This window comes from Luteibacter sp. P1_D3, assembly GCF_056406135.1.
The window spans coordinates 1-57,671 of record NZ_JBFUAT010000004.1; the positions used below are offsets into that span (position 1 = coordinate 1).

43 protein-coding genes (1 of these 43 running past the window's edge) are annotated in these 57,671 nt (G+C 65.1%); 23 read left to right on the forward strand and 20 right to left on the reverse strand.

The window, feature by feature from the left end; all coding sequences use genetic code 11:
- Positions 1-34: 34 nt before the first annotated feature.
- Together AC1DYM_RS04245 and AC1DYM_RS04250 are read right to left on the reverse strand one after the other, a co-directional pair.
- Entirely contained in the window at positions 35-475 is a 441-nt protein-coding gene (locus AC1DYM_RS04245; protein WP_477336252.1) for a hypothetical protein, read from the reverse strand.
- Between the two features lie 414 nt (positions 476-889).
- A complete protein-coding gene (locus tag AC1DYM_RS04250; protein ID WP_477336254.1) occupies positions 890-1,561 on the reverse strand; it encodes a hypothetical protein in 672 nt (223 codons plus the stop codon).
- Between the two features lie 165 nt (positions 1,562-1,726).
- On the opposite strand from AC1DYM_RS04250, the gene AC1DYM_RS04255 reads away from it, so the two are divergent.
- Complete coding sequence (locus AC1DYM_RS04255; RefSeq protein ID WP_477336256.1) at positions 1,727-2,236, forward strand: J domain-containing protein; 510 nt, start codon at positions 1,727-1,729, stop codon at positions 2,234-2,236.
- On the opposite strand, the gene AC1DYM_RS04260 is transcribed toward AC1DYM_RS04255, so the two are convergent.
- The 4 genes from AC1DYM_RS04260 to tviB all read right to left on the reverse strand — a co-directional run bounded on the left by AC1DYM_RS04260 (position 2,233) and on the right by tviB (position 7,775).
- Positions 2,233-3,633, reverse strand: a complete 1,401-nt coding sequence (locus AC1DYM_RS04260) for a TIGR03013 family XrtA/PEP-CTERM system glycosyltransferase (RefSeq protein WP_477336258.1) — start codon at positions 3,631-3,633, stop codon at positions 2,233-2,235. The genes AC1DYM_RS04255 and AC1DYM_RS04260 overlap by 4 nt on opposite strands.
- Before the next feature lie 160 nt (positions 3,634-3,793).
- Entirely contained in the window at positions 3,794-5,452 is a 1,659-nt protein-coding gene (locus AC1DYM_RS04265) for a GMC oxidoreductase (protein WP_477336260.1), read from the reverse strand.
- Positions 5,453-5,479: 27 nt separating this feature from the next.
- On the reverse strand, positions 5,480-6,490 hold the full coding sequence (locus tag AC1DYM_RS04270; RefSeq protein ID WP_477336262.1) for an NAD-dependent epimerase: 1,011 nt from the start codon (positions 6,488-6,490) through the stop codon (positions 5,480-5,482).
- Positions 6,491-6,506: 16 nt separating this feature from the next.
- Positions 6,507-7,775, reverse strand: a complete 1,269-nt coding sequence (gene tviB, locus AC1DYM_RS04275) for a Vi polysaccharide biosynthesis UDP-N-acetylglucosamine C-6 dehydrogenase TviB (RefSeq protein WP_477336574.1) — start codon at positions 7,773-7,775, stop codon at positions 6,507-6,509.
- Between the two features lie 326 nt (positions 7,776-8,101).
- On the opposite strand from tviB, the gene AC1DYM_RS04280 reads away from it, so the two are divergent.
- The 3 genes from AC1DYM_RS04280 (at position 8,102) to AC1DYM_RS04290 (ending at position 12,104) form a co-directional block, all read left to right on the forward strand.
- The gene (locus AC1DYM_RS04280) at positions 8,102-8,758 is read left to right on the forward strand and encodes a response regulator (RefSeq protein WP_477336264.1); all 657 of its coding nucleotides are present in this window, start codon (positions 8,102-8,104) and stop codon (positions 8,756-8,758) included.
- The gene (locus AC1DYM_RS04285) at positions 8,755-11,037 is read left to right on the forward strand and encodes an ATP-binding protein (RefSeq protein WP_477336266.1); all 2,283 of its coding nucleotides are present in this window, start codon (positions 8,755-8,757) and stop codon (positions 11,035-11,037) included. Before AC1DYM_RS04280 ends, AC1DYM_RS04285 begins: the two co-directional genes overlap by 4 nt.
- Before the next feature lie 206 nt (positions 11,038-11,243).
- On the forward strand, positions 11,244-12,104 hold the full coding sequence (locus tag AC1DYM_RS04290) for an aldo/keto reductase (protein ID WP_477336268.1): 861 nt from the start codon (positions 11,244-11,246) through the stop codon (positions 12,102-12,104).
- 201 nt (positions 12,105-12,305) lie between these two features.
- On the opposite strand, the gene AC1DYM_RS04295 is transcribed toward AC1DYM_RS04290, so the two are convergent.
- Both AC1DYM_RS04295 and AC1DYM_RS04300 read right to left on the reverse strand, forming a co-directional pair.
- Positions 12,306-14,066 (reverse strand): sensor domain-containing diguanylate cyclase, encoded by a 1,761-nt coding sequence (locus tag AC1DYM_RS04295; RefSeq protein WP_477336270.1) that lies wholly within the window; start codon positions 14,064-14,066, stop codon positions 12,306-12,308.
- 532 nt (positions 14,067-14,598) lie between these two features.
- Positions 14,599-15,903 (reverse strand): NAD(P)/FAD-dependent oxidoreductase, encoded by a 1,305-nt coding sequence (locus AC1DYM_RS04300; protein WP_477336272.1) that lies wholly within the window; start codon positions 15,901-15,903, stop codon positions 14,599-14,601.
- A 186-nt stretch (positions 15,904-16,089) separates the two neighbouring features.
- Here AC1DYM_RS04300 and argS point away from each other — a divergent pair, with 186 nt between their 5' ends.
- Complete coding sequence (gene argS, locus AC1DYM_RS04305) at positions 16,090-17,889, forward strand: arginine--tRNA ligase (RefSeq protein ID WP_477336274.1); 1,800 nt, start codon at positions 16,090-16,092, stop codon at positions 17,887-17,889.
- 129 nt (positions 17,890-18,018) lie between these two features.
- Here argS and AC1DYM_RS04310 read toward each other — a convergent pair whose 3' ends face one another.
- Entirely contained in the window at positions 18,019-18,360 is a 342-nt protein-coding gene (locus AC1DYM_RS04310; protein WP_477336276.1) for a carboxymuconolactone decarboxylase family protein, read from the reverse strand.
- Positions 18,361-18,499: 139 nt separating this feature from the next.
- Between AC1DYM_RS04310 and tehA the strand changes: the two genes are divergently transcribed.
- Together tehA and AC1DYM_RS04320 are read left to right on the forward strand one after the other, a co-directional pair.
- The gene (gene tehA / locus AC1DYM_RS04315) at positions 18,500-19,477 is read left to right on the forward strand and encodes a dicarboxylate transporter/tellurite-resistance protein TehA (RefSeq protein WP_477336278.1); all 978 of its coding nucleotides are present in this window, start codon (positions 18,500-18,502) and stop codon (positions 19,475-19,477) included.
- A 133-nt stretch (positions 19,478-19,610) separates the two neighbouring features.
- Positions 19,611-20,228, forward strand: a complete 618-nt coding sequence (locus AC1DYM_RS04320; protein WP_477336280.1) for an OmpW/AlkL family protein — start codon at positions 19,611-19,613, stop codon at positions 20,226-20,228.
- On the opposite strand, the gene rclC is transcribed toward AC1DYM_RS04320, so the two are convergent.
- Complete coding sequence (gene rclC / locus AC1DYM_RS04325) at positions 20,216-20,794, reverse strand: reactive chlorine resistance membrane protein RclC (protein ID WP_477336282.1); 579 nt, start codon at positions 20,792-20,794, stop codon at positions 20,216-20,218. The two genes, AC1DYM_RS04320 and rclC, sit on opposite strands and share 13 nt — an antisense overlap.
- A gap of 94 nt (positions 20,795-20,888) precedes the next feature.
- On the opposite strand from rclC, the gene AC1DYM_RS04330 reads away from it, so the two are divergent.
- Positions 20,889-21,809: an AraC family transcriptional regulator gene (locus AC1DYM_RS04330; RefSeq protein WP_477336284.1), complete on the forward strand. Its 921-nt coding sequence runs from the start codon at positions 20,889-20,891 to the stop codon at positions 21,807-21,809.
- 78 nt (positions 21,810-21,887) lie between these two features.
- The gene (locus AC1DYM_RS04335) at positions 21,888-22,355 is read left to right on the forward strand and encodes a DUF1203 domain-containing protein (protein WP_477336286.1); all 468 of its coding nucleotides are present in this window, start codon (positions 21,888-21,890) and stop codon (positions 22,353-22,355) included.
- Here the strand turns inward: AC1DYM_RS04335 and AC1DYM_RS04340 are convergent.
- The gene (locus AC1DYM_RS04340; protein WP_477336288.1) at positions 22,328-23,515 is read right to left on the reverse strand and encodes an MFS transporter; all 1,188 of its coding nucleotides are present in this window, start codon (positions 23,513-23,515) and stop codon (positions 22,328-22,330) included. The two genes, AC1DYM_RS04335 and AC1DYM_RS04340, sit on opposite strands and share 28 nt — an antisense overlap.
- Positions 23,516-23,604: 89 nt before the next feature.
- Between AC1DYM_RS04340 and AC1DYM_RS04345 the strand changes: the two genes are divergently transcribed.
- A complete protein-coding gene (locus AC1DYM_RS04345) occupies positions 23,605-24,522 on the forward strand; it encodes a LysR family transcriptional regulator (protein ID WP_477336289.1) in 918 nt (305 codons plus the stop codon).
- Here AC1DYM_RS04345 and AC1DYM_RS04350 read toward each other — a convergent pair.
- Positions 24,519-25,253, reverse strand: coding sequence for a TIGR02117 family protein (locus AC1DYM_RS04350; RefSeq protein WP_477336291.1), 735 nt, complete (start codon positions 25,251-25,253; stop codon positions 24,519-24,521). The two genes, AC1DYM_RS04345 and AC1DYM_RS04350, sit on opposite strands and share 4 nt — an antisense overlap.
- Before the next feature lie 64 nt (positions 25,254-25,317).
- On the opposite strand from AC1DYM_RS04350, the gene AC1DYM_RS04355 reads away from it, so the two are divergent.
- Positions 25,318-25,515: a hypothetical protein gene (locus AC1DYM_RS04355; RefSeq protein ID WP_477336293.1), complete on the forward strand. Its 198-nt coding sequence runs from the start codon at positions 25,318-25,320 to the stop codon at positions 25,513-25,515.
- A gap of 7 nt (positions 25,516-25,522) precedes the next feature.
- Here AC1DYM_RS04355 and AC1DYM_RS04360 read toward each other — a convergent pair whose 3' ends face one another.
- On the reverse strand, positions 25,523-28,441 hold the full coding sequence (locus AC1DYM_RS04360) for a TonB-dependent receptor (RefSeq protein ID WP_477336295.1): 2,919 nt from the start codon (positions 28,439-28,441) through the stop codon (positions 25,523-25,525).
- 202 nt (positions 28,442-28,643) lie between these two features.
- On the opposite strand from AC1DYM_RS04360, the gene AC1DYM_RS04365 reads away from it, so the two are divergent.
- Complete coding sequence (locus tag AC1DYM_RS04365) at positions 28,644-29,309, forward strand: MarC family protein (RefSeq protein WP_477336297.1); 666 nt, start codon at positions 28,644-28,646, stop codon at positions 29,307-29,309.
- Positions 29,310-29,421: 112 nt separating this feature from the next.
- Here the strand turns inward: AC1DYM_RS04365 and AC1DYM_RS04370 are convergent, their stop codons facing one another.
- Positions 29,422-30,414 (reverse strand): helix-turn-helix domain-containing protein, encoded by a 993-nt coding sequence (locus AC1DYM_RS04370; protein WP_477336299.1) that lies wholly within the window; start codon positions 30,412-30,414, stop codon positions 29,422-29,424.
- Between the two features lie 229 nt (positions 30,415-30,643).
- Between AC1DYM_RS04370 and AC1DYM_RS04375 the strand changes: the two genes are divergently transcribed.
- Genes AC1DYM_RS04375 through AC1DYM_RS04390 form a run of 4 tightly spaced genes read left to right on the forward strand, consistent with a single transcriptional unit; the run spans position 30,644 to position 34,161 of the window.
- Positions 30,644-30,928: a hypothetical protein gene (locus AC1DYM_RS04375; protein WP_477336301.1), complete on the forward strand. Its 285-nt coding sequence runs from the start codon at positions 30,644-30,646 to the stop codon at positions 30,926-30,928.
- Between the two features lie 4 nt (positions 30,929-30,932).
- Positions 30,933-32,477: a multicopper oxidase family protein gene (locus AC1DYM_RS04380; protein WP_477336303.1), complete on the forward strand. Its 1,545-nt coding sequence runs from the start codon at positions 30,933-30,935 to the stop codon at positions 32,475-32,477.
- Complete coding sequence (locus tag AC1DYM_RS04385) at positions 32,474-33,604, forward strand: hypothetical protein (RefSeq protein WP_477336305.1); 1,131 nt, start codon at positions 32,474-32,476, stop codon at positions 33,602-33,604. Before AC1DYM_RS04380 ends, AC1DYM_RS04385 begins: the two co-directional genes overlap by 4 nt.
- Positions 33,604-34,161, forward strand: a complete 558-nt coding sequence (locus tag AC1DYM_RS04390) for an SCO family protein (RefSeq protein ID WP_477336307.1) — start codon at positions 33,604-33,606, stop codon at positions 34,159-34,161. The genes AC1DYM_RS04385 and AC1DYM_RS04390 overlap by 1 nt, the downstream gene beginning before the upstream one ends.
- Before the next feature lie 42 nt (positions 34,162-34,203).
- On the opposite strand, the gene AC1DYM_RS04395 is transcribed toward AC1DYM_RS04390, so the two are convergent.
- Genes AC1DYM_RS04395 through grrA form a run of 3 tightly spaced genes read right to left on the reverse strand, consistent with a single transcriptional unit; the run spans position 34,204 to position 36,478 of the window.
- A complete protein-coding gene (locus tag AC1DYM_RS04395; protein ID WP_477336309.1) occupies positions 34,204-34,914 on the reverse strand; it encodes a hypothetical protein in 711 nt (236 codons plus the stop codon).
- Complete coding sequence (gene grrM, locus AC1DYM_RS04400; RefSeq protein WP_477336311.1) at positions 34,911-36,095, reverse strand: cyclophane-forming radical SAM/SPASM peptide maturase GrrM/OscB; 1,185 nt, start codon at positions 36,093-36,095, stop codon at positions 34,911-34,913. The genes AC1DYM_RS04395 and grrM overlap by 4 nt, the downstream gene beginning before the upstream one ends.
- Entirely contained in the window at positions 36,092-36,478 is a 387-nt protein-coding gene (gene grrA, locus AC1DYM_RS04405) for a GrrA/OscA1 family cyclophane-containing rSAM-modified RiPP (protein WP_477336313.1), read from the reverse strand. The genes grrM and grrA overlap by 4 nt, the downstream gene beginning before the upstream one ends.
- A 104-nt stretch (positions 36,479-36,582) precedes the next feature.
- Here grrA and alkB point away from each other — a divergent pair, with 104 nt between their 5' ends.
- From alkB to AC1DYM_RS04425, 4 genes are all read left to right on the forward strand, one after another.
- Positions 36,583-37,236, forward strand: coding sequence for a DNA oxidative demethylase AlkB (gene alkB, locus AC1DYM_RS04410; protein ID WP_477336315.1), 654 nt, complete (start codon positions 36,583-36,585; stop codon positions 37,234-37,236).
- Positions 37,237-37,384: 148 nt separating this feature from the next.
- Positions 37,385-45,793 (forward strand): GH36-type glycosyl hydrolase domain-containing protein, encoded by an 8,409-nt coding sequence (locus AC1DYM_RS04415; RefSeq protein ID WP_477336317.1) that lies wholly within the window; start codon positions 37,385-37,387, stop codon positions 45,791-45,793.
- 74 nt (positions 45,794-45,867) lie between these two features.
- Positions 45,868-46,104 carry a hypothetical protein gene (locus AC1DYM_RS04420; protein WP_477336319.1) on the forward strand — a complete coding sequence of 79 codons (237 nt, stop codon included), beginning with the start codon at positions 45,868-45,870 and terminating at the stop codon, positions 46,102-46,104.
- A 22-nt stretch (positions 46,105-46,126) separates the two neighbouring features.
- Entirely contained in the window at positions 46,127-46,327 is a 201-nt protein-coding gene (locus AC1DYM_RS04425; RefSeq protein WP_477336321.1) for a hypothetical protein, read from the forward strand.
- A gap of 47 nt (positions 46,328-46,374) precedes the next feature.
- Here AC1DYM_RS04425 and AC1DYM_RS04430 read toward each other — a convergent pair whose 3' ends face one another.
- From AC1DYM_RS04430 to AC1DYM_RS04440, 3 genes are all read right to left on the reverse strand, one after another.
- Positions 46,375-49,413: a TonB-dependent receptor gene (locus AC1DYM_RS04430; RefSeq protein ID WP_477336323.1), complete on the reverse strand. Its 3,039-nt coding sequence runs from the start codon at positions 49,411-49,413 to the stop codon at positions 46,375-46,377.
- A 275-nt stretch (positions 49,414-49,688) separates the two neighbouring features.
- Positions 49,689-51,056, reverse strand: coding sequence for a hypothetical protein (locus AC1DYM_RS04435; RefSeq protein ID WP_477336325.1), 1,368 nt, complete (start codon positions 51,054-51,056; stop codon positions 49,689-49,691).
- A gap of 80 nt (positions 51,057-51,136) precedes the next feature.
- On the reverse strand, positions 51,137-51,568 hold the full coding sequence (locus AC1DYM_RS04440; protein WP_477336327.1) for a hypothetical protein: 432 nt from the start codon (positions 51,566-51,568) through the stop codon (positions 51,137-51,139).
- Between the two features lie 185 nt (positions 51,569-51,753).
- Here AC1DYM_RS04440 and AC1DYM_RS04445 point away from each other — a divergent pair, with 185 nt between their 5' ends.
- The 3 genes in view from AC1DYM_RS04445 to AC1DYM_RS04455 are tightly spaced (at most 18 nt apart) and all read left to right on the forward strand, a layout consistent with a single transcriptional unit that may run on beyond the window.
- Positions 51,754-52,959, forward strand: coding sequence for an efflux RND transporter periplasmic adaptor subunit (locus AC1DYM_RS04445; protein ID WP_477336329.1), 1,206 nt, complete (start codon positions 51,754-51,756; stop codon positions 52,957-52,959).
- An 18-nt stretch (positions 52,960-52,977) separates the two neighbouring features.
- Positions 52,978-56,085, forward strand: a complete 3,108-nt coding sequence (locus AC1DYM_RS04450) for an efflux RND transporter permease subunit (protein ID WP_477336331.1) — start codon at positions 52,978-52,980, stop codon at positions 56,083-56,085.
- A protein-coding gene (locus tag AC1DYM_RS04455) for an efflux RND transporter permease subunit (RefSeq protein WP_477336333.1) crosses the window boundary here: on the forward strand, positions 56,082-57,671 show its start. Its footprint extends 1,719 nt past the window's final position; 1,590 of the gene's 3,309 nt are visible here — the first part of the coding sequence; it begins with the start codon at positions 56,082-56,084; the stop codon falls past the right edge of the window. Before AC1DYM_RS04450 ends, AC1DYM_RS04455 begins: the two co-directional genes overlap by 4 nt.

The following is a 57,671-nucleotide window of genomic DNA, read 5'->3' on the forward strand; positions in this document are numbered from 1 at the left end:
GCCCCGCGCGGGCGCACATCCTGTGTGAAGTCCTTCAAGACCAAAAAATCAAAGTCGTGATGACTACGCAGATGTCGATGACGTCAACCTCTACGTACTTGATGGTCTTGCCGTCCTGTGCTTTGTACTCGAAGTCTAATAAACCAGGTGTCCGATACTCTTCCAGTAGCTGATCGGCAGCGTCGTAGAAGCGTATTTTTACATCGCCGTGCAAAGAACCTCCCAGAAAGCCTAGATGGACTGCCGAACAAAGGCTTGTGGGCGGGGTGAATCGTGCTCTCGCCGGCTTGGGACGCATAGGTATGGCGTTGTCGTTGCCGACCACGATCATCCCCGTGAATGGGTAAGGATTGACGCTCGTTACTCCGGGTCCGCTGATCGTGCTGACGGTTCCGTGGGTGAGCTTAAGAGGCGGTGCGCCGACTTCAGCGACGAAGCGTTGGCTGAGAGCATTGAACTCGTTGTAATCGCGCATGGAAAGTCCCTTATCCGACGACAAGACTGCTGCTGCAAATGCCCTCGCGGCAGTTGATATGAAAGGTGGGTCGACACCGCGGGGCCGCGTGCGAGGTGCGCTATCGCATCCAAGCATCCTCGCGCGTTCGCGTTCAGTCCTGGGCATCCTTGCGGAGGCTGACGCTGCCTTGCTCCTAGCATGTTCCGTGGCGTATCCATTGACCCGCCGCGGCCCTGGGTGTCGTGACCCAAGCTATGCCTATGTAATCGCGAAGAAAATAGGTCGGTGGTTGTAGGGGTCGTTGATCGATTTCGGACACATGTCGTGACAAGCTACGAATGAATGTTGTCCGCCCTTTCAGGGCAGGCGCCGTGCGACGCCATTATTCGCGATCAGTCAGTCCTCACGGACGTCCGGAATCGGACAGCGTGCTCAGCGAATCGCCATGATCCACAGCGCAGCACCCTGCACGGGAGCGACGGTCCAGTGCACACGATAGGTTCCGGCGGCGTCGACCTGCCGCCAGGCGACGGCACCCTGCACGCCGCTCTCGTCCGGCAGTTGYAGGAAGGCATCGATGAGCTGGAATCCGTCGCCTGGCGTGGCCGTCATGCGTTTGACCCCGCCATCGCCCCACCAGAACGCGAGCAACGTGGCAGGACCGTCGACGGTGATCTCGTCGCTGGCGACGACGAGGTTCTTGTCGGCGTAGTTCTGCGCGAAGGCCTGCACACGTGAGGCGTTGCGTACTTCGACAAAGGGCAGGGAGAGTTCGCCCTTGGGTTCGCCACGCTTGGTGATGGAGACAGTATGCCCGGGGCCGCCCTTTCCCCCGGTGGCGACGTAGGCTCTCACATCGAAACGATCGCCGTAGTCGGCGTAGACGAGCGGACGGCCCAGTCCCTTCCAGCGATTTCCATAGGTGTCGATGGGCGATCCGTCATTATGGCTGTAACCGGCATTGAAGATGATGAAGACGCTGCCGGTCGCCTGGGTATCCATGGCGGGTGTCACGGCTGGGCTGACGCCAAGGCCCTCGCCCTGGCCGAGGAAAACATGCGCACCGAGTGAAGGCATCGGCGCGTCGGCGGCGATCGTGGTCATGAGCGGCGCTCCGAACAGGAGACCAGCGAGGGCGAATCGACCTGCCTGGCGCATCGCGGTTCTCCAAAAGTTGTACTTGCAAGGCGCGCGGGCGTGGGCCACGCTTGGCGGAGCGACGATGTGCACGACGATACGCCGTGCCGGTCGCCACAGGGGAGCCGTGCGGTGGCTGACGAAACCGACTTCATCGACCTTTACGGCAAGCTCCGCCTGGAGCCGACTTGCTCGTTGGCCGAATTCAAGCAGGCCTATCGTCGGCATGTGGCGGCATGGCATCCGGATCGCCGTCGTGGCAGTCGCGCCGACGTCATCGCTGCCGCACGCCTTCAACGGCTGACGGCACAGTACAGCGCGGCGATGGAGTTCCATCGACGTCACGGGCGCTTGCCGGGTGCGGTGGCACCGCCGCGCGCGACCGTCGTTGCCGAAGCGGGCACGGACGCCGCGGTATATGACGCGAGCGATGCGTCTTCGTACGCCTCGGCCGCCTCGGAGTCGTCGGACGGTAACGGTTCCTTCGGGGAAACGCCGCTGCGGGCGTGGCGTACGCGCTGGCTCTGGCTGGTCGCGCTGGTCATCGTCGCCGTGATCGCCTGGTCGCTGATTCCCGTCGGTGGTAGCGACGATGAGGAAGAGTCGGCCGAGACCACCGTCAGCACGACCGCCACGCCTTAACGCGCGCCGCGTCCGAACAACACGACTTCCACCGTCTCGATCAGGATCACCATGTCGAGAAAGAGATTGTGGTTCTTCACGTAGAACAGGTCGTACTTGAGTTTCTCGGCGGCATCCTCTTCGGAGGCACCATAGGGATAGCTCAGCTGCGCCCAGCCGGCGAGACCCGGCTTGATGCTATGGCGCAGGTTGTAATAACGAATCTTGGTTTCCAGGTCCGAGACGAATTGCGGGCGCTCCGGTCGTGGCCCGACGATGCTCATGTCGCCGCGGATCACGTTCCACAGTTGCGGGAGCTCGTCGAAGCGTAGCTTGCGGCAGATGCGGCCGACGCGCGTGACCCGGTCGTCGTTGCTCTTCGCCCAGCGCGCGATGCCGTCCATCTCGGCATCGGTGCGCATGCTGCGGAACTTGTAGAGCCAGAACGGTCGGCCGTGTTCGCCGACGCGCTCCTGGCGATAGAAAATCGGTTGCCCCCGACCGGATTCCATGCGGATCGACAGCACGACGCCAAGCATGATCGGCCAGCAGAGCAGGGCGATGGCAACGGATGCCGCGATGTCGAAGGCGCGCTTGAGGAACACCGCGAGTGGCGATGCGTTGAAGCCGCCGGAGAAGACCAGCCATGACGGATCGAGCATGGTGAGCTGCACGCGGCCCGCTTCGCGCTCGACGAAGGTCGTCAGGTCGGTGATCTGCACGCCGAGCTGGCGACAGGCGAGAAGATCGTCCATCGGCAGGCTGCCGCGACGATCATCCACGCCGACCACGATTTCGTTGAGGTGTTCGCGGCGGGCGAGCTGGGCCAGCGATTCGTCGCGTGTCAGCAACAGGTTTTCCGGAACCATGACGGTTTCGTTCAGCCCCTGCAGGTAGCCGACCAGACAGAACCCGCGACGATCGGAGCGACGGCGCATGCGGTTGTGGATCTGCGCGGCGCGCTGTCCCGCGCCAAGTACCACCACGCGACGCTTCAGCGATTCCATTTCGACCAGGCGCATGAACAGCCCGCGGAACGTAGCGGTGGCGACGAAGGCGATGAGCAGGGCCATGCCGAGCACGCCGCGGCCGACATAGGCCTGCGGAATGACGTAGTAGCCGACAACCAGGATGAGGCCGCCGAGGATGAAGGCGATGGCATGGCGGGCGATCTGGCCACGCCAGCTCATGCGCAGGGTCGAGCGGTATTCGCCGAGTGCGGCCATGCCGAGGAAGATCACCGCGGCGAACATCACGGCGCGAGCCGTGAGTGTCTGTGTCGACGCGGCGAGATCGTCGGGGGATGGCGCAAAGCGGATATACGTCGCCAGGTTGAGCGAGGCGGCCAGCAACAGCAGCTCGCAGGCACCCATCAGGATGAGCCAGCGAACGATTGGCTGTCTGAAAAGACGGATCATCGAGTTCCCCTCCGCACGTTATCCGAACGTGTCGATACATGGAGGCTAGGAAGTGCGCGGCGTCCTGTCGATTGCACTTCCGGGTTGCACACGGCTAGGCCAAACGGCTGCGTGATACATCGGTGTATCGCCCTCTGTATCGAGGGTGTTACACATCCGGTCAAACGATGGCGAGCAACGCACGCAGCTCGTCCGCCAGTCGAAGGCTGAGCGCGATCAAGGTAAAGGTCGGGAAGGCCCAGCCACCGGTGGGAAACACCGAGCTTCCCGCGACATGAAGGTTCGCGACGCCATGAACCTTGCCCTGCGTGTCGACGACACCCTGCGTCGCATCGTCCGCCATGCGCGTGGTGCCCATGTGGTGAGCCGTTCCGTGCACATCGGAGGAGGCATGCGTATCGACGGTCCATGGGGCCGGTGCGAACTGGCCGGCGCAGGTCTGCGCAAGACGGTTGCCTGCGACCGCGCCGAGCACGCGATGAGTGTGCCGGTCCAAATCGTTGAGCCGCCAGTCCACGCGCACACGGCGCAGGCCGAGCGCATCGCGTTTGTCGTCGAGCATGATCCGACTGTCGCGGTTGGGCGCTTGCTCGAAGAATCCCACCAGCTCCACCCGGTTGCTGGCCACCGTGGGTTTGTCGCCGACCTTGAGCGCCACGGCGCGGATCACGTCGCCGATATGCAGGCCGAGTCGCAAGGCGCTGATCGCGAGGTTTTGCGGGACGGCAAGCGACATCGCGCCGCCAGGACCGTTCTGCAGAGCTGCCTCCAGGCGTGCCTCGACGAGCGCCGCCTCGTCGCGGGTCGGCGGCCGCAGGGCGGCGCGCACGTCGCGCAGGGCGCGAATGCCACGCGGCACCTCGCCTTCGACGGCGAAGGGGTGCACGCGCGCGTTGAGCGTCCGGTATTCGCGTTGTGCCTCCAGCGAGAGGCCGATTTCCGATGCGATCGGCGCACGCACCTTGCCGATGCTCCGCTCGTACGGCCGGGTGAGCCGATCCGCGTGCGGCGAACGAATGCTGCCGATGGTTCCCCTGGGATGATCCATGAAGTAACGGCCGACCAGATCATGGTCGTTGCCAAGCCCGTTCGGCGCCACGTTATCGGAGAGGAGCAGGATACGGGCGTTCTCGATGCCGCCGGCCGCCAGGACGTAGTGCCGCGCGCGGACGCGACCACGCCGGCCGTCGAGCGAGCCGATCGTGGCGTCGGTCACCGCGCCGGCATTGTCGGTGGCCTGCAGTGCCATCACGTTCGCATGCAGGAGCACGGTGATGTTCGGTGCCTGGGCGAGCAGGTCACGATAGGCTTCGCCGAAGGTGATCGGGCTTCGGGCGAAGATGAAGTTGACCATCGCCTCGGGATCCAGGTCGAGCGGCGGCCGCGGCGTGGGGCCTTCGAACGTGCCCTGGCCAAAGCCGTGCGCGGGGTCGATACGGCAGAACTCGCGCGCCTTGGCGTACCACGGGGCGAGATCGGCATAGCGCAGGGGCCAGCCGCTGTCGGGTACCCACTCGCGAGGTTCGAGATCGGAATCGGCCAGGGGAATGCAGCCGCCGCCCCAGAGCGTGCAACTGCCGCCGAACACGCGCATGCGCGAGGTGCCGGCGTCGAAAGGTGTGCTGCCGGCGGAGGCGCCGTCGTACAACGACTGGCTTCGATCCTCACCAGACAGCCCGCCACCTTCGATCAGGCAGACGGTGGTCGAGGTGCCGAGGAAGGCGCGCGCGATGGCGATGCCGGCGGGTCCCGCGCCAATGACGCAGAGGTCCGCCTGATAGTCGGAACGTGCCGACGGGTCAAGGTAATCGGTGATCACGGGGTATCTCCCAGCGTATTTTTATTGTCAGGCCCGGTAGTAGCCGCGGTACCAGTCGACGAACTTGCCGACGCCTTCGCCGACGTCCACTTTCGGCAGGTAGCCGGTGGCCTGCACCAGCGCGGAGACATTGGCTTCCGTGTCGGGTACGTCGCCCGCTTGCAGGGGTAGCATTTCCATCCGCGCCGTCTTCTTCAGGCACTTTTCCAGCACCTGGATGTATGTGAGGAGCTCCACCGGCTTTTCGTTGCCGATGTTGTAGATGCGGTACGGAGCCACGCCGCTGGATCCGGGATCCGGGCGGTCGCCCGACCAGTTCGCGTTCTTCTCCGGGATCTGGTCCAGCGTACGCAGGACACCCTCGGCGATGTCGTCGACGTAGGTGAAGCTGCGCTTGTGGTGTCCATGGTTGAAGACCTGGATGGGCTCACCGGCCAGGATCGCCTTGGTGAACAGGAACAGCGCCATGTCCGGGCGCCCCCAGGGACCGTAGACGGTGAAGAAGCGCAGGCCGGTGCAAGGCACGCCGTAGAGGTGGGCATAGCTATGCGCCATCTGCTCGTTGGCCTTCTTCGATGCAGCATACAGGGTCAGCGGGTGTTCGGTCGGCTGGTGTTCGGAAAAGGGCATGCGCGTATCCGCGCCATAGACCGAGCTGGTCGACGCGAAGACGAGGTGTTCGACGCCATGACGACGGCAACCTTCGAGCACGTGCAGGAAGCCGGTGACATTGCTGGCGATGTACACGTGCGGGTTCTCGGCGGCGTAACGCACGCCTGCCTGCGCCGCCAGGTTGACCACGCGCTGCGGCTTGTGGGTGACGAACGCGTTCTCGACGGCGTCGCGGTCGGCAAGATCGGCATGGATGTGGGTGTAGCCGGGCCTGTCGGCGAAGCGGGCCAGCCGGGCCTTTTTCAGTTCGACGTCGTAATAGTCGGAAAGACTGTCGAAGCCGATCACCTCGTCGCCACGCTCGAGCAGGCGCATGGCCACATGGGAGCCGATGAAGCCGGCCGTGCCGGTCACGAGCACTTTCATGCGGGCTGTTCCGTGATCAAAGCCGTCCGTCCACGGCGTCGCGCGGCAGGACGTACTTGACGTCGTAGACCACGGATTCCGGTTTGCCGAAGGCACGGATGCCGGCGGCGCCCAGGGAGACGAACTCGCGGTGTCCCACGGCGACGACCACGGCATCATAGGCGGCGTGCGCCGGATCGGCCATGGGCGTGATGCCGTATTCGTGCTCGGCTTCGCTCGCGCGCACCCAGGGGTCGTACACGTCCACGCCGACGCCATAAGTGTCGAGGGCGTTGATGATGTCGACCACACGGGTGTTGCGCAGGTCCGGGCAGTTTTCCTTGAAGGCCAGGCCGAGGATGAGCACGCGGGCGCGCACCGGGTTGATGCCCTTGCGCACCATCAGGCGTACCACTTCGGACGCGATATACGTGCCCATGCCGTCGTTGGTGCGTCGGCCGGCGAGGATCACGTCGGGATGGTGCCCGACCTGCTGCGCCTTATGGGTGAGGTAATACGGATCGACGCTGATGCAATGGCCACCAACCAAACCGGGCCGGAATGGCAGGAAGTTCCACTTGGTTCCGGCGGCTTCGAGTACCTCGAGCGTATCGATGCCCAGCTTGTTGAAGAGGATCGCGAGATCGTTGACCAGGGCGATGTTGAGGTCGCGCTGGGTGTTCTCGATCACCTTGGCGGCCTCGGCCACCTTGAGCGAGCTGGCCCGATGCGTGCCCGCCGTGATCACCGAGCGGTAGAGCGCGTCGACGAAGTCGGCCGTGGCAGGGGTCGAGCCGGAGGTAACCTTGAGTATTCCCGTAACGCGATGGGTCTTGTCACCCGGGTTGATCCGCTCCGGACTGTAGCCCGCGAAAAAATCTTCGTTGAAGACCAGACCCGAAACCTTCTCCAGGATTGGCACGCAGACTTCCTCGGTGCAGCCCGGATAGACCGTCGATTCATAGACCACGATGTCGCCGCGCTTGAGTACCTTGCCCAGGGTTTCGCTCGCGCGAATCAGTGGCGTAAGGTCCGGCCGGCGCGCGTCGTCGATCGGTGTCGGCACGGTGACGATGTACACGTCGCACTCGGCGAGATCGTCGATGCCTGAGGAAAAGCGCAACCGGCGCGAGGCGCCGAGTTCATCGCCATCCACTTCCAGGGTGACGTCGTGGCCCCGGCGGAGCTCTTCGATGCGCCCGGAATTGATGTCGAATCCGAGGGTTGCGTAGCGCTTGCCGAATTCGACTGCCAGCGGAAGGCCGACATAACCCAATCCGACGATACCGATTCGCACGGTGTCCAATGACAAGGTCGTCGCGCCTTCGGCCGGGTCGTACGGCCGGTCGGCTGCGACGGGTTCGCGCACGGCGGCGGTGCCGGCCGGTCTGCGGCTAACTGTATCCATGACCGCTTCCTACCCCTTGGTGGTCGACAATGCCCGTCTTACGGACGATGAGAGGTTAGCAATCCACTCGTGGATTGCCTGTACGGCTTACGGAGGTAGCCGAATGGCCGATAGCGTTTTTCGCGGGGTACCGGCGTTTACAAGCCTCGATCCCCGATATATCGTTCGTCTCGCTCCGCTTGAGAGGCGGGGCATATGACTACAAGGGTGTATCTGATCGAGCCATGTCCGCGCGAACCTACACCGGCTCAGTGCGCGTGGCCTTACTGGACGATCACGCGCTCGTCCTCAAGGGGCTCATCGCGCATCTTGAGAAAATCCCTTCGATCCTGATCGTCGGCAGCCATGGCGGCAGCCAGCCGTTCCGGGCCATGCTGGCAGCCATGCCGGTGGATGTCGCCCTGATCGACTACTCGCTGGCCATGGACGACATCGATGGCGTCGCCCTGATCAAATTGCTGCGTGCTGCGCATCCGGCGCTGAAGATCCTGGTCGTCTCCGCGCACGGTTCGCGCCTGGTCATCCGCAGTCTCCTGCAAGCCGGTGCCCACGGTTTCGTCGCGAAGAGCCAGGAGCCCGATGAGATCATTCGTGCGATAGACGCCGTGATGACCGGTCGCGAATACATGCCACCGGGGACGGTCAGCGGTTTGGCTGACAATCCGATGGCCCGGCTTTCACCGCGCGAGTGGGAAGTGATCCGCTGCGTGCTCGAAGGCCTGTCCGTCACGCAGATCGCCAACAAGTTCAATCGCAGCCTGAAGACGGTAAGCACACAGAAGACGGCCGCCTACCGCAAGCTGGACATCGGCAAGGACAACGAGCTGCATATGCTTCGCGCGTACCTGTTGGCATCGGACAGCGAGGTGCCATCGAAGTGAGGCGATGGATCGCCCCTTGCCTGGCCGCGTTCGTCGTGACCGCCGGTGCCGCCACCGATCCGCCAGATCCCGAACGGGAGCGGTGGAGCGCGCAGCATCCCGTGTTGCGTATCGCGATCGATCCGCAACAGGGCGCCGAGATCCGCGGTGGCGAAGCCAATCCCCTGGTCAGCCAGTATCTGGCGCTGGTCGCCGAACACACCGGCGTGCGATTTGAAACCGTACGCACCGCCTCCTGGGAGGCGTCGGTCAAGGCGTTCACCGAGCGTCGCGTCGACCTGCTGCCTTCGACCACCGACCGCATGGTTATCGCGGACCTGGGCGACCGTGCCCTGCTGTCCACACCGTTCTACGTGGGCCGCACCCTGATCGTGACGCGCACCGTGGGTCCGGCCAGGATCGATATGCGCGACCTAGACGGGCACACGGTGGCCTTCAAGGGCGGCGGGGCCTACGAAAGCTGGCTCAAGCGCGAACATCCGCTGGTCACGCGCCTTCCGCTGGACGACATCCACGAGGTGCTGGCGGCGGTGGAAAGCGGGATCGCGGATGCCGCTATCGGCATGGACGTGGCGTACCACCCCATCGTGCGTCGTGACTATGCCTCCAGCCTGCGTGTGGCCGGCGACGTGGCGGAAATACCGGTCACGGTGAGGGTGGTCGTCCAACCCGACGAGCCCGAGCTGATCGACATGCTCGACAAGGGCATGCGCCGCATCACGGCGGACGAGAACGAAGCGGTCATCGAGCGCTGGCTCGAGGCCGCCTATCTGCGCGCACCGACCTTGTCGCAGGTCGTGTCCGTCTATCAGGGGGAGATCGCGCTGGGCGGCGCCCTGATCCTGGTCCTGATTTTCGCCCTTTGGCAGATGCGCCGTGCGCAGCTCGCCTCGCAGCGCGGCGAGCAACAGAAGACCATGCTGCTCGCGGTGATGAGCCACGAGGTACGCAATGCGGTAAACGCGGTCGTCTCGTCCATCGACCTGATGGCCCGGCAGCCGCTGGAAGGACCACAGCGCGACCTCATGGCGATCGCGCAGGCGAGTAGCCGCAACCTGCGCTCCCTGCTCAAGAGTGCGCTCGATTACACCCGCTCGGAAGTCCAGGGCTTCACGCCCGATCTGGTGTCCTGCGATGTGCTGGCCGTGGCGCGGCAGGTCATCGAGTCGCAGCGTCCGGCCATCGAGGCGAAGGATCTCGCGATTCGCCTCGACCTGCCCATGGGCCCCTTGCCCTGGTTGCTGCTCGATGAGACACGCCTGCGCCAGGTGCTCGAGAACCTGCTCGCGAACGCCGTGAAATACACCCACGAAGGCCACGTCGGCATCGCGCTCTGGCAGGGCACGGAAGAGACCCCCGATCACATCCGCCGGCTGGTGATCGACGTGTTCGACACGGGCATCGGCGTGCCGGTCGACCGGCAACGTGAGCTTTTCCGCGCGTTCGCGCAATCGCATGGGGCCCTGGATACCCGACTCGGTGGCACGGGCCTGGGGCTGGCGATCTGTCGCGATATCGTCACCCACCTGGGCGGACGTCTCGATCTCACCAGTGAGGTCGGTGTGGGGACGGCTGTCCGCATCGAGCTGCCGACCAGTCTCGTCCCCGCTGTCACGACCGTCGCCGAGGACGATCCGCCGGATGCGGCCAAGGACGAACCGTTCGGCACGGTGCTCCTAGTCGAGGATCATCCGGCGAATCGGCAGATCATCGCGGCGCAGCTGAAGTTCATCGGCTATGCGACGCAGGCCGTGGACCACGGGCAGGCGGCGATCGATGTGTTCGAGGCCGGACGCTATGTCGGTGTCCTGCTCGATTGCGAGCTGCCGGACATGCAGGGATACGATATCGCCGCCGAGCTGCGTGCGCGTGAACGCACGGCCGGCGGCGCGCGCACGCGCTTCATCGCCATCTCGGCCAATCACGGCGAAGCGCATATCCGTCGGTGCGAAGAGAGTGGCATCGACACGGTGCTGGGCAAACCGCTCTCGCTGGAAGGGCTCAAGGCGGCCCTCGTGGCGCCACGCACGGAATCGGAAATCGATGCGACCTTTATCAAGGAATGCCTGAAGGATCTCGCTGCCATCCGCGCCGCACTCGCCGTGCGCGACCTCACCGTCGCCGCTCATTTCGCCCATCGGCTCAAGGGCGGTGCCCTGGTCTGGGGCGCGACATCCATCGCCACGGACATCGATCGCATCGAGCAGGCGCTTGCCCGGGATCCCGTCGACGACGCCCTGGTCGTACGTTTGCTCGACGCGATCGCCGCCCGTCTCTAGACAACGCCGTGCCAACGTGTGACGTCGTGCCAGCGTTTTGCAAGAAACGTGCGCGACTTGCTCCGGCTTGCTTCGAGCTTGCTCGAACGCAAGCTTGTGCGAACGCGATCGTCATCGCATCGATGTTTCGCGACGCCCTTTAAACGTTCGATGGCGTACCAATGTCTGTCTGACTTTCCTTCGTCCCAACGTAACGGAGTCTACCGATGGCAAGCATCAACGCATCCGCGAGCGGTACGTTCAAGATCGGCGGCGACCTCGAGGTCAACCGCCTCGGTTTCGGCGCCATGCGCATCACTGGCAAGGGTATCTGGGGTGAGCCGGCCAACCCCAAGGCAGCGCGCGAGACCCTGGCGAAGCTGCCCGAGCTCGGCGTGAACCTGATCGATACGGCCGATAGCTACGGTCCTTATGTCAGTGAAGACCTGATCCGCGAAGTGTTGCATCCGTACAAGGGCCTGGTGATCGCGACCAAGGGTGGCCTGACCCGTCATGGCCCGGACATCTGGGCACCGGTCGGCCGTCCCGAATACCTGCGCCAGTGCGTCCTGATGAGCCTGCGTCGCCTGGGCGTGGAACGCATCGACCTCTGGCAGCTCCATCGGGTCGACGAGAAGGTGCCCGAGGACGAGCAGTTCGGCGTCATCCGCGACATGCAGAACGAAGGCCTGATTCGCCATGTCGGTTTGTCCGAGGTGAATGTCGCGCAGATTGAATCGGCGTCGAAGTTCTTCAAGGTCGCCACGGTGCAGAACCTCTACAACCTCGGCAACCGCCAGAGCGAGGCCGTGGTCGACTACGCGGACAAGCACAACATCGGCTTCATCCCCTGGTTCCCGCTGGCCGCCGGTGAGCTGGCGAAAGAGGGTTCGGTACTGTCGAAGATCGCCAGGAAGCTCGATGCCACTGACGGCCAGGTCGCCCTGGCGTGGCTGCTCAAGCGGTCGCCGGTGATCCTGCCCATCCCGGGCACCGGTAGCCCCGATCACCTCGAAGAGAACGTCAAGGGTGCCGCGCTGAAGCTGTCGCAGGAAGACTTCGAAGCGCTCGAACACGCTGTGAAATGACTTCACCGCTGACGAACCGGCAACTCGCAGCCGACCCGCCCGCACCACTGTAGGAGCCGGCTACGCCGGCGAACCCTCAGCCGTGAATTCGCGAATGAGGCATTGCACGACATCAGGCCGGCTGTTCAACCGCCGGCCTGTTTGAACGCAATGCGTCATTCGTATCGTTGATAGCCTGAGGGTTCGCCGCTGAAGCGGCTCCTACAATGTACGGCGTGCCCGCTCTTGGTAGAGGCGTTCGTCCGCGCGGCTCAGCGCAGCGTCCAGCGGTGTGCCTGCCTGTTTCATGGCGGCGCCAAGGGTGAAGGCGATGGGCGCAGCGTTTGCTTCGCTGCGCAAGCGCGCGCTCACCTCGGCCAGGTGCGCCTCGTTGGCGCGACGCAATACCAGTAGAAATTCGTCGCCACCCAGACGCACGACAGCATCGTCGTCGCGGACAGGTGCCCGCAGGAAACTCGCCATGTCGACCAGTACGTCATCGCCACGCTGGTGGCCGTAGGTATCGTTGATGGCCTTGAAGTGATCGAGGTCCACCGTGATGCAGCCGAGCGTCTCATCGCGCGTCAGTTCGCCGAGTTGATCCAGGTAGCGCCGGTTGAAGCAGTGGGTGAGGGGGTCGCTCAGCGACCATTCGCGCAGCTGCCGTTCCTGTCGGTACTGTTCGGTGATGTCCTGCGCGTGGCCGAGCACGTAGCGCTCGTCGTCATCGTCGTCGAGCACGTTGTGATATGCCCAGATGCGCAGGTCGCCGTTGGATGCGCGCAATTCGAGCCGACCCGAATCGCTGCCTTCGTCGCCAATACGGCGCAGATACGCGTGGAAGGCGGGCACGACTTCCGGCCGCATGAAATCGGTGAGTGGCCGCCCCATCAGGCTGTTGACCGGATAGCCCAGCGAATGCGCCGCGGCGGGATTGACCGAGAGCAGGATGCCGTCGAGATCGTGCGTACAGATCAACCCCAGGCTGTAATGGAACAGCTGACGGAAGCGTCGCTCGCTCGCTTCCAGTGAGGCGACCGCGCGTCGGCGATCGGTGGTGTCCTGGATCGCGCCGACGAGGCGCTTGGCCGGACCGCCCCGCGGCTCAACCTCGCCGACCGAGCGCACCCAGAGCGAGCGGTGCCGTGCCGTCAGGAGGGGCAGCTCGACATCCCAGCCGGTGCCACTGGCGATGCCTCGTTCGACGGCAGCGCGGATGGTCTCGCGTGCGCTCTCGGGAAAGAACGCGAAGGCCTCGTCGAGGTTGGGCTCATAGCCCGGCGGCATGTCGTGGATCCGGCAGGTCTGCGCGGACCAGTGCACCTTGTTCGACGCCAGGTCCACCTCGAAGCCACCGACCCCGGCTACGGCGCCGGTACGGTCGAGGAAGGATTCGCTGGCGCGGAGGCGCGCCTGCCAATCCTGCGCGGTGCGCCTGAGATCGCGTTCCAGCGCGATCTCGCGAGCCAGTGCCGCACTACGCTCGAGGGCCGTGGCGCGCTGTTCCAGCGCCATGCCGACCAGCCCGGCGAGGGTGGCCAGGATCTCTCGCTGGCTCTCGGTCAGCTCGCGGGGCACGTGGTCGATGACACAGAGCGTGCCCATGCCGGATCCGCCCTGCATCGCGATCGGCATGCCTGCGTAGAAGCGGACGTTGGGGTCATCTTCGACCAGGGGATTGTCGAAAAAGCGCTCGTCGTCGTGGGTGTCGCGCACTTCGAAGAGCGCCTGGCTGTGGATCGCGTGGGCACAGAAGGACACGTCGCGGTGCGTCTCGGTCACGCCCTCCAGGCCAACCTGTGCCTTGAACCACTGGCGGTCGTGATCGATCAGGCTGACCAGGGCGATCGGCGAGCCGGTGACCAGGGAAGCCACCCGCACGATACCGTCGAAGAAGGGCTCCGGCGCCGTGTCCAGCACGGCCAGGCTACGGAGCCGCTCGAGGCGGCGCGACTCGTCGTCGGGTATGGGCGCGGCTCGCATCGCGACTCCTGGGCAGGGGACAGCGGAACGTAGCGGCTCGGCAGCCGGCCGGACGTGATCCACGTCACTGTCCTGAGGTGAAGGCACCTGGCACACCGCCGGTTATAGCGACTTGGGCGGTTTCTTGCGTGAAAGCGGCGGTCGAGGAAATGGGGAGCCGGCGGCCCCAACCTTGCGGTAAACGCCTACGCAAACCCACCTAACATATCCTGCAGGATCACATCGACCGGCGTCAGCCAATCCCCCGCGCCAGCGAAAAAAAGCGAGGCGAGTATTGGGTCTCGTTGCCTGCGCTGGACGTGGCCAAAATCGGACTTTACGAGGCTATGCGCGCCAACGGCCTTCGTAAATCGGATCTGGCACGCAGGCTAGGCATGCATGCCCCGCAGATCGACCGTCTGCTCGACTTGACCCACAGTTCCAAGTTGGAACAGGTTGAAGCCGCATTGGCCGCGGTAGGTTATCGCGTCAATCTTTCCGTTGAGCGCGTGGACACGCGGCGAGCGGTTAGCTCGCCGCGCCTCTGCCTCGCCTAGTGAAGTTTTACCGGCGGCAAGGTCGTGTTGCGTAACCAGTCGGCGAGCCACAGCGCGGTCGCCCGCGGCCAGCCGTGCAGGGTGGCGCGGTGCAGTTGCTGCAAGGACACGTAGAGCATCTTCGCCACCCAGCCACGCATCGGAATGATCGATCGGCCCTTCGGTCCGGAAGGAAGTTCGCCCGTGGCCTGGCGCGAGCCGAGGGACACCAGGGTGCCCTTGGAGTGATAAACGAAGGGGCTGACGCTCTCGCCTCGAAGGGCACGGGGCAGGGCGCGGGCGAGGTAAGTGGCCTGCTGGTGTGCCGCTTGGGCCGTGGGTGGGACGCTGGGGCCGCCGGGCGTCGTGGTGGCGAAGGCGCAGTCGCCCATGGCGTAAATGTCGGTCAGGCCTTGGGCCTTTAGCTGACCATCGACCAGGATGCGCCGGTCCCTGGAGAGTTCGAAGGGCCCGAGGCCCTTGACCATGTCGTGTCCGGTGACGCCGGCTGCCCACACCTGGATATCGCAGTGCACGCTCGTGCCATCGGAGAGGTGGAAGGCGCCGTCTTCGACCGCGTCGACGCCAACGCCGGTGCGCAGCGTCACGCCCATGCGCCGGAGGATCTTTTCCGCCGACTCCGAGGTGCGTGGATCGACGTTGGGCAGGACGCGTTTCGCCATGTCCATCAAGGTGATGTCCAGCTTGCTGGCGGGATCGAGGCCACCGTAACGGTGCATGTCGTTGAACGCGTGGTGCAGCTCGGCCGCCAGTTCCACGCCGGTCGCTCCCGCGCCGACGATGCCGATACTGATGCGCTTGTCCGGATCGCCCGCGGTGCGTAACGCCAGCGCCAGGATCTTGCGACGCAGGTCGATGGCCTGGGCCGGGCTGTCCAGCATGTCGCAATACTCGAGGACGCCAGGCGTGCCGAAATCGTTCACGCGACTGCCGAAGGCGAGCACGAGGGTGTCATAGCTCAGGCTACGCGCCGGCAGGATGATGTCGTCGGTGAGCGGAAAGCGGACTTCGTCCAGTGCAATGGTTTTCGCCACCGGATCGACGCGCTGGAGCGCGCCGGGTTCGAAGCGGTATCCATGCGACTGGGCATGCGCCAGGTAAGGCACCGCTTCTTCGCCATCGCCAAGCAGGCCGACCGCAAGCTCGTGCAGGCGCGGCTTCCAGAAGTGACTGGCGTCCCGGTCGACCAGGGCGACGTCGAGGTCGCCGCGTTTGCCCAATCGCGCTGCCAGTTCGATACCCGCCGCGCCACCACCGACGATCACGACGGTGTGCGCACCGGGTCGCTTTGAAGCCGTCATACCCATCTCCTTCAATCACCTGGCTTCGAGCATACGCATCGATTCGTTGCTTGCTTGCGAAGACTGGCCTTTTCCGGCTAAATCGAACCCATGACGTCAACACGACTGCTCCGACGACGAACGATGCGCTGACGCGACGCCGCGCGCTCATGCGTGCGCCTGTGCCCATCGTTTACGGAGAAGCCCATGTTCCTGTCCCTGGCGTCGCACGTCGACGCCTCGCTCGCCAGCGTGTTCGCCACCCTTGGTCTGCCTGCCTCGTTGGCCCGCGCCCAGCCCTCGACGCGGCCGGACTTCGGCGACTTCCAATGCAATGCCGCGCTCGCCCTGGCGCGCGAACTCGGCAGACCGCCACGAGAGCTGGCCGGTGATATCGCAGGCCTCCTCCGGCAGCGGCCGATGTTTGCGGCGGTGGAGGTTGCGGGGCCGGGTTTCGTCAACCTGACCCTGGCTGGTGCCTTTCTGGCAGCGTCCGCTCGGGCGATGGCCGCTCAGGCAAGCCTCGGCATTCCGGACACCGGCCGGGGGCGCCTGGTCATCCTCGATTTCGGTGGGCCGAACGTGGCCAAACCGCTCCATGTGGGGCACCTGCGCTCGCTGGTCCTCGGCGAAAGCCTGCGTCGCCTCCACGCGGCGCTCGGCTGGCGCACCCTCGGCGATGCGCACCTGGGGGACTGGGGGCTGCAGATGGGCATGCTGAGCTCGGCCATCCGGCATCGCGACCCTTCCCTCATTTTCTTTCACCCAGGCGCAGGCGAGACCTCTCCGGCTAGTGCACCGGTGAGCCTCGACGAACTCGAACGCCTGTATCCCGAAGCGGCCGCGGCCTGCCGCAGCGATCCCGCACGCATGGCCGAGGCGCGCGCCGATACGGCGGCCCTACAGGCAGGCGATCCGGGGCTGCTCGCCTTGTGGCGTGCATTGCGGGAGTTGAGCCTGGCCTCGCAGGTGGCAGACTTCCGCGAGCTCGGCGTCGTGTTCGACGCACTCGATGGCGAGAGCGATGTCCGCAATGCGATCACGCCCCTGGTCGAGCGGCTCCGTGCCAGTGGCGTCGCACGGGAAAGCGACGGTGCCCTGGTCGTGGACGTTGCCACCCCGGACGACGCTTTCGAGGTGCCACCCTTGTTGCTGGCCAAGCGTGATGGCGCCGCGCTCTACGCGACGACCGACCTGGCGACGCTGGAAGCACGTGCGATGCATGAAGGCCTTGCACGCGTGGTGTATGTGGTCGATCAACGGCAGGCCCTGCATTTCGAGCAGGTGTTCCGTGCGGCGGCGAAGGCGGGCATTGCGCCGGGCGTCGAGTTGATCCACGTCGGCTTCGGTACGGTGAACGGTGCCGACGGCCGTCCGTTCAAGACGCGCGATGGCGGCGTCGCCCGGCTCACCGATCTCCTTGAGGATGCCGTAGCAAAGGCCGCCGAGCGTATCGAGGGGTCCGGCTATGGAAGGGAACTGGATGATGCGGGCCGGTTGGAGCTCGCCCGGCGCGTGGGCGTCGGCGCGGTGAAGTTTGCTGACCTGTCCGGCGATCGCTTGTCGGGTTATGTGTTCGATGTCGAGCGGCTGGTGGCTTTTGAAGGGCGTACCGGGCCGTATCTGCAGTACGCGTGTGTGCGCTTGCGGTCGCTGTTGGCGAAAGCGGGCGGTGTCGCTGCAGTTGATGGCATGTCCGTTGTGAATGGCGCCACGGTCGTGGAGCACGGAATACCGCAAGCGGACAGCGAGCGGGCCCTGGTCATCGCCTGCCTGGGGCTGGGTGATGTCGTGGCGGAGTCGGCACGGGTGATGCAGCCGGGGGTGCTTGCCGAGTATGCGTTCGGTCTCGCGCAACGGTTCAGCCGGTTCTATGCGGAGTGCCCGGTGTTGAGTGAAGCCGACCCCGAGGTGCGTACGTCGCGTCTGGGATTTTGTGTGCTGACGTTGGGCGTGCTGGAGAAGGTGTTGTCCCTGCTGGCGATCGACGTCCCCGACAAAATGTAGGAGCCGATTTATCGGCGATCCCGCGGCAGCGGGCCAGGGCGAGGCTAGCACCCATTCGCCGATGAATCGGCTCCTACAGAGAGCCAGGGCGAGGCTAGCACCCATTCGCCGATGAATCGGCTCCTACAGTCAGGATTTTGAGTAGGCTGCGGTGGCGTCCATCACTCGGGCGGAGTAGACGAGCGCGGCGCCGGCGTTGAGGGCGACGGCCACACCGAGGGCTTCGCCGATCTCTTCGCGCGTGGCGCCATGCTTTAGCGCTTCGGCCGTGTGGACGGTGATACAGCCATCGCAACGCGTGGTAACGGAGACGGCCAGGGCGATCAGTTCGCGCGTCTTCGCATTGAGGTGGTTGGTCTTGGCGCCAGCCCCGGACAAGGTCTGGTAACCCTTGATGGTGTCCGGGCTGAGCTTGGCGATTTCACCAATACGGGCGCCCAGTTCGTTGCGATATTCAGGCCAGTCAAGCATGGGATGATCCTCAGGAATGGCCGGCGGCACGGGTTTGCGTCGTCGGTGAGAACATGATGGTCCCGCGCCGTGCGCGGGGAAATACGCGAAACGTTCTAGTTCTGGCTCATCCGTCTCACGGTCGTCTACAGGGGGTTCCATGGCTCTTCCGCGTCCCATTCCCGCGTCGTTCTTCGGCATGGTCCTCGGCCTTGTCGGTCTGGGCTCCAATTGGCGAACCGCGTCGCGCCTGTGGGGGCTGCCGTCGGCGATCGGCGAAAGCATCATGGCCGTGGCCTTCGTCGTCTGCGCGGTGCTCACCCTTGCCTATGCGTACAAGTGGCTCGTGCACAGGGCGGCCGCGATCGAGGAAGCACGCCATCCCGTGCAATGCTGCTTCATCGGTCTGGTGCCATCGTCGGGCGCCCTGATGGGCATCGTGCTGGCGCCGCATGCGCATGGCCTGGCCGTCGCCGCGCTGCTGACCGGTGGCGTGGGACAGGTCGTCTTCGCGCTGTGGCGCTTCGGCGCCATGCTGCAAGGCGATCGCGACATCTCCACGACCACGCCGGTGATCTACCTGCCTTCGGTGGCCGGCAACCTGATCATCGCCGCATCGGCAGGCATCCTCGGCTTCCCATCGTGGGGGATCCTTTTTTTCGGGGTCGGCGTGTTCAGCTGGCTCGCGCTCGAGTCGGTCATCGTCAACCGGCTGCTCAACGCGACGCCTCTGCCGCCGCCCCTGCGACCGACGCTGGGTATCCAGCTCGCGCCGCCGGCCGTGGCCGCCGTCGCCTGGCTGGCGAACACGCAGGGCATGCCGGAGCTCATGGTGCAGGCGGCTTGGGGCTATGGCCTCGTGCAATTGCTGCTGATGATTCGCCTGTTTCCGTGGATTGCAAAGCAACCGTTCGCGTCGAGCTATTGGGCTTTCAGCTTCGGTATCACGGCGCTATCGGGTAGCGCCATGACGATGAGCTTGCGCGGGCTGACCGGTGCGATCGCCGAGCTGGCACCGGTGTTGTTCGTCTTCACCAACGCGGTGATGCTGCTGTTGACCGTCGGCACGATCGTCCGTCTTGCACAGAACAAATTCCTGCCGCCGTCCGTGATTACCGCACCGACGGCGACGTCGTAACAGCGACATCGCAGCAGCCGCGCGATACCGGGCAGATTGTCGCGCCAGAGCGACTTTCCGCATCTTTCGCACGTTGAATTCCTAACCTGTCGGCATCCGGTCACGACCGATGCAAGCAGGCAAGGAGTTCGACGTGTCACACCTCAAACATCTCATCATCGCGGGCGTACTTTGCGCAGCGCCTCTCGGCAGCGCAGTGGGGCAAAGCGTGGAATCACCGTGGATCGTGCATGTCGGCGCGCACGTGGTCGATCCGAAGTCGAACACGGGCGACCTCGCCGGCCTGTCGTCGAGCACCACACGAAGCCTTCGCCCTTCGGTCAGCATGGAGTACCTGCTGACACCGTCGTGGAGCGTCGAACTGCTCGCGGCGCTGCCGTTCCAGCATGACGTTCGCCTCGATGGGCAGCGCGCGGTCGGCGTGAAGCAACTGCCACCCGTGGTCGGCGTGAACTATCACTTCCTCGCCGGGCAGACCGTGTCGCCTTTTCTCGGTGTCGGCGTCAACTACACGCACTTCTTCGATACGAAGGGGCATGACGCCCTGCAGGGAACGAACGTGAGCCTCGGTGACACATGGGGCGTCGCATGGCACGGCGGCGTCGATATCGCATTGAATGCGCGCTGGACGTTCACGGTCGATGCGCGCTGGATCGATATCGATTCCAAGGTGAAGGTGGACGGTGCCCGGGTTGGCACCGCCCACCTCGATCCCTGGGTATATGGGGTGAGCGTCGGTTATCGCTTCTGATCACCGGCGAGGATCGCCTTGGCCGCATCGATGCCGATGATCCACGAACCCGCCAGCATCATCGCGTCCTTGAGGACGAGGCGTCCGGCGCCGGACAGATAGGGGAAACCGTGTTGCGCATCGCCCAGCGCGGGCACCCACGCTTCGGGTGTGGTGAACAGGAAGGACAGCGTCACCAGGGTGGTTCCGAAGGAGAGGAAGGCGCCCAGTAAGCCGAGTTTCTTCGACAGGGGATAGGAGAGCACGAGCAGGGCGATGGTCCATTCGACGATACCCAGGCCGGTGGAGAAGCCGTAGGTGTTGTTCGCGGTCTGCCATTCGCGCTGCTCGGGGACGAGCTGGCCTTCGTGCGTCAGGTGCGCCTTGTACTCGTCCGGATGGTTGTAGAAGAACGACATGACCGGGCTGTTGGCGACGAAGGGTGTGATGCTGTCGGCTTCGAAGGGGACGAACTTCAGCGCGCCGATCCACAGGAAGACGATGGCGATGGCGAGGCGCATGAGGTTCGGGCCGAGCCGCTCGGTGCGGACAAAGGTGGTGAGGGCGTGGCGGGCAGTGGCGTTCATGGGACGAGGTTCTCCGTAAGGGGCGGAGAAAGTGTTGCTCGCCAGACTGAGAGGATGAATACTCATATCACTCAATGAATGGCGCGAACGTCTCATGGATGCCTTGACTCGTGTGCTCGAGCTGGCCCAGGTGCAGGGCACCCTGGATCTTCGTTGCCAACTGGCCGGGGGGTTCAGCCTCGACCATGTCGATGCGGAACCGGGCGAGGCGCCGTTTCACCTGGTGCTTGGCGGTAGCGCGGCGATGGAACTGCCCGGGCATACGGTGGTGATGGAAGCGGGCGACCTGCTCGTGTTACCGCAGGGCACCCGTCATCGCGTGCACGACCTGCGCGGGCGCGATGTCCAGACCGCCGTCTCGCTCGATCACGCCGGTCCCTTCCGCGTCAAACGCAACACGGAAGGCGACACCGACCTCGACCTGCTCTGTGGTCGCTTCACCTTCGCGCCGGACGCGGGCCGCTTGCTCTTCAGCGCCTTGCCCGAGGTCCTGCACATCCGGCTGGGTCGCGAACATGGTATCGACGCGCTGTCCGGCATCGTCACGATGTTTCGCGATGAAGTGGCACGGATGGAACCGGGCGCCCTGGCGGTCGTCACCGCGTTGACCCAGGCGTTGTTCGTTTTCGCAGTGCGCGCCCAGTTGCGCGACGGCGTGATGCCGCCGTCCCTGCTCGGACTGATGGTCGATCCCCGGCTCAGTCGTGCTTTGCTCGCCATGTTGCGCGAGCCCGAGCGCGAGTGGACGGTGGCGTCCCTGGCCGACCAGGCGGCGATGTCGCGCGCCACCTTCGCGCGGCACTTCGAAGCACGCGGCAACGTCGCACCGCATGAAGTGCTGACGCTACTGCGCATGCACCTGGCTGCCGACCTGTTGCGTCGTGGCGAGCTCACGGCAGGCGCGGTGGCCGACCGTGTCGGCTATCGCTCCGAATCAGCGTTCGGCAAGGCATTCGCACGGGTGATGGGGACGACGCCGGCGCGGTTCCGTCGTGACGGTAAAGCGCCGCTGTAACGCAAGGACGCAAGATCCGGATGGTGGGCAAGGGAGCGTCAGCGGAACATCGCTTCATCCCCACCACGGAGCCACGTCATGTCCTTCCGCATCACCGGTATCGATCCGAAGCCCTTCCTGTCGCTGTACGGCCTGGATGAAGCACAGCTCGACAAGCGCGGCGTGATCCGTGTCGTCGCGTCGAACGATACGGGCTATCCCGAGCGCATCGAGCTACGCAACGCGCGCCGCGGCGAAGCTTTGCTCCTGCTCAACCACACGCACCAGCCTGCGCAGTCGCCGTATCGTTCGAGCCACGCCATCTTCATTCGCGAAGGGGCGACCGAGGCCTGCGAGGTGAGCGACGAGGTCCCCGAGGTCCTGCGCACGCGCACGCTTTCGCTCCGCGGATTCGACGAGCGCGAACACATCGCCAGCGCGGTGCTCGTCGAAGGCACCGTGCTGGACGAAGCGATCGAGCGCATGTTCGCCATGTCGTCGGTGCGCTATGCGCACGTCCATTACGCCGCTTACGGTTGCTACGCGGCGCGCATCGATCGCAGCTGACGGTCGTGCTTGCGGGCGGCGAGGCGGGAGATCGTCAGCGCCGTCAGGGCGAGGGCGGTCAATAGCAGGGAGATCACCGGCAGCGTGGCGACGCCGCTGGCCTGGGCCACGCGGCCGCCAAGGAACGAGCCGAGGGCGATGCCGGCAAACAGGCCCGACGAATTGAGGGCGAGGACGAGGCCACGAATCTCCGGCTCCAGCTCGACCACGCGGCGCTGCTGCGAGGGATAGAACACATCCTGCGCCAGTGCCCACACGAGCAGCGGGAGCACCGGCGCCCACCAATAGGCCGGGACGACGGCCAAGGCCAGGAACACCGGCAGCGTCGTGCCCATCGCGGCATAGAGCAGGCGGTTGGCGCCGAAGCGCAAAGCCAGGCGCTGCGCGAGCCAGTTGCCGGCCACGCCAAGGATGCCGAAGCCGAACATGATCGCCGATGCGGTCGCTGTGTCCGCGCCGAAGCGATCGCGAAGCAGGGAGGTGATCAGCGTATAGGTGACGAAGTACGCGGAGACCTGGAAGAAGATCACGGCCAGTCCCGTACCGGTCGCCGGATGGGTCAAGGCCTTCACCAACCGGCGCAGGTCCAGCCGGACGCCGCGCGACTGGTCGTCCACGGTGAGCCAGACGAGCAGGGCGGCCGCACCGGCAAGCACCGCCAGGCCCACGAACACGACACGCCAGCCCAAGGCGGCGGAGGCCGAGATGGCCAGGGGAACCGACAGCACGCTGGCGATGGCGATGCCGCTGAAGACGACGGCCAGCGCGTGGCCCTGCCGCTCGGGCGGAACGATGCCGGCGCCGATCGAGGACGCCATCGGACCGACCACGGTCGCTCCGAGACCGGCCAGCACGCGCGCCGCGAGTAACCAGCCGTAGCTCGGCGCCACGGCGCACAGCACCGAGCCGAGCGCGAGGATCAGCAGACCGCCGATCAGCACGTCGCGTCGCCGCCGATGGCCGATGAAGACCTGGGCCAAGGGCGCGCCGAGGGAGAAGGTCAGGGCGAAGACGGCGACCAGCTCGGCCGCCTGGGCGACGCTCATGCCGCCGCTGACCATCGAGGCCTGGGCACCGACGACGGCCAGGGACGCGCTGCCGAGAGCGAAGTTGCAGATGCTGAGCACGCGCAGCACCAGCGGTGGGGATAAACGGGCCATGGAGGCTCCGCAGCGGTAAGGGAGCGCACTACGTCGGGCCGCGAGACCTATAATCAACGTCGATGCCAGACATACGAGCTATCCATCATATGGATATCACCCGGATCGACCTGAACCTGCTCGCCTCGCTGGACGTGCTGCTCGACGAAGCCAACGTCACGCGGGCGGCCCGCCGCCTCAAGCTCAGCCAGCCTGCGCTGTCCGCCCAGCTCGCACGCCTGCGTGAGCTCTTTGGCGATCCGTTGCTGCTGCCGGCGGAAGGCGGGCGCGGCATGACTTTGACCGCCCGCGCGGTGGGCCTGCGCGATCCGCTGCGGGGCGCGCTCCGTGATCTCGACCGCGTGGTCACCCACGCGCCCGACTTCGATCCCATGCAGAGCAGCCGTGCCTTCCAGATCGCGATGAGCGACAACGGCGTGGCGATCCTCGGTGTCGACCTCGTGGCGTGGGTCGCCGCGCATGCTGGGCCAGGCATCCGCGTCGCCTTCCGGCCGGTGGATCCGGCGCGGATCGGCACGCTGATGGTCAACGGCGATGTGGACCTGCTCATCAGCATCAAGAGCCTCATCCCACCGGCGATGAAAGCCCGCGTATTGCTCGAGGACCGTTACCTCATGGCCCAGCGCAAGGGTCACCCGCGTGGTGCGACGCCGCCGGACCTGGACACCTATTGCGCCTTGCGCCACGTCCTCGTCTCGCTGGACGGCGGTGGCTTCCACGGCTTCATGGACGACTATCTACAGAAGGTCGGTCGCCGTCGCCAGGTGGCCGTGTCCGTGCCGCAGTATCACCTGATGCCCGACATCCTCGAGGCGACCGACTATGTCGGGGTCATGCCATCGCGGCTCGTCCAGCGTTTTGCCGGGCGACTGGATGCTTTCGACCTGCCTGTCCCCACGCACGATATTTCCCTCTACGCCTCGTGGCATCCACGCATGCAGGCCGACGCAGGGCATCGGTGGTTGCGCGAGCGTGTCGCCGCCCTTGCCGGGAAGTCGTCCGCCTAGGGGGTGGCCTGGTCGCGTAGCTGCCAGAACAGCGCCGTGTCGAACGGCGACCAGACCGGCGCACGCACACCGCTTTCCGCGAGGGCGTCGCGTGTCCACTGGTTGCAGGTGACGAACAGGCTGTAGCGACCCTTCGCTTCGTAGAAGGCGTCGTTCACGTCGTATCGGTGGCCGGGGATCCACACGGACGCGCCCGCTTCGTCAGTGGCGACGCTGCGGCGTACATAGGCGACAAGTCGCGCGTAGGCCTCGGGTGTCATGACCAGCCTCACTGCCGACGCATCGTTGCTGGGTGCGGGACCGTACTCCACGTGCATCGCGGCGGTATCGCGTCCGCTGATCGCCTTGAGCGCGGTGCCTGTCGTCAGGTCGCGCCATCGCGGCACGTCGAGGAAAAAGGTTCGGTCGCCCCAGCCCACGGTGACGTACTCATCGGCGTCCGCCTCGCTGCGCTGCGCGTTGTGCACCGGGGAAAACAGCGTCGTCCAGTCCATCAATGGATGCCGCGCGGGCATCGCCAGCCCGGCGTGTACGCCGTTGGTCGTGAGCCATACGGTGACGCCGTCGCTGGCGGGTCGCCAGTCACGATTCACCGGAATGGCGCCGAGAACGATCGCCGAGGCCATGTAGACGAGCGGCGCGAGAATCAGTGCGCCCGCGATCGTCCAGACGAAGCGACGGGCAAGCGAGGGCGCTGTGGTGGGCCGGTCCGACGGGTACTGCCTGAGCATGCTGCACCTCCGGCGTCGACGCGCCTTTGATGGTAAGAGCGTATAACGAGCCATCGAAGACCGCATGAGGCTCGCTGCCATGCCCATCGCCAGTCACGCGGAAGCCGGCGACCCGCCTTGCCCGATCTGCCAGGGCGTGGGTGAGCTGACCTACATCGACGAAGAAGTTGGATGCCAGATCGGCGTCCCTTGCTGGGCCTGCGCCGGACCGGCCGAGGAACACCTCGGCCAGCCCGCATCGGATACGCCCTGGCCCGGTTGATCCGCGCTCAGAGCTTGTAGTTCACGCCGAACATCAGCGTGCGGCCGTAGGTGTCGTATTCGAGCGGCCGGGCGATCTTCAGGTTGTTGGGCAACGAGGCGATTTGCTGCGTCTTCATCGGCGAGTTGCTGAGGTTGTTGACCTGCAGCAGCACCGACAATCCGCTGTACCGGCCTTCGGAAAAGGCATAGCCGAGCTGGAAGTCAGTCTGCTTGTCCGCCAGGACCTTGGTGTAACCGAGCTGGTCGAACAAGGCCACCGCCTCGCCTGTGAACGACGAACGATAGCGCTCGGCAATGCGCACCGACCAGCCGTACTTCTCGTAGTAAAAGGCGAGGTTGGCGACCTTGCGTGACAGGCCGGGCAGGGTGGACGGACTGCCGGGAATGGTCGACACCGCGCTCACCGGCAGGGAACTGTTGGTCAGCGAGAAATTCGCCTGCATGCCGAAGCCATCGAGCGCGTGGGTCAGCAGTCCGCCTTCGAACGATCCTGAAAGCTCCAGGCCTTGCATCCGTCCGCCCGTGCCGTTCTCCGGCCGGGTGAACGAGCCGATGGTGCTGGTCGGGGTGAGCGTCGGCGAGTCGTTGGTGTAGCGCGAGAAGTCGTAGTCGAGCGTCGTCTCGTTGTAGATGTAGTTCAGCAGGTTCTTGTTGAACACCGCGGCTGCAACATAGCTCGCCGTGCCGAAATACTTCTCCCACGAAAGATCCGCACCGACGGCGATATAGGGTTTGAGCTTCGGGTTGCCGCCGCTGCCCGACCAAAGCACCTGGCCCGCAGCGGGACCATCGGTGACCAGCGCAACGTCAGCCGAGGTGGCGACCTTCTCGTCGTCGATACGGCCACGAGCCATGGTCTTGGCAAGGCCGAAGCGTAGGTACTGCTTGTCCGATACTTCGGCGACCAGGTTCAGGCTGGGCAAGACCTTGTTGTAGTTCGTGCCATCGGCGATGCGGCCGACCAGGGCATCGCCATTGGTCTGCAGCGCGTCGGACGACTGGATCGTACGGACGGCCTGCACGCCCATGTTTCCGCGTAGCGGGATGTCGCCGAGCATCGTATCGATGTTCAGCTTGAGGTAGACGACAGGGACCTTCTCGCGCACCGTGTAATTGCGACTCCAGTCACCCTGGGTATTGCGCTCGGTGAGGTAGTACTGACTGTCGAGCGCCTGCAGGACGTCGTAATTGGCGATGGCGGGGATGCCGCCGAAGCCGAGATTCGTGATGCCGCTGAGTGCGCCCGGATCGATCGGCGTAGCGAAGCCAGGCAGGTAGTCGCTCGATGTCGAACCGTTGCCGTTGAGCCAGGCGAAGAGGACATCGGCCTGCTTGGTCTTCTTGCGGTCGGAGTAGTTCACGCCGAAGTTGAAGTCGCTGAAGATCCAGCCCACCGGATGGCTGATTTCCAGGCGGATCGCCTTGATCGTGTCGTGCTGCTTGTCGTATTCCTCGCGGCCGTCGTAGCCGTAGTTATTGGGATCGGTCAGGTTGACCGCCGAGGTGTTGGACCAGTCGGTGCCGGGCGAAAAGTCCGGAAAGCCTTCGTCACGCCGTGTCTGGAAGTCCGTCGACGATGTCGCCTGATCCGGCAGGCCGGCGAACAGGTAAGCGTCGTGCAAGCGCTTCTTCGCACTGGAATACGAGAGATCCGCCGTGGCGTTCCAGCCGTTGCCGAAGTCGTACTGGTTGTTCCAGCCGACCGAAAACAGCTTATCGCGCTCCTTGGTGTACTCGTTCTGCAGCACTGTTTTCAGGCCGTCGATATGGCCCGAGGTGACGATCGGGTAGGGCTGGGACGGTACGGTGCCGATGTTGGAATACGAGACGTTGTCGTACGGGCTGCTCGACCACTGGGCGCCGTTGAGGTAGGTCTTCTGGTCGAACGTGGAGTAGTACAGGTCGAGGGTCGAGTGGTAGTGATCGTCGGGCGCCCACTCGAGGACGGTCATCAGGCCGTTGCGCAGCTGGTTCTCGGACTTGGCGCGTAATTGGGCGCCTTCCTGCGAGAGCACATCGTCGGGCAAGCCGGGCGTGCGTGCCGCGCCCCATTGTCCTTCCGCGCCGTTCGGACCGTTGTTGTTGCTCCACCACCATGCCTGGTACTGCTTTTCCTGCACCGGCGAATCCAGCTGCGCGAAACCCACGGCCAGGCCGAGGGTGTGATCGAAGAACTGGTCGATGTACGAGAAGCTGGCGCGGTGACCGGCGTCGCCGACGCCACTGCCGTGATTCAGGCTGCCGTTGGTCGTGCTTTCACCACGGAGGTTGGCCGCGAGCGTGCGGTTGGCAAGGTCGAGTGGCTTGATCGTGTGCAGGTCCACCGTGCCGGACAGGCCCTGGCCGATCAGGCTGGCGTTCGGTGTCTTGTAGACCGCCGCGCCGCTGATCAGCTCGGACGGATATTGGTCGAAGTCCACGCCGCGGTTCTCACCGATGGTGGCCTGCTCGCGACCGTTCAGCGTGGTGCCGGCGAAGTCGGGCGAAAGGCCGCGGATGGAAATCTGGTTGGCGCGGCCATCCACGCGCTGCGTGGCCAGGCCGGAAAGGCGCGAGAGACTTTCGGCGATGCTGCTATCGGGCAGCTTGCCGATATCCTCCGCCGAGATCGCTTCGATGATGTTGTCGGAGCTCTGCTTCGCCTTCAGGGAGTTCTGGATGCTGCCCTGGATGCCGGTGACGACGACCGCATCGAGATTGCTCACGGCATCCGGATTGGCGGCGCGCTTGTCCTGCTCTTTGGCATTCTTTGCCGGTTTTGTGGACGGCGTCTCACTTTGTGGTGTCGCCGGCGGCGGCGATTGCTCCTGGGCGAATACCTCGCTGCCGGAGAACAGCAGCATCGCCGCGGCGCAAGCGAGGGCCAGGGGGCGGGGCTGGAGAGCGGACACGCTCGTACACGGCGTCATGCGTCGGCGATTCATCGATATCCCTGCGTTGAATGAATAAGCGATGCGCCCCCTGACACACCGGCGGCGAGAATGATCGAAGTGCCACGAATCTGTCATCCTGCGTCGCAGCACGCGTGTACGATCCAATTCGCCACGCCGGCAACACGGGATACTGTGCCCGCCCCTTCGTCTGCCACTCCCGGAGCGCCCCATGTGGGAAGAACTGACCAAGACCGTGCTGCTGATCGTGGCGAGTCTTTTTCCCATTGTGAATCCGCCGGCATCCGCGTTCATGGCGATCAGCATCGTGCCTCATGCCACGGACGCGGAGCGCGCGGACATGGCACGCCGGGTGGCCGTGAACAGCTTTGCGCTCCTGCTTGCATCCCTACTCGTCGGTGCCTATGTGCTCGGCTTCTTCGGCATCTCGATCCCGGTGCTGCGTGTCGCCGGTGGCCTGGTCGTGGCGATGGCCGGCTGGCGCCTGCTCGATGCGCCTGACGATGTCGAGGAAGAGCAGGACAATGAGGCCGCCGCGGTCGATCACCACCACGGGCGGCGCGACCCCACCTTCTACCCGTTGACGCTGCCGCTCACCGTGGGGCCGGGCTCGATCGCGGTCGCGATCGCGCTGGGCACGGGATCGCCTCGCCAGGGGCCCACGATCATCCATTTTGCCGCCGTCTTCATCGCCCTGGTGATCATCACCGCAAGCATTTACCTGTGCATGCGTTATGCCGAACGGATCGAGCGCCGCCTGGGTACGGCGGGCACGCAGGTGGTGATGCGGCTGTTCGCGTTCTTCATATTCTGCATTGGTTTGCAGATCTTGTGGCTCGGCGTGTCTGAGTTGATCGGTTTGGTGTCGGCAGCGCCGGGCGTTGCGCATCCGGCGAGCTGAGCCAATTCCGCCGGCCACTGGTAGGAGCCGATTCATCGGCGATCCCGCGGCAGCGGGCCAGGTTATCGCAAGCACCCATTCGCCGATGAATCGGCTCCCACAGAGAGCCAGGTTATCGCAAGCACCCATTCGCCGATGAATCGGCTCCTACCGAAGCGCTGCCTGCCAGGGCGCGTTCGCGGCGCCAGGCGCACGGGGTGGCGCCGGTGAGGCGTTTGAAGATGGTGGTGAAGTGGGCTTGCGTGCGAAAGCCGGTGTCGCCGGCCACATCCACGACGGGCCGTTCCGAGGATGCCAGCAAAGCCTTTGCATGCTCGATGCGCGCGCGCAGGATGTAGTGATGCGGCCGCTGCCCGGTGGCTATGCGGAAGCGAGCGGCGAAATGCATGGGTGAAAGTCCCGCGGCCGCCGCGATGGCCGCGAGGCTGATCGGATCACCGAGGTGCTCGTGGATGTACGCATCCACGCGTTGCATGCGCCAGCGCGGTATCGCCAGCTTCACCGGATCGAGCGACGTGACGGCGGGTTCGCTGGCGAGCTGAAAGAGGCGACTGAGCACCGCGGTGGCAAAATGCCCGGCCGTTCCCGGTATGCACGATCCCGCGTTGGCGGCGAGGAGGGCGAAGGCGAGCTGTTCGATCGCGCCGTCACGGTACATGCCGGCGAAGCCCTGTCCATCGAGCAGCGCGACGCAGTCCATCGCCCTGGCGGCATCGTGGACGAAGGGCACGGGCAGGTACCACTGGAGGGTGTCGCCGGGGCCATCGAGCGACATCGTCAGCGCCTGTCCCGGCAGGCTGACGTGCACACTTCCCGCGGCCAGCGCGCCACTGACAAGGGGCTGCCCGTCTGCATGCAGCCGCATCGAGGTCGCGCTCAGGAAGACGCGCACCACATAGTGATCCTGCGGGGTGACCGCCGTCTGTGTGCCCGGGCCCCGCCGATCGATCCAGCGGGTGGCCACCACGTCCGATGCGGTCCGGGCGAGGGTGGGTGGAACATGCCAGGAGGCTTCGAGGTGAACAGCGGTCGTGGTCAGGTCACGAGTGTGCGCGTATGAGGTCTCGTCCAGGCGCACGTTGCCGTCCTCCGCTTTGGGACCCACCGGTCTCACGTATGGATAAGACGTTACGCCTGTCGCGTCCCACGGTGAGCCGAAAATTTACTTAGGACAAAAGGACGGTATAGGACGAATGGCGAGGCATGCCTTCCGTTCGAATCGGATAACGGTCATGCGTATCCGAAAGACCGTTGTCGCCCTGAACGACACCATGGAGGGAAGGGGAGCCAACGTATCCTGCGTCGGCGTCTGCCCGGGCATGGGGAGTTCCGCGATGAGAAAGGTGATTCTGTGGGGTGTCGCCCTCGGCGGCGCGCTGGCCTTCGGCTGTGCGACGCAGGCCCAGCAGGGGCCCATGGTCGATATCGGAAACCGGCACGGCAATCTGCGCCAGGCCCAGGAAAACATCGTGCAGGCGTGGCACCTGGTGAGCAACGCCCAGGAGATGAACGACTCTCGTCTCGGCGGACATGCGGCAAACGCGAAGCGACTTCTCGAACAGGCCAACGATGAGCTGCGCCTGGCCGCGGACGTCGCCAACGAGAACGAGCGGCGTTGAACGGATGACCAGGCGAAGGCCCTTCCGCGCGGTCGCCCTGGCCGCGCTGGCCTGTTTTGCCGGCACGGCGTGGGCCGATCCGCCGTCGGACGATCTGCGCCCGCCGCATGCGTTCACCTACGACGCCAACGGGGTGACCACGGTGACCCTGGTGGCCGCGCGATCGAAGATCCTGGTCGGCAACACGCCTTACACCTCGCTGGTCTTCAACGACGACTACGATGCACCACTGATTCGCACGCGTCCCGGCGGAACGATCCGGCTCACGCTCGACAATCGCATGGATGAGATGACCAACCTGCATTTCCATGGCATGCAGGTGTCGCCGCTCGACGATGGCGACAGTATCTTCCGCACCACCGGTCCGCACGAGAAGGGGCAGTATGTCCTGCGCCTGCCCGACGATCATTCGCCGGGGCCGTACTGGTACCACAGCCATTTCCACGATGGCGCCGAGCACCAGGTATCCGGTGGACTCGCCGGACCGATCCTGGTCGACGGCCTCACCGACCAGTTCCCGGAACTGAAAGCCGTGCGCGAGCGCGCGCTGGTCCTGCGCAACTTCCAGAAGACCTTCACCGGATCGTTGGCCAGCGAAATCGTCACCGGCGCGCCGTCCATCCGCACGATCAACGGCCAGTTCCAGCCGACCATCCGCATCCGTCCCGGCGAGACCCAGCTCTGGCATCTGTTCAACATCGCCGCGAACCAGTACTTCCGCATCCGCATCGACGGCGTGCACATGCAGGTGATCTCCCAGGACGCCGACACCGTGGTCAAGCCGGTCGGTGTCGAGGAGATGCTTATCGGCCCGTCGGCGCGGGTGAGCATCCTGGTGACCGGTCCCGCCCCCGGCTCCTATCCGCTGAAGCTGGGGTCGGCCAATACCGGTCCCGCCGGCGATACGTATGCCGGTGCTGTGCTGGGCACGCTCGTCTCGTCAGGCGAGCCGATGAAGACGGTCACGATCACTAGCCCTTATCCGGTCGTCGCCGACCTGCGCAAGGTCACGCCGGCGCACCGGCGACGCTTCGTCTTCCAGGATTCCGATTCCGATCCCAATGCCTTCTTCATCAACGGCCGGCAGTTCGACATCGGCCGCGTGGACACCACCGTGAAGCTGGGCGATGTCGAGGAGTGGACCCTGGTCAACCCGAGTCAGGAACTGCATCAGTTCCACATCCACCAGCTCGATTTCCAGGTGACGAAGATCAACGGCAAGGACGTCGACTTCATCGGCTATCGCGACAACGTGTTCATTCCCGCGCTGGGCTCGACCACGGTACTGATTCCCTTCACCGACCCGGTGATCCTGGGCAAATTCGTCTATCACTGTCACATCATGGAGCATGAAGACGGCGGCATGATGCAGGTCATCCAGGTCGTGCGTCCCGAGGAATACGAGCAGGCGGTCAAGCTCGAGCCGCTGGGCGGCATCTACGGTGACAACCAGATGTGCGTCTACCTGCGGAACACCGGTGGGAACCCGCTCACGCCGTCGGCGAACGCGAGCCGTCCGCTCGGCTCGATGCCCGAGAGAAAGCCGTGAACCGGCGCGCCGCCTGCACGGGAATCCTCGCCGCCCTCGCACTCGTGGGCCCCGCGCAGGCCAGTAACGGCCGTTATCCCGGCCTCGGCATGGATTACAGCACGGCGATCCAGTACGACTTCAGCAGCCTCGATGTCCCACACCAGCCACATACGGTCACCACCAACGGCTACTTCGATATCACGACGGCGGTGCATTTCCGCCTGACCACGATCGACGAGGTCTGGGTGGGGACCGAGATCAGTCCGGTCACCGATACGCGTCCCGGCGAGCGTCGCTGGCTCGGTGGCACCGGCCTGAACATCACGGATGTGAACTGGTATCACCAGGGCTATGTCTCGTCGTTTCGCCTGGGCAAGTTCGACGTGCCGTTCGGTCGCGCGCAGGATGCAGCGCCCGGCCTTTACACGTCGGACTTCGTCGCGCCTTACGCGCTGGGTGGCATGAACGGTGGGACGTACGAGTACCGCTTTTACACGGACAACTGGGGCACCATCGCGCCGAGCCTCAGCGCGTACGCAGCCGATACGTCCGTGCTCAGTCGTTCCTTCCTGCGCCCGTCGCAGCAGGCGCGTCGCGCCGGCGGCGGTGCGACCAATACCGGCAAGCTCAACAACGCCGCGGTCGTGGTCAACTGGCGTTCGCCCGCCGCCATTCCGTTCCTCGAAGTGCAGGTGGGTTACATGAGCAATCACAAGGGCGATGTCTCCGCCGCATCGCCCACCGCGGCCAACGAACAGATGCGCGCCGCCTCCGTGCGCTACATGATCCCCTTCGTGGCGACGACCGAGCTCGGCCCGACGCTCGCCGGTCGCTACATGGACCTGGTGCCCTTCGTCGAATACGTGAAAGTGCACAACGAGAACGGCGTGCCGGGCTTCGATACCAGGTACCTGACGACCTCGCTCACCCTCGATGCCGGCCGCTTCGCCTATGGCCTGACGCATACGAACAAGAAAATCTCGCCCAGCGGCGGGCCGGACAGCAATGAGTATCTCACCGAGGCGAGCATGGTCTACCACGTGACCGGCCTGGTCGACGTCGCCCTGTCGGGCGGAAGGTCACGTCAGGGTGGCCAGACGTCGGGCTTGCTCGGTGTGTCGATCACACTGAATGGATCGTTCTGATGCGCCGTCTTGCGATCCTGTTCGCTGCGCTCGGGTGGTTGCCGATATCGAGCCACGGGACCGGTCCGGTCGTCGGTGGGCCTTTCCAGTTGACCGACCAGGATGGCCATGCCGTGACACAGGCATCGTTCGCCGGGCGGCCGCTGCTTCTCTACTTTGGCTACACCTCGTGCCCGGACGTGTGCCCGGTGGACCTGACGAAAATGGTAAAGATTGCCGCGGCCGTACACCAGGCCAGCGGCAAGGCGGTCACGCCGGTCTTCGTCACCATCGACCCGGAACGGGACACGCCTTCGCGGTTGCAAGCCTATGTCAGGGCCTTCGGCAAGGACGTCGTCGGCTTGACAGGCACGAAGGCGCAGATCGACGCGGTCACCGAGGAGTACCACGTCTATGCCAAGAAAGTGCCGGTCGATGGCGGATACCTTATGGACCATTCGACGGTGCTGTTCCTCGTCGGCGCCAACGGCGTCTACCTCGACCACTATGGACGAAAGCTACCCGAGGAGGATGTGGCCCGGCGTGTCGTCACCGCACTGCAGGCCTCAGGCACCTGAGGCCACGCAATGTCCACTCGCATCGGTACGAAGGTTTCATTGTTAGTCCCAGAACGCCTGCACGATCCGGTCGTTCGGCCCGAGGATCAGGGTCAAACGGTTCGGATCGGTGTCCAGCGTCCGGATGCCGTCGTTTTCGTGCAGCACACGGGTGCTGGCTGGAAGGTCTTCCTCACGTACCGCATCCTTGCCACCGGCCGAGCCTCCCTTGGGTACATAGGTCTTGCCTACGCAACCGGAGCAATCCACCTCGCGCCCCTGTGCTTCGGCATAGCCCGGAAGCTGCGCGAGCTTCACCGTGTTTGTCGCGCTGCGCACGCGGATGCCTTTGTAGGGATGCCCCGGTTCGATCACGAAGATGGCTTCCATGGGCCCGAACTTGGTCGCGTTGGACGCATCGTCCGGGGCACGGGCGACGAAGAGCAGGTCGAGCATGCCGTCGGCCGAGGGGCCTCGCGAGATGGCAACGAGCTGCGGGTCGCTCCAGTTCTCGGTGCTGCTCAGGCCGCGGACGCGGACGATATCGAGCTCGGGGGCGTGACGGCTGCGCATCAGTTCGACGCTGCTGACCTTGAATACGGGTTTGACCGCCTCGTCGGCGGCCTCCTGCTCGGTCATCGGCGATTCGGTGGAAGGTGGAGGGGCTCCTTTCGACGTCTCGGCGCTGGCACTCTGGCCGAGGGCCCGGCCGTGCGGTGCCAGCCAGAGGCCACTCACGGCGATTAAAAGCACGAGCTGAGTCTTTGCATTCATGACGCGCTCCTCACCAGCATGTCGTCGTCGAGGACTGTCTCGAGCCGGTCCAGCGCGTCGAGGATCAGGTCCGTGGGTACCTTCTGAACCAGGTCGCAGAACGCGGTCCGGGTCGTGGCGAAGCTGCCGTTCTCGGTCAGCTTGTTGATCGGCGATCCACCGCCGCAGACGGAGAAATACGCACACTCGGCCCGGCAGGCGGCGACGCCGGCAGCAATATCGCGATGCATGGCACGCATGGCCTCACTCCGGCGCATGTCGTCGAGCGAGTCGGTGTGGATGTTGCCGACGATGAAGTCGCCGTAGTCGGCGTTCTTCAGTCCCAGCAGCTCGGGCGAGAAGCTCGATACGTCGCCGTGGCAGTCGACGTTGATCATGCCGAAGGGCTGCACCTGCGAGTTATCGCAGGCGGCTTCGTCAGGCCGCAGGATGCGCGTGAGCATGCTGTCGATCTCACGCAGGAAGCGGATGCCCGCGGTCTCCCGCGATTTTCGCCAGAAGTGACCGAGGAACTGGCGAAAGCGGGCTTCCGCGCCGCCATCGGCGAACAGTTCGGAGACGTGGTCGCCTTCGGACTCCTCGACGTTGAAGCACACGTCGGTGATCCCGGTGTCCCGATAGAACGCGAGCATCTCGTCCGGTGCCTGCAGTGCCCGGGTCGACAGCACCGAAATCACGTGGAAGGGAATGTCTTCGGCTATCAGGCAGCGGATACCGGCAACAGTCTTGTCGAAGGTCCCACGGCCGTGCCGGGTCACGCGATTGGCGTCGTGGATCTCACGGGGGCCGTCGATGCTCACGCCGATGCCTACCTCCCAGCGGCGGAAGAGGGCGCACCAGGTGGCATCGATCAGCATGCCGTTGGTCTGGATGGCGTGGCGCACCTCGATACCGGGCGGGGTCAGCGAGGCGATAAGGGAAAAGGCCTCTTCGTAGTACGCCACGGGCATTACCAGCGGCTCCCCGGCATGCCAGATCACGGTGAGCCAGGGATGGGACCAGCCTGAGTCGAACACGGCGGTAAACACCGCGCGCACCGTTTCCAGCGACATCTTCGAGGCGTCGCTGCGGCTTGGCAGATAGCAGTAGCGACACGCGATGTTGCAGAACGGCGTGGGCTGCAAAACCACGGTATCGACGCACGGGCGACCCGGTTCCTCGCGCATGGCCGCCAGGCTCACCAGTTGTGCCAGAAATTGTGCCAGCCGCCATTGCCCCAGTTATGCCAGCCGTTACCCCAGTTGTGCCACCCGTTGCCCCAGTTCCGCCAGCCACCGTTTCGCCAGCCGCCATTGCGCCAGCCGAAGCCGCCGAAGTTCATCCAGGCGAGAAGCGGATAGGCGGTGCCGCGCACCGGACTCGTGTCCGCGGCTTGTCCGGCGACGCCTTCGCGAATGGCGGCGAGGCGATCGGCCACGTTGAGCGTGACATCGTCGGGATCCGAGGCGACGCGCGAGGCCGGCAGGACGGTCGCCTGCGCCGATCCGAGCAGGGTGGAGGCGCCAAGGATGCCGGCGGGAAGCAGCACGGCGAGGGCTCGGCGGGTACGGTTCCAGTCGGACATGGGAAACTCCATGGCGGATGAGCGGACGTCCTGCAGACGTTAGGCATTCGCCGCGCGGGGAGCATGCGTAGAACTACGTACTACGAAACGGGGATAATGGCGGCATGACTGCGGATCTTTTCGCCGATAGCCCCGCCATCGAGCGTCGTAACGAATCCCTCGGCCCTGGCGCGATGGTGCTGCGCGCGTTCGCGCTGGGCGACGGTGGCCGATTGGTCGAGGCGATCCACGCTCTGGCAGCGGTCTCGCCGTTCCGGCACCTGGTGACGCCCGGTGGGCACACCATGAGCGTGGCGATGACCAATTGCGGCACCGTTGGCTGGGTGAGCGATCGGCGCGGTTACCGTTACGCCGCGATCGACCCCGAAACCGGCCAGCCCTGGCCAGCGATGCCCGACCTGTTCATGCGCCTGGCCGCGGATGCCGCTGCCGAGGCCGGTTTCCCCGGCTTCGTGCCGGATGCCTGCCTGGTCAACCGCTACGACACCGGCTCGCGACTGACCATGCACCAGGACCGCAACGAAAGGCGGGATTCCGAGCCCATCGTGTCCGTGTCCCTGGGCGTGCCCGCCGTGTTCCAGTTCGGCGGGCAGGGCAAGGGCGTCACACCACTGAAGATTCCCCTGGTCCACGGCGATGTAGTCGTCTGGGGCGGTCCGTCGCGCATGAACTACCACGGCGTGATGCCGTTGAAGGCGTCTCATCATCCACTGACCGGCATGCTTCGCCTGAACCTCACCTTCCGTACGGCACGCTAGCGGAGAGCGTAGACTCGGCCGGTGCGAAACGAATCCCATCACCCCCAAGGGGCAGGATATAGAGCTGTTCAGGCGCGCACGACTTCATGACGCTCCGGGTCCGGAGCGTGAGCCCGCACTGCGGGCGGAACTTTTTAACGCAGACCAGATGGAAGCGCACGGGCTGGTGCTCGCGAGGCGTCACGACGTGGCCACGCGACCCTCGGCGGACTGGCTGCTGCCCAGGCTGGCCGATAACGAACGGGTCATCCTCGAGGCTTGCCGTGCGCTGATGGCGGCAAGCCGGCGAGGTGCCGGCACGACGCCGGCCGGGGAGTGGTTGCTCGACAACCTCTACCTGATCGAAGAACACATCCGTATCGCCAACAAGGACTTCCCCAAGGGCTACAGCCGCGAGCTGGTGCAACTGGAAGACGGGCCGTCGCGTGGCTTGCCACGCGTGTACGACATCGCCCTCGAAGTGATCTCGCACGGCGACGGTCGCATCGATGCCGCCGGACTGGCGCGATTCCTCCAGGCCTATCAGTCCATTGTGCCGTTGAAGCTGGGCGAGCTATGGGCGATACCGATCATGCTGCGCCTCGCGCTGATCGAGAACCTTCGGCGCATCGCCGCGCGCGTGATGCTCGACAAGGCCAGGCGTCGTCGCGCGACACGGTGGGCCGACGCGATGACGCGAATGGCGGCGGAGGATCCGAAGAACGTGGTGCTGGTCGTCGCCGACATGGCCCGCTCTTCGCCGGTGATGAGTGCGCCTTTCGTCGCCGAACTGGTGCGCCGCCTGCAGGGGCAGGGTCCCGCGCTCGCCATGCCGCTGGGCTGGATCGAGCAGCGCCTTGCCGAATCCGGCCGAAGTATCGACTACCTCGTGCAGATGGAGTCGCAGCAGCAGGCCGCGCATCAGGTCTCCGTCGGTAACAGCATCGGCAGCCTGCGCGCGCTGGTCACCGTCGACTGGCGTGACTTCGTCGAACACGCCAGCCTGGTCGAAGCCTGCCTGCGCGAAGATCCTGCGGGGATTTATCCGGCGATGGACTTCGCCAGCCGCGATCGCTATCGGCATGCCGTCGAGCGTCTCGCGCGCGCCGGGCAACTGGGCGAAGTGGCTACCGCACGCGCCGCCCTCGCCGCGAGCTGCCCGGAGCCTGGGGAACCCAGGGACGGCGCGATCACGCACATCGGCTATCACCTGGTCGGCCCGGGTTTGCCTGCGCTCGAGCGCCGCCTACGCACACGGCGATCGTTCCCCTCCCGTTGCCGTCGTATGTTCGACCGGGCGCCTTTCGCGTTTTCATTCAGCGCGTTCCTGCTGGTTCTAGCCGGCCTGACCACTGGTCTGGCCGAAAGCGCGACGCTCGCTCCTGCGTCGGGCTGGGCCCGGGCAGCGCTGGCTTTCGGCGCCCTGATCGTGGCCAGCCAGCTGACCCTGAGCCTGCTCAACCTGGTCGCTGTATTGGTCACCAGGCCCGATCACCTGCCGCGCATGGATTACGCCAAAGGCATCCCGGCGGAAGCACGAACCATGGTGGCGGTGCCGACCCTGCTCGGCAGTACGGACGATGTGGACGACGTGGCCGAAGCGCTCGAAGTGCGCTTCCTCGCCAATCGCGACGAGGCGCTGCACTTTGCGCTGCTCACCGATTTCATGGACGCGGACGCGGCGTCAGAGCCGGGCGATGCGGCGATCCTGGCGCGTGCGAGCGAACGCATCGATGCGCTCAACGCGAAATATCCCTCGCCGGCCACCGATCGCTTCTACCTGTTCCATCGTCCGCGCGAGTGGAGCGAGACCGAACGGCGCTGGATCGGTGCGGATCGCAAGCGCGGTAAGCTCGCGGCGTTGAACGGCTTGCTTCGGGGCGAGGGCGCGGAACGCTTTGCACTGGTCGTCGGCCGTATCGGCAGCCTGCCGCCGGTGCGCTATGTCATCACGCTGGACACCGATACGCAGTTGCCGCGCGATACGGCGCACTTGTTGGTCGCCGCGATGGATCATCCGTTGAATCGTCCGGTGTTCGACGAGGCGCGAGGCCTGGTGGTGGCGGGCTACGGCATCATGCAGCCGCGCGTCGGCATCGGCCTGCCGGCGCAGGCGCGTTCGGACTATGCGCGCCTCTACGGTGCCGATGCTGGCATCGATCCGTATACCCGCGCCGTGTCCGATGTGTACCAGGATCTCTTCCACGAAGGGTCGTTCATCGGCAAGGGTATCTATGACGTCGATGCGTTCGAACATGCGCTGGCCGGCCGCCTGCGCGACGAACGCGTGCTCAGCCACGACCTGATCGAAGGCTGTTTCGCACGCACGGCGCTGCTCACCGATGTGCTCGTGTTCGAGGAAAATCCCGAACGCTATGTGGACGACAGCATCCGGCGGCATCGCTGGATGCGCGGCGACTGGCAGCTTCTGCCCTGGCTCTTGCCCACGGTGCCGACGCGCGACGGCTGGCGGCGCAACGACCTCAGTCCGTTGTCGCGCTGGAAGATCTTCGACAACTTGCGGCGCAGTGTCGTCGCCCCCGCCGCGCTCGCCTTGCTGGTGGCCGGTTGGTTGTGGGTCGACCCGGTCCTGACCTGGACGCTCGCCGTGTTGTCGATGGCCTTCGTGCCGGTGCTGTTGCAGGCTCTCATGGAAGCCGCGCGCAAGCCGCGCGATATCGGCTGGCGACAGCATGCACAGGCCTCGCTCGTCGCGACCGTGCAGCATGCGATACGGTTGGTATTTTCGATGGCCTGGTTGCCCCACGAAGCCTGGGTCGGCATCGACGCGATCGCCCGTTCGCTGTGGCGCATCGTGTTCAGTCATCGTCATCTGCTGCAGTGGCGCTCATCCAGCGAAGTCGAGCGGAGTGGGCGGGGTAAACATGGCGTGCCCTGGCGTGCGCTCTGGGCCGGCCCTGCCGTGGCGATCGTGCTGTGCATCCTGCTCGCGATCGACCGGCCGATGGTGCTCGCCATCGCCCTCCCGGTGCTCTTCCTCTGGTTCGTGTCGCCTGTATTCGCCTGGTGGGTGAGCCGTCCCGATATCAGCCAGGTATTCGTGCCGAGCACGGCGGACCGAAGCTTCCTTCGCCAACTGGCCCGTCGCACCTGGGCATTCTTCGAGACCTACATTGGGCCGGACGACCACTGGCTGGCACCGGACAATGTCCAGATGGCGCCCGAGCTTCGTGTTGCGCGGCGCACGTCGCCTACGAACATGGGCTTGGGTCTGCTGGCGAGCGTGGCCGCCTACGACTTCGGCTACCTCGGTCTCGGCGGCGTCATCACGCGCACCGCCGCCACCCTGGCAACGATGCATTCTCTCGAGCGCTATCGCGGACATTTCTACAATTGGTACGACACTCAAACGCTCGCGCCATTGCGTCCGCTATACGTGTCCAGTGTGGACAGCGGCAATCTCGCCGGCCATCTGCTGACGCTGCAGCGCGGCTTGCTGGCGATGCCGGACGAACCCGTTTTCCGGGCGGCAACGATCGAGGGCCTGCGCGATACGCTCGGCGTCCTGATCGAGCACGTCGACAGCGGTGACCGCGCAGGCCTGGTGGCCTGGTCCAGCGAGTTGCTAGCCACGATGGATTCGCCACCTCGTTCCACGGATGCCGTGCTCGCTTTCGCCACCCGCCAGTCCGATCGGCTGCATGAGGTGACGCCGCCACTCGCGCGCGAAGCCTCCGACGATGCGGTTTTCTGGCTCGCGCTGCTCACGGCCCAGTGTGACGACCTGAAGTCGGAGGCGACGCAGTGGCAGGGCAGTGCAGGGCAGGCGGATGGCATTCCCACCCTGCGGCAGATCGGCAGCGCCACCGCTATCGCCCGCATCGATGCGCTCGTTCGTCTCGCCGCGCTGGCAGGGGAACTGGCCGAGATGGATCACGGTTTCCTTTACGACGACAACCGGCATCTGATGTCGATCGGCTACGACATCGAGCGCCGCATGCTCGATGCCTCGTTCTACGATCTGCTGGCTTCCGAGGCGCGATTGACCACCTTCGTCGCCATCGCGCAGGGCCAGATTCCGCAGGAAAGCTGGTTCTCACTCGGTCGCCTGCTGACCACCACGGGGGGATCACCCGTGCTGCTGTCGTGGACGGGCTCGATGTTCGAGTACCTGATGCCGATGCTGGTGATGCCGACCTACGAAGGAAGTCTGCTCGACCAGACCTGTCGTGCTGCCGTGGCCAGGCAGATCGAATACGGTAAGCAGCGCGGCTTGCCGTGGGGTGTATCGGAGTCCGGATACAACGCCGTCGATGCGCACCTGACGTATCAATACCGCGCCTTCGGCGTGCCCGGGCTCGGGCTCAAGCGTGGCCTGGGCGACGATCTAGTGGTCGCGCCGTATGCGACCGTGCTTGCGCTGATGGTCGCGCCGGCTGCCGCCACCAGCAACCTGCGCCGACTCACGGAAGCCGGGCTGGCCGGTCGCTTTGGTCTGTACGAAGCGGTCGACTACACACCGTCGCGCGTGCCGCCAGGACAGGATGCCGTGGTGGTGCAATCGTTCATGGCTCATCACCAGGGCATGTCGCTGCTGTCGATCGACCACCTGCTGCTCGGCCAGCCCATGCAACGGCGCTTCGAGTCGGACCCGCATGTCATGGCCACGACGCTGCTGTTGCAGGAGCGCGTGCCGCGTAGTGCGTCGGAGTACCTGCATACGGCCGGGCTGGGTGACGATGCGACCGCACCGTCGACACCGGAGGCGCGCCTGCGCCTGTTCACCGACCCGGACCGCCCGCGCCCTGCTGTCCAGCTGCTCTCCAATGGTCGCTATCACGTCATGGTGAGCAGTGCCGGCGGCGGGTACAGTCGTCGCGACGCCATGGCAGTGACCCGCTGGCGCGAAGACATCACGCGCGATAACCACGGCATGTTCTGCTACCTGCGCGATCCGGAGTCCGGCGATGTGTGGAGCACGGCCTACCAGCCTGTCGCGCGCCGTACGGAGCTGTTCGAAGCGATCTTCTCCGAATCCCGGGCGGAGTTCCGTGTGCGCCAACGTGGCTTCGAGACGCACACCGAAATCGTGGTGTCGCCCGAGGACGATATCGAGTTGCGCCGCACCCGTGTCACCAACCGCGGGCGCACACGACGCACCATCGAGCTGACCAGTTACGCCGAAGTCGTGCTGACCGATCCGAACGGCGACATGGCGCATCCCGCTTTCAGCAAACTCTTCGTCACCACGGAGATCGTGGCTTCGATGCAGGCGCTGCTGTGCGCCCGCCGCCCGCGCTCGGCCGACGAGCAGCCGCCGTGGATGTGCCACCTGGTCGCCGTACACGATGCCGACGTGGATGCGATTTCCTATGAAACCGATCGCTCCCGTTTTCTCGGGCGCGGACGCAGCACGGCCCAACCGGAGGCGCTCGATGCCGGCATCGAGTCATTGTCGAATACGGCAGGCGCGGTGCTCGATCCCATCGTGGCAATACGGGTTCGCATCACGCTGGATCCGGAACAGACGGCGACGCTGGACTTCGTGACCGGCGTGGCGGACAACCGCGACGGCTGCATGCGCCTGATCGAAAAGTACCGCGATCGCCATCTGTCCGATCGCGTGTTCGATCTTGCATGGACGCACAGCCAGGTGTCCCTGCGCCAGGCCAACAACACACTGGCGGATGCCCAGCTCTACGAGCATATGGCCACGTCGGTCGTCTATCCGAACCTCGCCCTGCGTGCCGAACCCACGCTCATCGCGGCGAACACGCGTGGGCAATCGGGACTGTGGGGACAGGCCGTCTCCGGCGACCTGCCGATCGTGTTGCTGCGCATCGGCGATATCGCGCGCCTCGACGTGGCGCGCGACCTGGTCCGTGCGGCGGCCTACTGGCGGCTGCGCGGCCTCGCGGTGGATCTGGTCATCTGGAACGAGGACAGCACCGGTTACCGGCAGGTGCTGCATGACGCACTCACCGGGTTGCTGGCGTCCGGTACGGAATCGAACCTGCTCGACCGTCCGGGTGGCGTCTTCATCCGCGCCGCGCAGCCGCTCTCCTACGAGGATCGGTTGGTGATGGAGGCCAGTGCGCGCATCGTCGTGGTCGACAGCCTGGGCTCGCTTGCCGAGCAGATGGAGCGTCATCGCCTGGAGTCGCGTCCGCCCGCCGCGGAACCGGCGGCGTGGCCGCGCCTGCCGCGCCCCGCGATGGCCGCTGCGAAGCCACCGACCGGCGCCTTCTCGGCCGACGGGAGCGAATACGTCATCGTGCTCGAGCCGGGCGCCGAGACGCCCGCACCCTGGTGCAATGTGCTGGCGAACCCGTCCTTCGGCAGCGTCGTTTCCGAAAGCGGCGGCGGCTATACCTGGGCTGAGAATGCGCACGGTTGTCGCCTGACGCCGTGGCAGAACGACCCGGTCGAGGACGCCAGCGGCGAAGCCCTCTACCTGCGCGACGAGGCCACGGGTCGTGCCTGGTCGCCGACGCCGTTGCCCATGCGCGGCAGCGGCACGTACACGACACGGCATGGCTTCGGCTACAGCATCTTCGAGCACGAGGATGACGGCGTGCACTCGCGCATGGAAACCTTCGTTGCGCTGGATGCGCCGGTAAAGTTCCAGGTCGTCACCCTGACCAACAAGGGCAGTGAGGCGCGCCGCCTTTCGCTGACGGCCTACGTGGAGTGGCTGCTGGGCGATGTCCGCGAAAAGAGCGCCATGCACGTGGTCACCGAAGTAGACCCGAGCACCGGCGCGCTGTTTGCCCGCAATGCCTACAACAGCGACTTCCCGGGCCGCGTCGCGTTCTTCGACGTAAACGACCGCGAACGTTCGGTCGGCGGCGACCGTACCGAGTTCCTCGGTCGCAATGGCCGGATGGATTCACCGCTGGCGATGCGTCGCCACGCCTGGAGCAACCGTGTCGGCGCCGGCCTGGATCCCTGCGGTGCGTTGCGTGTCGTCTTCCAGCTGGAACCGGGCGAATCGCGCGAGGTGGTCGTCCGCCTGGGCATGGGGGGCAACGAAGGTGAGGCGCGCAACCTGGTGCAGCGCTTCCGTCAGGACGGCGCGGCCGCGAAGGCGCTGGATGGGGTCCGCTCGCACTGGCGCGACGTTCTCGGTGTGGTGCAGGCCAGGACGCCGGAGCCGGCGATGGACACCATGGCCAACGGTTGGCTCCTGTACCAGACGATCGCCAGTCGCCTGTGGGCGCGTAGCGGCTACTACCAGTCCGGCGGTGCCGTCGGGTTCCGCGACCAGTTGCAGGATTCCATGGCCACGCAACATGCGGCACCGGCCATGGCGCGGGCACAGCTGTTGCTCTGCGCGGCGCACCAGTTTGTCGAAGGCGATGTGCTGCACTGGTGGCACCCGCCGATCGAGCGTGGTGTGCGTACGGGTTGCTCGGACGATTACCTGTGGCTACCACTTGCGACCAGCCGCTATGTGCATGCGAGCATGGACACCGGCGTGCTGGACGAATCGATCGAGTATCTCGAAGGCCGTCCGTTGCGACCCGGGGAAGAGTCCTACTACGACCTGCCGCGTCCCTCGGGGATCCGCGCGAGCCTCTACGACCACTGCGTCCGGGCCATCGAACATTCCATGCCGMGTGGTCGCTACGGCCTGCCGCTCATGGGTAGCGGTGACTGGAACGACGGCATGAACAAGGTGGGCGAGGAGGGCCGCGGCGAGAGTGTATGGCTCGGCTTCTTCCTGGTCCACGTGCTGCGGGAGTTCTCGGTGACGGCGCGTTCGCGTGGCGATGTCGCGTTCGCTGAGCGCTGCACGGCCGAGGTGGCCAAGCTCGCCGTCGCGCTGGAAACCCACGCCTGGGATGGCAACTGGTACCGGCGTGCCTGGTTCGACAACGGGACGCCGCTGGGTTCGTCGAGCAACGACGAGTGCCGGATCGATGCGATCGCGCAAAGCTGGTCGGTGCTCTCGGACGTCGCCGGCGACGAACGCCGGACGCAGGCCATGGCGTCGCTGGACAGTCATCTGGTGCAGGAAGACGCCGGCCTGATCCGCCTGCTCGACCCGCCGTTCGATCATTCGGCGATGGATCCGGGGTACATCAAAGGATACGTGCCAGGCGTGCGCGAGAACGGCGGCCAGTACACCCACGCCGCGGTCTGGGCCGCGATGGCCTTCGCGCACATGGGCAAGCACGACCGTGCCTGGGAACTGGCCAGGATGATTAACCCGGGCAGCCATACCGGCGACGCAGAGGCCATCCAGCGGTACAAGATCGAGCCTTACGTGCTCGCCGCGGACGTGTATTCCGTGCCGCCGCACGTGGGCCGTGGTGGCTGGAGCTGGTACACGGGCTCGGCGGGCTGGATGTACCGCTTGCTGATCGAAGCGTTGCTGGGCCTGAGTCTCGAGGAAGGGCGATTGAGGATCCGTCCGTGTGTCCCGGCCTCGTGGGCGGGCTACAGCCTGCGCTACCGCTTCGGTGCATCGACGTATGTGATCGATCTCCGTCCTGCGCGCGAAGGGGAGTCGCCGGGTCTGTTGCTTGACGGCGTATCCGACGATGGCGACAGCCTGCCATTACGTGATGAGGCCAGGGAATACGTCGTCCACGCGGTGTACCCACGCGGCTAACGGGGAGGTAACGGTAACGGGCGCAGCCTCGCCTTCAGCGGCGCCCGTCGTTGATGTCCGGGGAGTAGCGAGCCATGTCCACGATTTCCAAGGATCGACCGTCCTACCTCGAGGCCAGGCGCTCGATCCTCGAGGCATACGACGTCGCCGCGGCCGAGCATCCGGCCGCTTGCGCGATTCGCGAGATCAACGAGAAAGGCGAATGCCTGCCACTTACCGCCAGGCAGTTGCGCGGTCGCAAGGCCGTCGCCGCGCCCGATTCGGTGATCGCTGAGACCGAGCACGTCCCGCCGCGAACACCGCGACATTGATGAAACGCCCTAGAGGCCGACGATGAACAGCCCGTTCCAGAGTATCAACCAACGCATCATCGACGACCTGCGCAAAAGTCGCGGCGATGCGCCCGCGGAGTACGTGCCCAAGCCGGCATCGCCTAAACGCGATGCCGACGACGAAACCGCAGACGAGACCTATTCCAGTGACGGCGCACGCGATGACGACGTCCCCTTCGAGGCCCCCGACGACGACGCGTGATGTGCGCCTCGTGTAGGAGCCGATTTACCGGCGATAGGGCGCTTGCGTCAGAAGTCGTAATTCGCACTGAGCCGCAGGTAGCGCGGCAGCTGCCGTGCCGTCGGCGTTCCGTAGAGCGGATTGGCCAGGTTCGGGCTGGATTCGCCGTTCGGGTAAATCCCCACCACGCGCTGCTCGTTGAACACGTTGAAGATGTTCGCGTTGAAGGCGAGCTTCGAATCGGCGAATGCCGGACGATAGGTCGCGCCCAGGTCGATCTGGCGCACCCAGGGCAGGCGACCGTGGCTTCCCGGCGGCGACGGCAGGCCGTTGCAGAAGTGGTAGCTGTTGCCGTAGCCGGCCGGATCTTCGCGATCCGGGCCGAAGTAGCCAAGGCAGGGCTTGGGTGCGCCGGAGATCACGCTGAGGTTGCCGCTGACCAGCCACTCGGGAGTGATCTGGTAGTAGCCGAAGACCTTCAGTTGATGCTTGTGGTCGTTGTTCTGCGGACCGTTGGTGTTGACCATGATGTATGAGTTGTCCCAGTCCTGGGTGGTCGACACGGCCGTCTGTCCGGTACCGCGCGATTCGCGATACAGGTCCGAGCGCAGCTGGCCTTCGGTGTTGCCGTAGCTTCGCGAGAAAACGTACGTGGCCCGTGCGTACCAGGTGCCGTCGAAGGGATGTTCCAGGAACGATTCGAGCGCGTAATAACGACGCTTCAAACGGTCGAATCCGAATTCCTGGTTGGTCAGCGGCACGCTGACGTGGTTCCCTGAGGTATCGACGAGGTTGAAGGTGTTCGCCTTGCCGGGGTTGAACAACCAGCAGCTGACCGGGTTGCTCGAGGTGGTCACGTCGTAGCCGAGCGACTGCGCCTTGGCCAGCACGAGGTCGATGTCGCAGTAGTCATCGATGGCATTGCGCAGGATGCGCTGTGTGGCCTTCGCACCGTAAACCCACTTGCTGCCGAGGGTCTTGGTGAAGCCGAGGATGAACTCATCCTGGTATTCGGACTTCAAGCCCTTGGTGGTCACGGTGGACGGATCGGGCAGCTGGCCGAAGGTATTGTTGGCGGCGACGGGCGGGGAAATGGAGAGCAGGCCGGTCGGGGTGCCATCGCCGGCGATGCCGCCATAGGTGAAGTACTGCGAGGTGGTCAGTGCACCGCCGGCCGCATTGAGCGCCGGGTTCAAGGGCAGGCCGAGGTAGTAGCGACCCGCATTCGCATAGACCTTGAAGGTCGCGTCGCCGTTCACGTCCCAGCTCGCGCCCAGGCGCGGCGCCCACTGCGGCTTGTGCTGGGTGACGAAGGGATCGCCGTCGCTGTTGAAGTTCTCGAACTGGTCGTTACGCACGCCGACCGAGAGCAGCCAGCGATCGTTGATCTGCCATTTGTCTTCGATGTACTGCGCGCGCTGTGTCGAGCGCACGGTGGCCAGGCTGCTGTTGATATTCTGGATGACGTAGTAGCCCTGGGCGCCGTTCGGAAAGCCGCCGGTGGCAGGTACGCCCAGGCCGGTGGAGATCGGTGTATTCGGGTCACCCTGGCCATAGGTCCACGAATACCCGCCGGGGCCCGAGGTGATCGTGCCCTGGTCGATCGCCTTCGCCGTCTGGTTGTCCATGCCCGCCGTGATCGTGTGGTCGCCGATCTTGTAAGTGATGTCGATGCGGGTATTGGTGGTGCGGTTGCCACGCCCGGCTGGACTCAGGCTGGCGACGGTCTGGTTGTTGCCGCGGGGCGCGCCGCCGTTCAGCGCGGGATTCTGGTTGGTCAGCCCGTCCACATACGTGATATCGGGCGCGTAGCCGGCCGGTGCGTCGTAGTCGTCGCTTTTCAGCTTGCCGTATTGCGCGGTGACCGTGAGGTCATCGGTGATGTAACCGGTGTATTTGGCCGTCCAGAGGTCGCCTCCGGTCTTGATGTTGTCGTCACCGCCGATCCGGTCCTGGCGCGTGCGCGTCTGGTAGTCGTAACCGTAGACGGTGCCCGAGGTTTCGTACTTGTCGGAGGCGCCAGTGACCTCGAGGAGGTTGCTGTCGGTGATGTTCCAGTCGAGTTTGCCGTACCAGCGCGGCTCGTTGTAACGGTAGTCGACATAAGGCTTGGTGCTGGTGAAGCCGCTCACCGGGTTCACGGTATTGCCTTGCTGCCGCTCGTATTCGCCCGCGAGGAAGATGAAGAGTTTGTCCTTGATCAACGGTCCGCCCGCGTAGGCGCTGACCGTCGTGCTGCTGAAGGCGTCCTTCGAGTCCGGGGAGTACAACTGGCCGGCCTTGGGCGACGCCGGCAGGCCATTCTCGAAATAGCGGTTGCGCTGATCGGCCCGGGCAAAGCTGGGCTCCCAGAGCACCTGGGTGCCGAAATGCCATTCATTGGTGCCGCGCTTGCCGACCACGTTGATCACGCCGCCATCCGAGCGGCCGTACTGTGCGCTGTAGCCGCCGGTATAGACCTCCTGCTGGTCGATCGCGCCATAGGGCAGGGACAGGCCGCCGAAGCCGCGCAGGGGATCCGTCGTGGAAAAGCCGTTGACGTAGTAGGCGTTCTCACTCGCGGCGGAGCCGCCGAAGCTCACCAGGGAGTTTCCGGTCGGGCCCTTGAAGCTGCCGCCGTTGTTGACGACGCCGGGCGCAAGCAACGCGATGGCTTCGGAGTTTCGACCCAGCGGCAAGCGCGCCAGCTGCTCGGAGGTGACCACGGTGCGCGAATCCACGGTGGAGACGTCGATGCCCGGCAACGCCGCGGCGGACACCGTGATGCCCTCCATCGATTGCGCGGAGGATGGGACGAACGACACCTCGGTGCCGGCGCCGACCTTGAGCGTGATGTTCTGTCGGGTGTCCACGACCTTTCCGCCGACCTTCAGGCTGACGGTGTACGTGCCCAGGGGTAACTGGCCTGCCGAGTAGCGACCTCGCTCGTCGACCGGGACATCACGGCTCAGGCCGGTGTCACTGGTCACCGTGACCGTCTCACCCGCCGCGGCGGGCGCCTGGCCGAACAGGCTGCCGGTGGTGGACTGCGCGAGGGCGCCGGAACTGAGGGCCAGGGCGAGGGCGACTGCGAGGGCATGCTGGATACGGGGTGTCTTGCTGGACATGAACGACGCTCTCCTCGAACTTTCTTTCAGGCGTAAGCGCACACGGTCGCTGCTGCCGCAGGGCCGGGCATGACATGAAAACGACGGTAGATCCCCCAGAGGCGCGACCCTGACGCCGGCGAGAGCCGGGTCGTGGGTGCCGGTAGCCGGTCTAGCGCCGGCTACATCCCTAATGTGACAAAACATGCTGCGTCGCAGCACGCAACCCAGTTATATCGAAACTTATTTCGAATGTATAGCCCTCTAGACATCTCTTTCGAGATGCCCCGCCCGGGTTAGGCGAGGGCGACCGGGTCGGTTCGCAGCAGGACGCTGTCGTGAAGGCTGGCGAGATCGCGGGTACGCGCGTCGCGTTCCCGGGTCGTTTGCGGCGGGTGCCTTTCCATGTCCTGCAGCAGGGGCAGCAGATCGCGCTGTTGTGACTTCCTCAGTGGCGTCGTTACGTCTTCGACCTTCTGGCCCATGACGTATTTCAAACGCTCGGTGCTCTGGTTCGCTGTCTGGGTGAGGCTGGCTTTGACAAGCTGACCCTTCCGGTAGCCGATGCTGAGGTTGCTCTGTGCATCGTCGGCGATCTGCGTGAAGTAGTAATTCTGCGACTTGGGATCGTCGGTCAGGTTGAGCGTGGCATCGGGTGACAGCGCCGAGTGGAAGCTCGCATGGAGCAGCGTCGTCGTGACCTGGGACATGCCGCGCTCGGCGGCGTTGCGGCCCGATACCTGCGTACGCTGCGATGCCTGGAACGAGAAAGCGTCGTGCTCGTTCGATCGATAGGGATTCGGCGCGGTGGCCGTCTGCGTGATCGATGCCGTGAAATCCGCCAGTCCGCTCAATAAAGCGTGGTCGGTGTCGTTGAGCCACGAAGACGATCGCGTGAGGCTCGGTGTGTCGAGCCCACCCGGCGCGCTCATCTGGGTGAATGCGTCCTTGAACATCGACATCAAGGCGGGATTCGCGTGACCGCGCGACGCGGCCTGATCGAACTGCTTCAGCATATTGGCGATCGCGGACGCCTGCTGCGTCTTGCTTCCCGCGATGGCCGGCGAGCTGAGGTCCACGCTGACATCGATCTTTCCGGCCAGTCCGTCGATCTTCACTGCGCGCGTTGTGGCGTCGGCGTTGAAGTCGATCGTCTGGATGGCCTGGTTGTCGCTCACGGCCTGCGCGGTGAGATGTACCGACGAAAGGATGCTGGTGTCGACCTGCGCGAGTCCGGTGAGATCCAGCCGGGGCGGTGCGGAGGCCATGCCCTCCAGTGCGCTCTTGAACGCTGTCGACAGCTTCGCGACGGCGGCCGTCTCGGCATCGCCCAGTGCCGCGTCGCCATCGGTGGTGATGCCGACGCTGCCGTCGTCCTTCAGCGAAAGCGTGACGCTACGTCCGCTCGCCGTCTTGATGGCGAGGGTCGCATCCTGCCATACCGGTGCGGCCTTGATCGGTGGCAGGCCGTAGACGATCGGAACGGGGCCGGTGGTCGCGCCGCTTAAGGAAACAATGACCGAAGGTGCGGGTGCGACGGCAGACGCTGCCGACGCGCCGGACGATGAGCCGGTCGGCGCTACCGGTGGTATCGCCGCCGTGCTGTTGCGCACGGGCGTCGATGCGACAGCCAGGCCCCATGCACTCGATGAAGATATTGTCATCCTTCCGCCTCGTGTCCCTGTTTCAACCCCTCGATAACGGCGGGAATCGCAGGAACTTGAGGCGGAAAGTGGGTCGTTCCTCAGCGGTGGCCGTCGCCGTGATCACCGCCGCGTTCCGCACCACCACGGCCGTCGTGCCACTCGTCACCGTGGAAGTCGGGGATACGGTCGAAGCGCGTGCCCGGCGCCGGGCGTTCGTGCACCTGGGGCAGGGGACGGGCATAGCCACGACGCGGATCGAAGCGCGGATCGACGTGGCCGCGGAAGCCGCGTGGGCCGCGGAACCACGGGCCGGCACCAATGAAGATGCCGCCGGCGAACCATTCGGCGCCGTAGTAGCCGTACGGTGCGCACGGGTAGGGTGCGTAATCGTAGTAACCGTAGGGACAGCCGGGCTCCGGACCGATGTCGACGCCTTCGTCGACGTAGACCTGGGCGGAGGCGGTGGATGTGCCGGTGGCGGCACCGACGGTCATGAGCAAGGCAAGGGAGATAGAACGCAGCGTGTTCATCACGACACCGTAGGGAAGGAGGGCTGATGATGAAAACGGTTGGGCGTCGCAGGGGTTTACGTCGTGAAATCCTACGAAGTCGCAGGGATGAGCGTAGGTTAAACGGCTCCCGGAGTCGTTAAACGTATTCGCACCTCGTGCGTTCCTGTTGCCTAGCCTTAACGGATAACCCAGGAGATCGATTCATGAGTGATGCGATACAAGCCCAGCGTCCGCCTCACAAGGGACGGCGTCTGCTGATCGTCTCGCTTGTCGCTATCGTGATCATCGCCCTGGTGCTGTTCCACGTCATCAGCGGTTCCGGCAAGAAGAAGCCCGTCACGCCCCCGCAGTTGGTCAGCGCGGCCAAGGCGACGCTCGGCGACATGCCCGAGATACTCAATGAGCTCGGAACGGTGACCCCGGTGGCCACAGTGAACGTGCTGCCGCAGCTCAGCGGCTACCTCACCGACGTCGGTTACAAGGAAGGCCAGGATGTCGAGAAAGGCCAGTTCCTGGCCCAGATCGATCCGCGCCAGTACGAGATCGACAAGCGCCAGGCCGAAGCGCAGATGGCGAAAGACAAGGCGGCGCTCGCGCAGGCTCGCGCCGATCTCGTTCGCTTCACCACGTTGAACGAGCAGAAGTCGATCGCCGAACAGACCTTCGCCGACCAGAAATTCACCGTGCAGCAGGACGAAGCTGCGGTGAAGGCGGATGAGGCGAACATCGCCCAGTTCGACCTCGACCTTGCTTACTGCCACATCGTCGCGCCGGTATCCGGCCGCGTGGGCCTGCGTTTGGTCGATCCGGGCAACTATGTCACGCAGTCCACCTCACCCGGCATCGTCACCATCACCACGATGAAGCCGACGACCGTGCAGTTCACCGTGCCGCAGAACTCGCTGGCCAATGTGCTCAAGCGTTTCGGCACGGCGGATACGACGCTCGCCGTCACCGCCTTCAGCAGCGACAACAGCCGCCAGATCGCCACCGGCAAGCTCTATGCACTGGGTAACCAGATGGCCACGGCGACCGGCACGGTCACGCTGCGCGCCACCTTCGACAACGATGACGAAGCGCTGTATCCGAACGAGTTCGTCAACGTACGCCTGCTGGTCGATACGCTGAAGCAGGCCGTGCTGGTGCCCACGCCGGCGGTGCAGAGTGGTGCCCCCGGCGACTTCGTCTATCTGGTCAACGCCGACCAGACCGTGTCGGTGCACAAGGTGACCCTGGGTCCCAGCGACGGCAAGCTCACCGTGATCGCAGCGGGCCTGATGGCCGGGCAGACCGTGGTGACCGACGGCATGGATCGCCTGACCGATGGGGCGAAGGTGAAGCTCGCCGGCGCCAAGCCGGCCGCCGGATCGTCCACGGCTGACACGCCCCGCCGACGCCACGCGTCGTAAAGGCGGGCACGCGATCCGATGAATATTTCCCGCTTGTTCGTACTCAGGCCGGTAGCCACCGCGCTCCTGATGCTCGCGCTCGTCCTCGTCGGCCTCGTGGCCGTGCGTTTCCTGCCGGTGTCTTCGCTGCCCGCGGTCGACTATCCGGTCATCCAGGTGCAGACGTTCTATCCCGGTGCCAGCCCGTCGGTGATGGCGAACACGGTGACGGCGCCGCTGGAAGTGCAGCTGGGTGAAATTCCCGGACTCCAGCAGATGACCTCGAACAGCTCCGCCGGCGCGTCGGTCATCACCCTGCAGTTCGATCTCTCGCTCAGCCTCGACGTGGCGGRGCAGAACGTCCAGGAAGCGATCAACGCCGCGAACAGCCTGCTGCCTGCAGGGCTTCCGGCGCCGCCGACCTACGCCAAGGTCAATCCGGCCGACCTGCCGATCCTCACCCTGGCGGTTACTTCGGCCTCGATGTCGTTGCCGCAGCTGGAGGATGTCGCCAACAACCGCCTCGGCTCGAAGATCGCCGAAGTGCCGGGTGTCGGCCTGGTCGTGCCTGCCGGCGGCAACGTTCCCGCTATTCGGGTCGAGGCAGATCCGAAGAAGCTGGCCGCGTACGGTCTCAACATCGACGACCTGCGTTCGCTGCTGGCCAACGTCAACGTCAGCCAGCCCAAGGGCAATTTCGACGGACCCGAACTCGACTACACCATCAACGGTAACGACCAGATCCGCGATCCGAAGGATTACCTGGCGACGGTGGTGTCGTACCAGAACAGCGCGCCCGTCTACCTGCGCGATATCGCGCGGGTCACCCAGTCCGCGCAGAACACGGAGCAGGGCGCCTGGTTCGGCAAGACCCAGGCCATCGTGCTCAACGTACAGCGACAGCCCGGCGCGAACGTGATCGCCACGGTCGACCAGATCAAGGCGAAGCTCCCGCAGCTGGAATCCACCTTGCCGGCAGGCATGAAGGTCGAAGTCGTCTCCGACAGCACGGGCGTGATCCGCTCGTCCGTCTCGGACGCAGCCTTCGAACTCGGTCTTGCCATCGTGCTCGTCGTGCTGGTGATCTTCGTCTTCCTGCGCAACATCCCGGCGACGATCATCCCCAGTATCTCGGTGCCGGTCTCGCTGATCGGCACGCTGGCCGCGATGTACGAGCTGGGCTACTCGATCGACAACCTCTCGCTGATGGCCCTGATCATCGCCACGGGCTTCGTGGTCGATGACTCCATCGTGATGATCGAGAATATCGTGCGTTACCTCGAGGAGGGCATGCCGCCGCTCGAGGCCGCGCTCGAAGGGGCAGGGCAGATCGGCTTCACCATCGTGTCGCTGACCGTCTCGCTGATCGCCGTGTTGATCCCGCTGCTCTTCATGGGCGGTGTCATCGGCCGGCTGTTCAACGAGTTCGCGGTGACCCTGGCGGTGACCATCGTCATCTCGGGCATCGTCTCGCTCACCCTCGTGCCCATGCTGTGTGCGCGCATCCTGCGTGCGCAGGCGGAACGGCATCCGAGTCGCTTCGAGCGGATCAGCGAGGGCCTGTTCGACAAGACGCTGGCGGCTTATGAGCGTGGCCTGCGCTTCGTCATGGCCCGGCAGACACTCACCCTGATCGTCTTCCTGGTGACGGTCGCGTTGACCGTCGTGCTTTACGTCGTCATTCCCAAGGGTCTGTTCCCGACCCAGGACGTGGGCGCGGTCGAGGGCATCAGCGTCGCGGACAACTCGGTGTCCTACAGTGCGATGGTCAAGCGCCAGGCCGAGTTGGCCGATGCGATCCTGAAGGACCCGGACGTGACGGGCCTGACTTCGTATGTCGGCATCGACGGCACCAACAAGACACTCAACAACGGCCGCTTCCTGATCGGCCTCAAGGCCAAGGACGATCGTTCGTCCAGCGCCGCCGAAATCGCTCGCAACCTGCAGCGCGAGACGGCGAACGTATCCGGCATCCGCCTGTTCGTCCAGCCGGAGCAGGATCTGACGCTGGATACGACGGTGTCGCCGAACCAGTACCAGTTCGTCCTGCGCGGTTCCTCCGTGCAGGAACTGGGCAAGTACGTGCCGGCCCTGATCGAGCGCATGCACAAGATCGACTCGATCACCGATGTCACCAGCGACCTGAACAACGACGGCCTGGCGGTGAACGTGGAGGTGAACCGCCAGCTCGCCGCGCGCTACGGCATCACCCCGGCGACGATCGACAACGCCCTCTATGACGCGCTGGGACAACGCATCGTCTCGACCATCTTCGAGCAGTCGGGCCAGTACCGGGTGATCCTCGTGGCCAAGCCGGAAAGCCTGCCGACCGTGGCGTCGCTGGGCGACATCTACCTGCCCAGCCAGACCGGCAGCAGCGGGCAAGTGCCGCTGAAGGGTATCGCCGCGATCCAGATCGTGAAGTCGCCATTGGTAGTCAGTCACCTCGCGCAGTTCCCCGCCGTGACCGTGTCGTTCAACCTCACCGCAGGCGCCTCGCTGAGTTCGGCGGTGAAGGAGATCACCGCGGCGGAGCAGGCGGTGCACCTGCCGGCGTCGGTCACCTCGTCGTTCCAGGGCGCTGCGCAGGCCTTCCAGGATTCGCTCTCCAGCGAGGTCTACCTGCTGATCGCCGCGCTCGTCGCGGTCTATATCGTGCTCGGCGTGCTGTACGAGAGCTTTGTTCATCCGCTGACCATTCTGTCGACCTTGCCGTCGGCCGGCATCGGCGCCTTGCTGGCGCTGATGGTCGCCGGCCACGACCTGGACGTGATCGGCATCATCGGTATCGTGTTGTTGATCGGCATCGTGAAGAAGAACGCGATCATGATCGTGGACTTCGCGCTGGAAGCCGAGCGTGAACACGGCAAGCCGCCTGCGGAAGCCATCTTCGAGGCGTCGTTGCTGCGCTTCCGCCCCATCCTGATGACGACGCTGGCGGCGATGCTCGGCGCCTTGCCGATGCTGGTGGGTAACGGCACCGGTTCCGAGCTGCGCCGGCCGCTCGGCCTGGCGATCATCGGCGGCCTGGCGTTGAGCCAGTTGTTGACCCTGTTCACCACGCCGGTGATCTACCTGTTCTTCGACCGGCTGGCGTTGCGCTTCCGGCCGAAGCCCGAGCAGAAGCTGATCGGTCACGAGTCATGAGTATCCCGGGCCTGTTCATCCGGCGGCCGGTGGCGACCACCTTGCTCGCCGTCGCCATCCTGCTTTCCGGTGCACTGGGCTATTTCAACCTGCCGGTGGCGCCGCTGCCCAACGTGACCTTCCCGGTCATCGTGGTGCAGGCGAGCATGGCGGGTGCGAGCCCGGACATCATGGCCTCGACCGTGGCGGCGCCGCTGGAGCGACGGTTGAGCGCGATCGCCGATGTCTCCGAGCTGACCTCGTCCAGCTCGGTCGGCTCGGCCCAGGTGGTGATCCAGTTCGGCCTGGGGCGGGACATCAACGGCGCGGCGCGCGACGTCCAGGCGGCGATCCAGGCGGCACGCGCCGACCTGCCCAGCACCCTGCGCAACAACCCCACGTACCGGCAATACAACCCGTCCGATGCGCCGATCATGGTGCTCGCGCTCACCTCGGCCACGCTGACACGCGCCCAGCTCTACGATTCGGCCAATTCCATCCTCCAGCAGCAGCTGTCGCAGGTGGATGGCGTCGGCCAGATCACCCTGGGCGGCAGCGCCTTGCCTTCGGTGCGCGTGGAATTGCAGCCCGATCAGCTCAACAGCTACGGCATCGGCCTGGAGGACGTACGCGCGGCGCTCAGCTCGGCGAATGCCAACAGTGCCAAGGGCCATATCGACCAGGGCGACCAGCGTTTCGAGGTGCTCTCCAACGATCAGATCAGCAAGGCGGCGCCGTACCGCGACATCGTGGTGGCGTATCGCCAGGGTTCCCCGGTGTTCCTGCGCGATGTCGCCGAGGTCAAGGACTCGGCGGAGAACCTGCGCAACGCCGGCCTATATAACGGCAAGGACGCGGTGCTCGTCATCGTCTACCCATTGCCGGGCAGCAACATCGTCAAGACGGTGGGCCAGATCCGCAAGGTGCTGCCCAATGTCGAAGCGACCTTGCCGCACGATGTGCATGTCGGTATCGCGGTGGATCGGTCGCAGTCGGTGAACGCCGCGGTGGACGATACGGAGCGGACGCTGTTCATCTCCGTGCTCCTGGTCATCGGCGTGGTCTTCATCTTCCTGCAATCGCCGCGGGCCGTGCTGGTCCCGGCGGTTGCCTTGCCGCTGTCCATCATTGGCACGTTCGGCCCGATGTACCTGCTCGGTTACAGCCTGGACAACCTGTCGTTGATGGCGCTCACCATCGGCACCGGCTTCGTCGTCGACGATGCCGTGGTGGTGCTCGAGAACATCGTGCGCCACGTCGACGAGGGCATGGATGTACGCGAGGCCGCGTTGCGTGGCAGCGCCGAGGTCAGCTTCACCGTGATCTCCATGAGCGTCTCGCTGATCGCGGTCTTCCTGCCCATCCTGTTGATGCCAGGCATCGTCGGCCTGCTGTTCCACGAATTCGCCGTGACGTTGTCGATCGCGATCCTGCTCTCGCTGGTGATTTCGCTGACGGTCACGCCGACGATGGCCGCCTTCGTGCTTCGCTCGCGTGGCCCGGCCAGGGAGCAGGGGCGCGTGGCCGCCTGGTCGGAGCGCCAGTTCGAGCGCTTCAAGCAGGGTTACGACCGATCGCTGGCGACGGCGCTGGATCATCGGCTACTG

Bases quoted from the DNA above. Each gene is read 5' to 3' on its own strand.
- AC1DYM_RS04390 (WP_477336307.1), top strand. From the start codon at position 33,604: ATGCGCCGTCTTGCGATCCTGTTCGCTGCGCTCGGGTGGTTGCCGATA.
- AC1DYM_RS04310 (WP_477336276.1), bottom strand. From the start codon at position 18,360: ATGCTTGACTGGCCTGAATATCGCAACGAACTGGGCGCCCGTATTGGT.
- AC1DYM_RS04290 (WP_477336268.1), top strand. From the start codon at position 11,244: ATGGCAAGCATCAACGCATCCGCGAGCGGTACGTTCAAGATCGGCGGC.
- AC1DYM_RS04295 (WP_477336270.1), bottom strand. From the start codon at position 14,066: ATGCGAGCCGCGCCCATACCCGACGACGAGTCGCGCCGCCTCGAGCGG.
- AC1DYM_RS04425 (WP_477336321.1), top strand. From the start codon at position 46,127: ATGAACAGCCCGTTCCAGAGTATCAACCAACGCATCATCGACGACCTG.
- AC1DYM_RS04245 (WP_477336252.1), bottom strand. From the start codon at position 475: ATGCGCGATTACAACGAGTTCAATGCTCTCAGCCAACGCTTCGTCGCT.
- AC1DYM_RS04270 (WP_477336262.1), bottom strand. From the start codon at position 6,490: ATGAAAGTGCTCGTGACCGGCACGGCCGGCTTCATCGGCTCCCATGTG.
- AC1DYM_RS04430 (WP_477336323.1), bottom strand. From the start codon at position 49,413: ATGTCCAGCAAGACACCCCGTATCCAGCATGCCCTCGCAGTCGCCCTC.
- grrA (WP_477336313.1), bottom strand. From the start codon at position 36,478: ATGTCCGACTGGAACCGTACCCGCCGAGCCCTCGCCGTGCTGCTTCCC.
- AC1DYM_RS04330 (WP_477336284.1), top strand. From the start codon at position 20,889: ATGGATGCCTTGACTCGTGTGCTCGAGCTGGCCCAGGTGCAGGGCACC.
- AC1DYM_RS04395 (WP_477336309.1), bottom strand. From the start codon at position 34,914: ATGAATGCAAAGACTCAGCTCGTGCTTTTAATCGCCGTGAGTGGCCTC.
- tehA (WP_477336278.1), top strand. From the start codon at position 18,500: ATGGCTCTTCCGCGTCCCATTCCCGCGTCGTTCTTCGGCATGGTCCTC.
- AC1DYM_RS04345 (WP_477336289.1), top strand. From the start codon at position 23,605: ATGGATATCACCCGGATCGACCTGAACCTGCTCGCCTCGCTGGACGTG.
- AC1DYM_RS04355 (WP_477336293.1), top strand. From the start codon at position 25,318: ATGAGGCTCGCTGCCATGCCCATCGCCAGTCACGCGGAAGCCGGCGAC.
- alkB (WP_477336315.1), top strand. From the start codon at position 36,583: ATGACTGCGGATCTTTTCGCCGATAGCCCCGCCATCGAGCGTCGTAAC.
- AC1DYM_RS04340 (WP_477336288.1), bottom strand. From the start codon at position 23,515: ATGGCCCGTTTATCCCCACCGCTGGTGCTGCGCGTGCTCAGCATCTGC.
- AC1DYM_RS04260 (WP_477336258.1), bottom strand. From the start codon at position 3,633: ATGATCCGTCTTTTCAGACAGCCAATCGTTCGCTGGCTCATCCTGATG.
- AC1DYM_RS04375 (WP_477336301.1), top strand. From the start codon at position 30,644: ATGAGAAAGGTGATTCTGTGGGGTGTCGCCCTCGGCGGCGCGCTGGCC.
- AC1DYM_RS04445 (WP_477336329.1), top strand. From the start codon at position 51,754: ATGAGTGATGCGATACAAGCCCAGCGTCCGCCTCACAAGGGACGGCGT.
- AC1DYM_RS04420 (WP_477336319.1), top strand. From the start codon at position 45,868: ATGTCCACGATTTCCAAGGATCGACCGTCCTACCTCGAGGCCAGGCGC.
- AC1DYM_RS04280 (WP_477336264.1), top strand. From the start codon at position 8,102: ATGTCCGCGCGAACCTACACCGGCTCAGTGCGCGTGGCCTTACTGGAC.
- argS (WP_477336274.1), top strand. From the start codon at position 16,090: ATGTTCCTGTCCCTGGCGTCGCACGTCGACGCCTCGCTCGCCAGCGTG.
- AC1DYM_RS04335 (WP_477336286.1), top strand. From the start codon at position 21,888: ATGTCCTTCCGCATCACCGGTATCGATCCGAAGCCCTTCCTGTCGCTG.
- AC1DYM_RS04360 (WP_477336295.1), bottom strand. From the start codon at position 28,441: ATGAATCGCCGACGCATGACGCCGTGTACGAGCGTGTCCGCTCTCCAG.
- rclC (WP_477336282.1), bottom strand. From the start codon at position 20,794: ATGAACGCCACTGCCCGCCACGCCCTCACCACCTTTGTCCGCACCGAG.
- AC1DYM_RS04435 (WP_477336325.1), bottom strand. From the start codon at position 51,056: ATGACAATATCTTCATCGAGTGCATGGGGCCTGGCTGTCGCATCGACG.
- AC1DYM_RS04300 (WP_477336272.1), bottom strand. From the start codon at position 15,903: ATGACGGCTTCAAAGCGACCCGGTGCGCACACCGTCGTGATCGTCGGT.
- AC1DYM_RS04440 (WP_477336327.1), bottom strand. From the start codon at position 51,568: ATGAACACGCTGCGTTCTATCTCCCTTGCCTTGCTCATGACCGTCGGT.
- AC1DYM_RS04350 (WP_477336291.1), bottom strand. From the start codon at position 25,253: ATGCTCAGGCAGTACCCGTCGGACCGGCCCACCACAGCGCCCTCGCTT.
- AC1DYM_RS04380 (WP_477336303.1), top strand. From the start codon at position 30,933: ATGACCAGGCGAAGGCCCTTCCGCGCGGTCGCCCTGGCCGCGCTGGCC.